Annotated in this window: 51 protein-coding genes and 3 rRNA genes (2 of these 54 running past the window's edge); 45 read left to right on the forward strand and 9 right to left on the reverse strand. The window is 73.6% G+C overall.

Annotated elements, in window-relative coordinates; translation table 11 throughout:
- The 4 genes from ACF0H8_RS08525 to ACF0H8_RS08540 all read left to right on the forward strand — a co-directional run.
- Positions 1-269, forward strand: partial view of a hypothetical protein gene (locus ACF0H8_RS08525; protein ID WP_395288516.1) — the end only. Its footprint begins 616 nt before the window's first position; only the last 269 of its 885 coding nucleotides appear in the window; its start codon lies beyond the left edge, outside the window; it ends in the stop codon at positions 267-269.
- Positions 218-904: an imidazole glycerol phosphate synthase subunit HisH gene (gene hisH / locus ACF0H8_RS08530; RefSeq protein ID WP_395288517.1), complete on the forward strand. Its 687-nt coding sequence runs from the start codon at positions 218-220 to the stop codon at positions 902-904. Before ACF0H8_RS08525 ends, hisH begins: the two co-directional genes overlap by 52 nt.
- Before the next feature lie 64 nt (positions 905-968).
- Positions 969-1,703 carry a bifunctional 1-(5-phosphoribosyl)-5-((5-phosphoribosylamino)methylideneamino)imidazole-4-carboxamide isomerase/phosphoribosylanthranilate isomerase PriA gene (gene priA, locus ACF0H8_RS08535; protein WP_395288518.1) on the forward strand — a complete coding sequence of 245 codons (735 nt, stop codon included), beginning with the start codon at positions 969-971 and terminating at the stop codon, positions 1,701-1,703.
- 35 nt (positions 1,704-1,738) lie between these two features.
- Positions 1,739-2,782, forward strand: a complete 1,044-nt coding sequence (locus ACF0H8_RS08540) for an SseB family protein (RefSeq protein ID WP_395288519.1) — start codon at positions 1,739-1,741, stop codon at positions 2,780-2,782.
- Between the two features lie 156 nt (positions 2,783-2,938).
- Here ACF0H8_RS08540 and ACF0H8_RS08545 read toward each other — a convergent pair whose 3' ends face one another.
- The 3 genes from ACF0H8_RS08545 to ACF0H8_RS08555 form a co-directional block, all read right to left on the reverse strand.
- A complete protein-coding gene (locus ACF0H8_RS08545; protein ID WP_395288520.1) occupies positions 2,939-4,606 on the reverse strand; it encodes a cation:proton antiporter in 1,668 nt (555 codons plus the stop codon).
- A gap of 399 nt (positions 4,607-5,005) precedes the next feature.
- Positions 5,006-5,815, reverse strand: a complete 810-nt coding sequence (locus ACF0H8_RS08550; RefSeq protein WP_395288521.1) for a serine protease — start codon at positions 5,813-5,815, stop codon at positions 5,006-5,008.
- Complete coding sequence (locus ACF0H8_RS08555) at positions 5,812-6,585, reverse strand: hypothetical protein (protein WP_395288522.1); 774 nt, start codon at positions 6,583-6,585, stop codon at positions 5,812-5,814. Before ACF0H8_RS08555 ends, ACF0H8_RS08550 begins: the two co-directional genes overlap by 4 nt.
- Before the next feature lie 230 nt (positions 6,586-6,815).
- On the opposite strand from ACF0H8_RS08555, the gene infC reads away from it, so the two are divergent.
- The 5 genes from infC (at position 6,816) to ACF0H8_RS08580 (ending at position 9,873) form a co-directional block, all read left to right on the forward strand.
- The gene (gene infC, locus ACF0H8_RS08560; RefSeq protein ID WP_395288523.1) at positions 6,816-7,529 is read left to right on the forward strand and encodes a translation initiation factor IF-3; all 714 of its coding nucleotides are present in this window, start codon (positions 6,816-6,818) and stop codon (positions 7,527-7,529) included.
- An 89-nt stretch (positions 7,530-7,618) separates the two neighbouring features.
- Positions 7,619-7,813 carry a 50S ribosomal protein L35 gene (gene rpmI, locus ACF0H8_RS08565; RefSeq protein ID WP_395288524.1) on the forward strand — a complete coding sequence of 65 codons (195 nt, stop codon included), beginning with the start codon at positions 7,619-7,621 and terminating at the stop codon, positions 7,811-7,813.
- A gap of 29 nt (positions 7,814-7,842) precedes the next feature.
- The gene (gene rplT / locus ACF0H8_RS08570; protein ID WP_395288525.1) at positions 7,843-8,223 is read left to right on the forward strand and encodes a 50S ribosomal protein L20; all 381 of its coding nucleotides are present in this window, start codon (positions 7,843-7,845) and stop codon (positions 8,221-8,223) included.
- Positions 8,224-8,261: 38 nt separating this feature from the next.
- Entirely contained in the window at positions 8,262-9,194 is a 933-nt protein-coding gene (locus ACF0H8_RS08575; RefSeq protein WP_395288526.1) for a TrmH family RNA methyltransferase, read from the forward strand.
- Positions 9,187-9,873, forward strand: coding sequence for a nucleoside/nucleotide kinase family protein (locus tag ACF0H8_RS08580; protein ID WP_395288527.1), 687 nt, complete (start codon positions 9,187-9,189; stop codon positions 9,871-9,873). Before ACF0H8_RS08575 ends, ACF0H8_RS08580 begins: the two co-directional genes overlap by 8 nt.
- 10 nt (positions 9,874-9,883) lie before the next feature.
- Here the strand turns inward: ACF0H8_RS08580 and ACF0H8_RS08585 are convergent, their stop codons facing one another.
- On the reverse strand, positions 9,884-10,744 hold the full coding sequence (locus ACF0H8_RS08585; RefSeq protein WP_395288528.1) for a PfkB family carbohydrate kinase: 861 nt from the start codon (positions 10,742-10,744) through the stop codon (positions 9,884-9,886).
- Between the two features lie 73 nt (positions 10,745-10,817).
- Between ACF0H8_RS08585 and ACF0H8_RS08590 the strand changes: the two genes are divergently transcribed.
- The 13 genes from ACF0H8_RS08590 to ACF0H8_RS08650 all read left to right on the forward strand — a co-directional run bounded on the left by ACF0H8_RS08590 (position 10,818) and on the right by ACF0H8_RS08650 (position 23,560).
- Positions 10,818-11,822 (forward strand): siderophore-interacting protein, encoded by a 1,005-nt coding sequence (locus tag ACF0H8_RS08590; protein ID WP_395288529.1) that lies wholly within the window; start codon positions 10,818-10,820, stop codon positions 11,820-11,822.
- Positions 11,823-11,835: 13 nt separating this feature from the next.
- A complete protein-coding gene (locus ACF0H8_RS08595; RefSeq protein WP_395288530.1) occupies positions 11,836-12,879 on the forward strand; it encodes a FecCD family ABC transporter permease in 1,044 nt (347 codons plus the stop codon).
- A gap of 7 nt (positions 12,880-12,886) precedes the next feature.
- Entirely contained in the window at positions 12,887-13,915 is a 1,029-nt protein-coding gene (locus ACF0H8_RS08600) for a FecCD family ABC transporter permease (protein WP_395288531.1), read from the forward strand.
- The gene (locus tag ACF0H8_RS08605) at positions 13,912-14,784 is read left to right on the forward strand and encodes an ABC transporter ATP-binding protein (RefSeq protein WP_395288532.1); all 873 of its coding nucleotides are present in this window, start codon (positions 13,912-13,914) and stop codon (positions 14,782-14,784) included. The genes ACF0H8_RS08600 and ACF0H8_RS08605 overlap by 4 nt, the downstream gene beginning before the upstream one ends.
- Positions 14,785-15,016: 232 nt before the next feature.
- Positions 15,017-16,036, forward strand: a complete 1,020-nt coding sequence (locus ACF0H8_RS08610; RefSeq protein WP_395288533.1) for an iron-siderophore ABC transporter substrate-binding protein — start codon at positions 15,017-15,019, stop codon at positions 16,034-16,036.
- A gap of 39 nt (positions 16,037-16,075) precedes the next feature.
- The gene (locus ACF0H8_RS08615; RefSeq protein ID WP_395288534.1) at positions 16,076-16,357 is read left to right on the forward strand and encodes a hypothetical protein; all 282 of its coding nucleotides are present in this window, start codon (positions 16,076-16,078) and stop codon (positions 16,355-16,357) included.
- A gap of 141 nt (positions 16,358-16,498) precedes the next feature.
- Complete coding sequence (locus ACF0H8_RS08620) at positions 16,499-17,230, forward strand: 2'-5' RNA ligase family protein (protein WP_395288535.1); 732 nt, start codon at positions 16,499-16,501, stop codon at positions 17,228-17,230.
- Positions 17,231-17,263: 33 nt separating this feature from the next.
- On the forward strand, positions 17,264-17,665 hold the full coding sequence (locus ACF0H8_RS08625) for a VOC family protein (protein WP_395288536.1): 402 nt from the start codon (positions 17,264-17,266) through the stop codon (positions 17,663-17,665).
- Between the two features lie 148 nt (positions 17,666-17,813).
- Entirely contained in the window at positions 17,814-18,206 is a 393-nt protein-coding gene (locus ACF0H8_RS08630; RefSeq protein WP_395288537.1) for a VOC family protein, read from the forward strand.
- 420 nt (positions 18,207-18,626) lie between these two features.
- Entirely contained in the window at positions 18,627-19,700 is a 1,074-nt protein-coding gene (pheS, locus tag ACF0H8_RS08635) for a phenylalanine--tRNA ligase subunit alpha (protein ID WP_395288538.1), read from the forward strand.
- Between the two features lie 2 nt (positions 19,701-19,702).
- Positions 19,703-22,324, forward strand: a complete 2,622-nt coding sequence (gene pheT / locus ACF0H8_RS08640) for a phenylalanine--tRNA ligase subunit beta (RefSeq protein ID WP_395288539.1) — start codon at positions 19,703-19,705, stop codon at positions 22,322-22,324.
- On the forward strand, positions 22,324-23,166 hold the full coding sequence (locus ACF0H8_RS08645; protein WP_395288540.1) for an SDR family NAD(P)-dependent oxidoreductase: 843 nt from the start codon (positions 22,324-22,326) through the stop codon (positions 23,164-23,166). The genes pheT and ACF0H8_RS08645 overlap by 1 nt, the downstream gene beginning before the upstream one ends.
- A 109-nt stretch (positions 23,167-23,275) precedes the next feature.
- Complete coding sequence (locus ACF0H8_RS08650) at positions 23,276-23,560, forward strand: hypothetical protein (protein ID WP_395288541.1); 285 nt, start codon at positions 23,276-23,278, stop codon at positions 23,558-23,560.
- Between the two features lie 136 nt (positions 23,561-23,696).
- Here ACF0H8_RS08650 and ACF0H8_RS08655 read toward each other — a convergent pair whose 3' ends face one another.
- Positions 23,697-24,680, reverse strand: a complete 984-nt coding sequence (locus ACF0H8_RS08655; protein ID WP_395288542.1) for a quinone oxidoreductase family protein — start codon at positions 24,678-24,680, stop codon at positions 23,697-23,699.
- Between the two features lie 238 nt (positions 24,681-24,918).
- Here ACF0H8_RS08655 and argC point away from each other — a divergent pair, with 238 nt between their 5' ends.
- Genes argC through ACF0H8_RS08685 form a run of 6 tightly spaced genes read left to right on the forward strand, consistent with a single transcriptional unit; the run spans position 24,919 to position 31,225 of the window.
- On the forward strand, positions 24,919-25,980 hold the full coding sequence (argC, locus tag ACF0H8_RS08660; RefSeq protein WP_395288543.1) for an N-acetyl-gamma-glutamyl-phosphate reductase: 1,062 nt from the start codon (positions 24,919-24,921) through the stop codon (positions 25,978-25,980).
- Positions 25,977-27,152 (forward strand): bifunctional glutamate N-acetyltransferase/amino-acid acetyltransferase ArgJ, encoded by a 1,176-nt coding sequence (gene argJ, locus ACF0H8_RS08665; RefSeq protein WP_395288544.1) that lies wholly within the window; start codon positions 25,977-25,979, stop codon positions 27,150-27,152. Before argC ends, argJ begins: the two co-directional genes overlap by 4 nt.
- On the forward strand, positions 27,149-28,084 hold the full coding sequence (gene argB / locus ACF0H8_RS08670; RefSeq protein WP_395288545.1) for an acetylglutamate kinase: 936 nt from the start codon (positions 27,149-27,151) through the stop codon (positions 28,082-28,084). The genes argJ and argB overlap by 4 nt, the downstream gene beginning before the upstream one ends.
- Positions 28,081-29,358 carry an acetylornithine transaminase gene (locus ACF0H8_RS08675; RefSeq protein ID WP_395288546.1) on the forward strand — a complete coding sequence of 426 codons (1,278 nt, stop codon included), beginning with the start codon at positions 28,081-28,083 and terminating at the stop codon, positions 29,356-29,358. The genes argB and ACF0H8_RS08675 overlap by 4 nt, the downstream gene beginning before the upstream one ends.
- Complete coding sequence (gene argR / locus ACF0H8_RS08680) at positions 29,355-29,960, forward strand: arginine repressor (RefSeq protein ID WP_395288547.1); 606 nt, start codon at positions 29,355-29,357, stop codon at positions 29,958-29,960. Before ACF0H8_RS08675 ends, argR begins: the two co-directional genes overlap by 4 nt.
- Positions 29,957-31,225, forward strand: a complete 1,269-nt coding sequence (locus tag ACF0H8_RS08685) for an argininosuccinate synthase (RefSeq protein ID WP_395288548.1) — start codon at positions 29,957-29,959, stop codon at positions 31,223-31,225. Before argR ends, ACF0H8_RS08685 begins: the two co-directional genes overlap by 4 nt.
- Positions 31,226-31,595: 370 nt before the next feature.
- On the opposite strand, the gene argF is transcribed toward ACF0H8_RS08685, so the two are convergent.
- Entirely contained in the window at positions 31,596-32,612 is a 1,017-nt protein-coding gene (argF, locus tag ACF0H8_RS08690; RefSeq protein WP_395288549.1) for an ornithine carbamoyltransferase, read from the reverse strand.
- A 26-nt stretch (positions 32,613-32,638) separates the two neighbouring features.
- Complete coding sequence (locus tag ACF0H8_RS08695) at positions 32,639-33,880, reverse strand: arginine deiminase (RefSeq protein WP_395288550.1); 1,242 nt, start codon at positions 33,878-33,880, stop codon at positions 32,639-32,641.
- Between the two features lie 221 nt (positions 33,881-34,101).
- Here ACF0H8_RS08695 and argH point away from each other — a divergent pair, with 221 nt between their 5' ends.
- The 6 genes from argH (at position 34,102) to rrf (ending at position 43,819) form a co-directional block, all read left to right on the forward strand.
- The gene (gene argH / locus ACF0H8_RS08700; RefSeq protein ID WP_395288551.1) at positions 34,102-35,649 is read left to right on the forward strand and encodes an argininosuccinate lyase; all 1,548 of its coding nucleotides are present in this window, start codon (positions 34,102-34,104) and stop codon (positions 35,647-35,649) included.
- Positions 35,646-36,353: a DNA-3-methyladenine glycosylase gene (locus ACF0H8_RS08705; protein WP_395288552.1), complete on the forward strand. Its 708-nt coding sequence runs from the start codon at positions 35,646-35,648 to the stop codon at positions 36,351-36,353. Before argH ends, ACF0H8_RS08705 begins: the two co-directional genes overlap by 4 nt.
- A gap of 132 nt (positions 36,354-36,485) precedes the next feature.
- Positions 36,486-37,754, forward strand: a complete 1,269-nt coding sequence (gene tyrS, locus ACF0H8_RS08710) for a tyrosine--tRNA ligase (protein WP_395288553.1) — start codon at positions 36,486-36,488, stop codon at positions 37,752-37,754.
- Between the two features lie 865 nt (positions 37,755-38,619).
- Positions 38,620-40,140 (forward strand): 16S ribosomal RNA (locus ACF0H8_RS08715).
- A gap of 343 nt (positions 40,141-40,483) precedes the next feature.
- Positions 40,484-43,601: ribosomal RNA gene (locus ACF0H8_RS08720) — 23S ribosomal RNA — on the forward strand.
- Positions 43,602-43,702: 101 nt separating this feature from the next.
- A 5S ribosomal RNA gene (rrf, locus tag ACF0H8_RS08725) occupies positions 43,703-43,819 on the forward strand.
- The 16S, 23S and 5S rRNA genes sit together here, the layout of an rRNA operon.
- Before the next feature lie 5 nt (positions 43,820-43,824).
- Here rrf and ACF0H8_RS08730 read toward each other — a convergent pair.
- Positions 43,825-45,591, reverse strand: coding sequence for a hypothetical protein (locus tag ACF0H8_RS08730; protein WP_395288554.1), 1,767 nt, complete (start codon positions 45,589-45,591; stop codon positions 43,825-43,827).
- On the opposite strand from ACF0H8_RS08730, the gene ACF0H8_RS08735 reads away from it, so the two are divergent.
- The 11 genes from ACF0H8_RS08735 (at position 45,520) to ACF0H8_RS08785 (ending at position 57,174) form a co-directional block, all read left to right on the forward strand.
- The gene (locus tag ACF0H8_RS08735) at positions 45,520-46,512 is read left to right on the forward strand and encodes a hypothetical protein (protein WP_395288555.1); all 993 of its coding nucleotides are present in this window, start codon (positions 45,520-45,522) and stop codon (positions 46,510-46,512) included. The two genes, ACF0H8_RS08730 and ACF0H8_RS08735, sit on opposite strands and share 72 nt — an antisense overlap.
- Positions 46,509-47,579 (forward strand): HAD-IIA family hydrolase, encoded by a 1,071-nt coding sequence (locus tag ACF0H8_RS08740; protein WP_395288556.1) that lies wholly within the window; start codon positions 46,509-46,511, stop codon positions 47,577-47,579. Before ACF0H8_RS08735 ends, ACF0H8_RS08740 begins: the two co-directional genes overlap by 4 nt.
- A 50-nt stretch (positions 47,580-47,629) precedes the next feature.
- Positions 47,630-47,788 carry a hypothetical protein gene (locus ACF0H8_RS08745; protein WP_395288557.1) on the forward strand — a complete coding sequence of 53 codons (159 nt, stop codon included), beginning with the start codon at positions 47,630-47,632 and terminating at the stop codon, positions 47,786-47,788.
- A 1-nt stretch (position 47,789) separates the two neighbouring features.
- Positions 47,790-48,740 carry a TlyA family RNA methyltransferase gene (locus tag ACF0H8_RS08750; RefSeq protein WP_395288558.1) on the forward strand — a complete coding sequence of 317 codons (951 nt, stop codon included), beginning with the start codon at positions 47,790-47,792 and terminating at the stop codon, positions 48,738-48,740.
- A complete protein-coding gene (locus ACF0H8_RS08755) occupies positions 48,737-49,576 on the forward strand; it encodes an NAD kinase (RefSeq protein ID WP_395288559.1) in 840 nt (279 codons plus the stop codon). Before ACF0H8_RS08750 ends, ACF0H8_RS08755 begins: the two co-directional genes overlap by 4 nt.
- Positions 49,573-51,288, forward strand: coding sequence for a DNA repair protein RecN (recN, locus tag ACF0H8_RS08760; RefSeq protein ID WP_395288560.1), 1,716 nt, complete (start codon positions 49,573-49,575; stop codon positions 51,286-51,288). The genes ACF0H8_RS08755 and recN overlap by 4 nt, the downstream gene beginning before the upstream one ends.
- A gap of 4 nt (positions 51,289-51,292) precedes the next feature.
- A complete protein-coding gene (gene steA, locus ACF0H8_RS08765) occupies positions 51,293-52,498 on the forward strand; it encodes a putative cytokinetic ring protein SteA (protein WP_395288561.1) in 1,206 nt (401 codons plus the stop codon).
- 15 nt (positions 52,499-52,513) lie between these two features.
- Positions 52,514-53,536, forward strand: a complete 1,023-nt coding sequence (locus ACF0H8_RS08770; protein ID WP_395288562.1) for a copper transporter — start codon at positions 52,514-52,516, stop codon at positions 53,534-53,536.
- Positions 53,533-54,390 (forward strand): hypothetical protein, encoded by an 858-nt coding sequence (locus ACF0H8_RS08775; RefSeq protein WP_395288563.1) that lies wholly within the window; start codon positions 53,533-53,535, stop codon positions 54,388-54,390. Before ACF0H8_RS08770 ends, ACF0H8_RS08775 begins: the two co-directional genes overlap by 4 nt.
- Position 54,391: 1 nt before the next feature.
- Positions 54,392-56,029 (forward strand): murein biosynthesis integral membrane protein MurJ, encoded by a 1,638-nt coding sequence (murJ, locus tag ACF0H8_RS08780; RefSeq protein WP_395288564.1) that lies wholly within the window; start codon positions 54,392-54,394, stop codon positions 56,027-56,029.
- Positions 56,030-56,091: 62 nt separating this feature from the next.
- Complete coding sequence (locus ACF0H8_RS08785; protein ID WP_395288565.1) at positions 56,092-57,174, forward strand: glycosyltransferase family 4 protein; 1,083 nt, start codon at positions 56,092-56,094, stop codon at positions 57,172-57,174.
- An 80-nt stretch (positions 57,175-57,254) separates the two neighbouring features.
- Here ACF0H8_RS08785 and ACF0H8_RS08790 read toward each other — a convergent pair whose 3' ends face one another.
- Positions 57,255-57,503, reverse strand: the 3' portion of a protein-coding gene (locus ACF0H8_RS08790; protein ID WP_395288566.1) for a VOC family protein. 204 nt of this gene lie beyond the right edge of the window; only the last 249 of its 453 coding nucleotides appear in the window; its start codon lies off the right edge, out of view; its stop codon occupies positions 57,255-57,257.

Raw genomic sequence — 57,503 nt, forward strand, 5'->3', positions numbered from 1 at the left:
TCCTGCTGCTGACCGCGGAGCTCGCCACCGACGTCGGGATCGAGTCCGGGCTCTCGGGCCAGGTCCACGCCCGGCGCTACACCGGCGGGGAGTCCGACGGCGACGTGCCGGCCGGCCTGATCCTCGCCAGCGCGGACCAGGTGGTGGAGGACCTCGTGCTCGGCCGCGTCCGCCCGGAGGACGTGCGCGGTCACGAGCGCACCGGGAAGCTGCCGAGATGGAAGGCCGCGCGGATGTTCGGTCGGGGCCTGCGAAGGAGGAAGCCATGACCCGTGTGGTCGTCCTGGACTATGGCTCGGGCAACGTGCGCTCCGCCGTGCGCGCCCTCGAGCGGGTCGGTGCGGACGTCGAGCTGACCGCCGACGCCGACGCCGTCGCCGCCGCGGACGGTCTGGTCGTCCCGGGCGTCGGCGCCTTCGCCGCCGTCATGGAGCAGCTGCGCGGGGTGGGCGGCGACCGCCTGATCGAGCGCCGCCTCGCCGGTGGCCGCCCGGTGCTGGGCATCTGCGTCGGCCTGCAGATCATGTTCACGAAGGGCACCGAGCACGGCGTCACCACCGCCGGCCTGGACCAGTGGCCCGGCGAGGTCGAGCGGCTCAAGGCCGACGTCGTCCCGCACATGGGCTGGTCCCCGGTCGAGGCGCCGGAGGGCACCGTGCTCTTCGAGGGCATCGAGGACGAGCGGTTCTACTTCGTGCACTCCTACGGCGTCCAGACGGACCCGGCCGAGGCGCTGCGCGGCGACACCCCGCTGCGCGAGCCGCTGGTCACCTGGGCCGAGCACGGCTCCCGGTTCGTGGCGGCCGTGGAGAACGGCGCGCTGTCCGCAACCCAGTTTCACCCCGAGAAGTCGGGCGACGCCGGCGCGCAGCTGCTGCGCAACTGGGTCACGTCCCTGGACTGACGGCCGGGCCGCCACCCGCCCACCGGCCGAGCCAACGTCGAGAAGAGAGAGAAGTACACACCGCATGAGCACACCGCGCCTGGAGCTGCTGCCCGCCGTCGACGTCGTGAACGGTCAGGCCGTCCGGCTCTTCCAGGGGGAGGCCGGTTCGGAGACCGCCTACGGCGACCCGGCGGAGGCCGCCCGGGCCTGGGCCGAGGAGGGCGCCGAGTGGATCCACCTCGTCGACCTCGACGCCGCCTTCGGCCGCGGCAGCAACCACGACCTGCTCGCGCGGATCGTCTCCGAGCTGGACGTCAAGGTCGAGCTCTCCGGCGGCATCCGGGACGACGGGTCCCTCGAGCGGGCCCTCGGCTCGGGCGCCCGCCGGGTGAACCTCGGCACGGCGGCCCTGGAGAATCCCGAGTGGACGTCCAAGGTCATCGCCGAGCACGGCGACCGGGTCGCGGTGGGCCTGGACGTGCGCGGCACCACGCTGGCCGCACGGGGCTGGACCCGCGAGGGCGGCGACCTGTGGGAGGTGCTGGCCCGCCTCGAGGCGGACGGGTGCGCCCGCTACGTCGTCACCGACGTCACCAAGGACGGCACGCTGCGCGGCCCGAACGTCGAGCTGCTGCGCGAGGTGTGCGCCCGCACCGAGGCCCCCGTCGTGGCCTCCGGGGGGATCGCCAACCTCCACGACATCGAGGCACTGCGCGAGCTCACCGCCATCGGCGTGGAGGGCGCGATCGTGGGCAAGGCCCTGTACTCCGGCGCCTTCACGCTGACCGAGGCGCTCGACGTCGCCGGCCGGCCGTGAGCTGGCGGCGACGCCGTCCCGCGCCTGGGCAGGACGTGCACGACGCGGGGCCGACCGCTGGGGGCCTAACCGGTGAGGGCGCGACCGGTGCCGCCCCGGCTGCCGACGACGCGACCGGTGCCGCCCCGGCTGGCGACGACGCGACCGGTGCCGCCGGCGCCCCGGCAGGTGCTGCCGACGCCGCGGAGAGCGCCGGGCACGACCACGCCCATCACGTCCTGGCCGGCCACGAGCGGGTGGCGCCGGGAGCCCGTCCGCCGCTGCGCATCGCCGAGGGCCTGACCGCGGCGTCGCTCGCCGGGCCCGCCGACTCCGCGGGGCAACCCTGGGCCGGCCGGGTCCTCAAGTCCAACCCGTTCTCGGGCGACGACGGGAAGGTGCAGCCGGCCATGGCCGCCGCACTGGCCCAGACCGACCCCGCCGAGCGGCTGCGCGCCGTCGTCGAGGCGCTGCGCACCGGACGCGTGCTGGTCCCGGTCGTCGCCCACGAGCACCCGGGGACGGACGCGGAGGGCCACGTCGCCGCGCACGACCCCGACAAGCTCCGCACCGGTGACCGTGCGGCCGACGCGATGGCCTCGGCGGCCATGGTGTCGGTGCGCACGGCGGACGGGCGTGCCGCCCTGCCGGTCTTCTCCAGCGTCGAGGCGCTGCTGGCGTGGGACCGCACCGCGCGGCCGGTGCCCGTGGAGGCCACACGCGCCGCGCTGTCGGCGGTGGGCGAGGCCGACTCCCTCGTGGTGCTCGACCCGGGCACCGAGCGCGCCGTCCTGGTTCCCCGTCCCGCCGTGTGGGCCCTTGCCCAGCAGCGGCCGTGGACGCCGTCGTGGGAGGACCCCGAGCTGCCGGGCCTGGTGACGGCGGCGCTGCGCGGCATCACGGGGCTGGTCGGGATCCGCCTCGAGCGCGGCGGCCGTGCCGAGCTGCGGGTGGTGCTCGCCGTCCGCGCCGGGCTGACACCCGAGCAGCTGCAGGACGCCGTCGCGCGGGCCGGCCGCGCGCTGTCGGAGGACGCCGCCGTGCGTGAGCGAGTCGACTCCCTCGAGCTGTATCCCGTCGCCGCGGCGGGGGAGGCGTAGTCAAATTCCGTCGCCGCGGCTCGGGGCTTAGGGCGTGTCTCTTGATTCCATGGCCCAGATGGTGATGGCGCGCAGGATGACGCCGCCGCGGTAGGTCAGGGCGAGCTTGCCGTAACGGGTGGCCAGCGCGCGCCATTGCCAACGCGGCCCGCCCGCTCAGCTGTCCGCCCCTCCACCATCCTCCCTGAACCCCTTCCGCTCCAGGTTTCTCAGGACGAGCGCGAGCGAGTCGCGGGCGGCCACGGCGTGGGGTTGAAGCACGTGGTGGGCACCGGCGGCGTCGAGCAGCTCGGCGTCCATCTCCGTGGAGGCGGTCACCACCACCGGCCCGTCGTACCCGGCCGCGCGGAGCGAGTGCAGCAGGGCGGTGGCAACGCCGCGGTCCGGGATGGTGCTCACGACGCACCGCGCGTCGCGCAACGGCAGTTCACGGATGAGTTCAGGCTCCTCGGCGTCCCCGTAGAGTACGTCGACGTCGCCTTCGTGGAGCGCCGTCAGCGCGGCCGGGTTGTGATCCACCACGAGCACGTGATGGCCGGCCTCTCGCAACTGGTGCGCGAGGCGGCCGCCGTGCCGCCCGCCGCCGAAGACCACGACGTCGGCCGTCCGCGGCGGTTGGGTGGTCTCTGTCCGCAGATGGTGGCGCCGCTCGAAGATCGTGAGCCGGTCCGCGAGCACTCGGTAGAGCGGGTGAGAGTAGATGATGAGGTAGGTCGACAGCCCGATGGTGATGAGCCCCACGAGCGTGATGAGGCCGACGGTGTCGACGTCGATGTGCCCGAGGGTCAGTCCTAGGGCTGCGAGGATGAGTGAGAACTCACTTATCTGGGCCACAGTGAGGCCCGCGAGGAAGCCCACGCGCTTGCGGTAGCCCATGATGCCCATGAGCACCATGACGATGAACGGGTTGCCGATGAGGACGAACGCCGAGAGCACAAGTGCCGGCCCGATCTGGTAGCCCGTCCCCGCCAGGTCGAGGCGCGAGCCGAGATCGATGAAGAAGAAGAGGAGGAGGAAGTCCCGCAGCGTGACGAGGCGGGAGCCGATCGCTTCCCGGTAGGGCGTCGAGGCGAGCGAGACCCCGCCTAGAAAGGCGCCCACCTCGCGGCTGAAACCGAGGACATCACCCAGTGCCGCTAGCGCGACCGCCCAGGCGAGCGCCGCGAGCACGAGCAACTCGTGGGACCCGGCCAGCCCCCCGAACAGGCGCGGCAGCACCCACCGGCTAGCAACAGCGACGGAGCCCAGGAACAGCACACCTTTGACAACGACGAGCGCGATCGAGAGGCCCAGCGGCCGCCCGTCCTCCGCGGCGAAGGCCGTCAGCGCGATCATCGCGAGGACGACCACAATGTCCTGGACGATGAGAAAGCCGACAGCGATGCGGCCGTGCAGCGTGTCGAGCTCCCGCTTGTCGGACAGAAGCTTGACGATGATGATCGTCGAGGAGAACGTCAGCGCAACGGCTACGTACACCGCCGGCAGCGGCGCCAGCCCCAGGAGAATCCCGATCCAGTAGCCGATCAGCGAGGTGAAGACCACCTGGCCGAGGCCTGTCACGACGGCGACGGCGCCCGTCGTGCGGATGAGCTGGACGTCAAGCTTCAGTCCCACGAGGAAAAGGAGGACTGCGATACCCAGTTCGGCCAGGATCACGACGCCGCTGCTCTCCTCTACCCACCCGAGCGCGGCCGGGCCCACCAGCACACCGGCGGCGATGAAAGCGACGATGAGAGGCTGGCGGAGCCGGGAGGCGACAGCACCGACGGCCGCGGCGACGAGCAGCACAAGCGCCACGGTGATGAATGTGCTCTCCTCAGACACCGCCCTCACCTCCGGTGCTCCCAACCTACGGGCGGGCGGCGCACGGGCCATGGGTTTCGGCGCCCACCCGACGCGGGGGGTGCTAGCGCACGGTCATCGCGGCACCGGGTTGGGCCCCTGGCCCGTGCTTCCCTTTCGGCCGCTGCTCATGGCGTCTCACGCGCAAGATCTTCACTTGTGGGGCTGTCGCTGGAGGATGTCGCACGGAGGCTGGGGGATCACGTCGCCGTGCTGGGCATCATCGACGACCAAACACCCGAGCTTGAGGATGCCGACCGGCGAACCCGGCCAGGCACCCGGCTCGTGATGGCCGCGGGCGCGCCATCACAACCCCATACCGACCCGCGCTCCTAGCCGGGCTTCGTCGCCGCGGCGTGCCGCCCGACCGGCCCCCGGGAATCAGGCGCAGGGCTCCAGCGGCGCGAAGGCCGCCTCGTCCGCCAGGAGGCCGGAGAGCACGCTGAGCGGCACGAGGAAGCTGTGCCCGTTGTCGTCGGCGGCGTAGACCACCCCGACCACCCGCCCGTCCGCGTCGAGCGCCGCGCTTCCCGAGCTGCCCGGCACCGCCTCGGCGTCGGTGACGATCACGTCGCCCATGCCCGTGCCGAGCGGGTCCGGGACGGTGTCGAGGACGTGGCCGCTGCTGGTCGTCAGGCGGCCCCCGCTGGGATAACCCACCACGGTCACCGGCGTGCCGGCGGCCGGGTCCGTCTCGGCGAGGCCCGGCACCTGGGGGAGCGGCTCCGTCGTGCGCACCAGCGCAAGGTCGGCCACCTGGGCGGAGCTGACCGAGACGACGTCGAGGTCCCGGCCGTCGTAGGTGGACACCTGGAGCTCGGCCGAACCCTCGACGACGTGCCGGTTGGTGACCACGGTGTGCTCGTCGAGGGCGAAGCCGGAGCCGGTCGAGAGCGTGCCGCACCCGACGTTGCGGACCCGCACCGCCATCCGCTCGGCGGCCGCCACGCCGTCCGGGGTGAGCGACCCGCTCTCGCCCACGCGGGGCGCCGCCACCTCCGGGACGTAGGACGACGGCATCTCCCCGGGCATCGGGGGCAGGACCCCGCAGCCCGCCAGCGCCGCGCACAGCGCCGCGGCGGACGCCAGCCGGCGAGCCGGGGACCCGACGTGGCGCCGGAGCATCCCGGACGCCGGCCGCTCCCGGCCTGCCGGGCCCGCGAGCGGGCGCCCGCCCGGCCCGGCCCTCACCGGTCCAGCTCGCGCTGCAGTTCGGCGTTGGCCTCCACGGCCTGGTCGCAGAACACCGTCACGTCGGCCTCGAACTGCTGCAGCTGGGCCTGGTCGTACCGGTCCGGCTCGCGCAGGTACCCGATCAGCTCCTCCTGCCCGGATACGCACTGCTGGAGCGCCGACGCCACGGACGCCGCCGCCGCCGAGACCTGGGCCTGATACTCGGCCAGCTGGCGCTGGATCTCCCGGTCGTCGCCCGTCTGGGCCTTCTCGTCGGCGAGCTCGACGATGCGGTCCTCCGCCGCCTGCAGCTGGCTGCGCGCCGTGCCGAGCTCGGTGGTGCGCTGGTCGAGGTCCGCCTGCGCCTGGGCGAGCTGGGCGCCCAGGTCGGCGGCGGTGGCGTCGAGGGCCTCGGCGCGGTCGGACCACGCCCGGGCGAGCGCACCGAGGTACACCGCACCGCCCAGTGCCGCGACCAGCATGACCGTCAGGACCACGACGGGCCACCGGCGGGGGCGACGGCGCTCGCCGGGAGGGAGGTCGGTTCCGGGCGAGCCGGCGAGCTGCGGGACGACGACGGCGCCCGGGTCGGCGGGCTCTGCAACGCGGTCGTAGGTCGGGGCCTCGGCCGGGCGTGGGACGGCGTCGCCCGGCTCGCCGGCGGTGCGGGAGTCCCAGTGGCGTGCCTCGGGACGGAGGCCTTCGTCGCCCGCCGCTGGAGCCTGCGCTGCGGTGTCCCCGGGCTCCCCGCGCACGGGCAGCCGTGTGGTCGGCCTCTCGTCGCTCATCACCGGGCCCCGGTGGATTCGGGCGTCATGCGTGGTAGTCTTGCAGATCGACCGACCTGGTCGGCTGCGCCGTGCGCGCGGCACGACTGGGTGCGCAAGTGGAGATTCTCCCACCTGGGTCTCGACAGTCCGAAAGGACGACAGGGGCCGGGTCAGGTCAGCGAGGGTGTTCCCTCGTGCGCACGCGGCGCCGTCAGGCGTCGCATGCGCGTCGACCTCGAGGCCTCCGCGTGCGCTGCACGACGGAGGCCTTCTTCGTCTCAGGGTCGCAGCAGACACGAGATAGAGGAGTCAGCATCAGCGAGCCCCGCATCAACGACCGGATCCGCGTGCCCGAGGTGCGTCTTGTCGGACCCGCCGGCGAGCAGGTTGGCGTCGTCCGGGTGGAGGACGCCCTGCGCCTGGCCCAGGAGGCCGACCTCGACCTGGTCGAGGTGGCCCCCGACGCGCATCCGCCCGTGTGCAAGCTCATGGACTACGGCAAGTTCAAGTACGAGTCCGCGATGAAGGCACGCGACGCGCGTCGTAATCAGGCCAACACGGTCCTCAAGGAGATCCGCTTCCGCCTCAAGATCGACCCGCACGACTACGAGACCAAGAAGGGTCACGTCGTCCGGTTCCTCAAGGGTGGCGACAAGGTCAAGGTCATGATCATGTTCCGCGGCCGCGAGCAGTCGCGCCCGGAGATGGGCATGCGTCTGCTGCAGCGCCTGGCCGACGACGTGGCCGACCTCGGCTCCGTCGAGTCCGCGCCGCGCCTGGACGGGCGGAACATGACCATGGTGATCGGTCCGCACAAGAAGAAGGCCGAGGCGAAGAGCGAGCAGCGCCGCAAGCGCGAGGAGGAGCGCGCCGCGAAGGAGGCGAGCCCCGACGCCGCTGCGGCCCCCGCGCCCGCCGACGTCGCGGGCGAGGCGGCCGCCGCCGAGCCCAGCGCCTCCTAGGCGCACCGAAGACAGCAAGGACGCCCTGGCCCCCGCCGGGTCCAGGGCAGGACAGACCTGCGCCCAGGCGCAGCAACCGAGGGACGAACATGCCGAAGATGAAGACGCACTCCGGTGCGAAGAAGCGCTTCCGGACGACCGGCAGCGGCAAGCTGATGCGGGAGCAGGCCAACAAGCGTCACCTGCTCGAGCACAAGTCGAGCCGGCGCACCCGCCGCCTCGCGCAGGACCAGGTTGTCGCGACCGCCGACGTCAAGAAGATCAAGAAGCTGCTCGGCAAGTAACGCCGCCCCGAACCTAGAAGGAGACTGACGTGGCACGCGTCAAGCGGGCGGTCAACGCCCAGAAGAAGCGCCGGACGACCCTCGAGCGCGCCAGCGGTTACCGCGGCCAGCGCTCGCGCCTGTACCGCAAGGCGAAGGAGCAGGTCACCCACTCGATGACCTACGCCTACCGCGACCGCCGGGCGCGCAAGGGCGACTTCCGCCGTCTGTGGATCCAGCGCATCAACGCCGCGGTGCGCGCGGAGGGCATGACCTACAACCGCTTCATCCAGGGCCTCCACGCCGCTGGTGTCGAGGTCGACCGCCGCATGCTCGCCGAGCTGGCCGTCAGCGACCCCGCCGCGTTCAACGCGCTGGTCGCCACCGCCAGGGAGGCCCTGCCGGCGGACGTGAACGCCCCGGCCGCCTGAGCCGGACGGACCACCGCCCCCACGGGCGGAGCCCACACATGACCGAGCGCCTGGACGCCCAGCTGACCAACCCCCGCTCCGAGCGGGTCCGTAGGGTCGCTGGACTGTCCAGGCGCTCGGCGCGTTCCCGGCACGGCCAGTTCCTCGTCGAGGGGCCGCAGGGCGTGCGCGAGGCCGTCCGCCACGCCGCCGCCCAGGTCCGGGACGTCTACCTGACGCCGGCCGCCGGGCGCCGCTACCCCGAGATCGCCGGCGAGGCGCGGGCGGCGGGCCTGTACGTCCACACCGGCACCGCCGAGGTGCTGGCGGCGATGAGCGCCGACGCCCAGGGCGTGCTCGCCGTCCTCGACAGCGCCGGTTCGACCACGTCCGCCACGCTCGCCGACCTGGCGGACCTGCGAGGCGGCGCCGGCCCCCGCCTGGTCGCGGTTCTCGCCCAGGCGAACGACCCCGGCAACGCCGGCACCGTCATCCGCGCCGCGGACGCGGCCGGCGCGGACGCCGTCGTCCTCGCCGCCGGCAGCGTGGAGGTGCTCAACCCCAAGGTGGTGCGCTCTACCGCCGGCTCGCTCTTCCACCTGCCCGTCGTCTCCGGCCCGGCGCTGGAGGAGACGCTGGCGGCCCTGCGCGCCGCGGCCGCCCGCCCGGCCGTGCTGGCCGCGGACGGGTCGGGGGAGTGGGACCTCGACGAGCTGCAGGACCGCGCCCACACCGGGGCGCTGGGCGCGCTCACCGGCTGGGACGACGAGCTGGCCGCCACCTCGCTCGTGGCGCCGGACCTCGCCGCCCCCACCGTCTGGCTCTTCGGCAACGAGGCCCACGGGCTCGACGACGCCCAGCGCCGGGCGTGCGACGCCGTCGTGCGCGTCCCCGTGCACGGGCGCGCCGAGTCTCTCAACCTCGCCATGGCCGCGACCCTGTGCCTGTACGCCTCCGCGCGGGCGCAGCGGCGCCAGACCGGCCGTGGCTGAGCGTCTGGACGCAGCCCCCGCGGACCTCGGCGCGCTGGTCGACCGGGTCGCGGCCGTGCGGCGGCGCGGGGGAGCGGGCCGCGCGGGCCGGGCGCTCATCGGCCTCGTCGGCGCGCCGGGCGCGGGCAAGTCGACCGTCGCCGGCCTCCTCGCCCGCGCGCTGGAGATCGGGGGCACCCCGTGCGCCGTCGTCGGCATGGACGGCTTCCACCTGGCGCAGCGTGAGCTCGACCGGCTGGGCCGGGCGGACCGCAAGGGCGCTCCGGACACCTTCGACGCCGAGGGGTACGTGGCCCTGGTGCGGCGCATCCGCGTGCAGCGGCCGGACTCGCCCATCGTCTACGCCCCGCTCTTCGACCGCCACCTCGAGGAGCCGATCGGCAGCGCGGTCCCCGTCCCCGCCGCCACGCCGGTGGTGCTGACCGAGGGCAACTACCTGCTACTGGACGCCGAGCCGTGGCGCCGGCTCCCACGGCTGCTGGACGAGACGTGGTACGTGGAGGTCGACGACGCCGACCGGCGCGAGCGGCTGCTCGCCCGCCACCTCGCGCACGGCCGCAGCGCCGACGTGGCGCGCGCCTTCGCGCACGGCTCCGACGAGCGCAACGCCGAGCTCATCGCGGCGACGCGCGAGCGCGCCGACGTCGTGGTGCGCTGGCGAACGACGACGGGCGCCTGAGGCCGTAGCGCTAGCCGCGTCCCGCCCACCCCATCGCGCCGGCGTGACGCACGGACCGGGTCGCCACGCGCGTCCCCTCCGCGAGCGCGCCGCGCCACGCGGCCCCCGCCGCCAGGTGGAACGCCACGGCGCCGTGCAGCACGTCGCCGGCGCCCAGGGTGTCCACGACCTCGGCGGCCGGCACGTGCGCGACCTCGATGCGCTCGCGCGTGCCGTCGCCCACCGCCTCGACCGGACCGGCGCCGTGCGACTGCGCCACCACCGGCGGCCCCAGCGCGGCGACCGCGTCCAGCAGGTCGGTGTCCGCCGGGCGCCCCGGCACGTCGAAGTCGCCGGACACCAGCGCCAGGTCCACGTGCGCCAGCACCGCCTCCAGCCCCGGCTTCCACGAGCCGCCGTCGAGGAGGACGGCGCAGCCGCGGCCACGGGCGGCGCGCGCGAGCACCGTCTGGGCCGGGAGCAGATGCCCGTCGACGAGCAGCGCGCCGGCGCCGTCCAGCACGGCGGGGTCGGGCTCGCGCACCCGGCGCCCCACCGCGTTGGTGGAGACCACCGCGCGCTGGCCGGTGGCGGCGGTGACCAGCACGGTCGACAGCGCGGGCCCCGCGTCGTCGTCGGCGAGGTCCACCACGTCCACGCCCTCGGTGGCCAGGCCGGCGCGGACGAGCCCGGCCAGCGGCCCCTGGCCGACGGCGGTCACGAGCGTGGTGCGGGCGCCGAGCGCGGCCGCGGTGCGGGCCGCATTGGCGGCCGGGCCGCCGACCGCGACGTCCACGGACCGGGCGACGACCTTCTCGTCCGAACCCGGCACCCGCTCGACCACCTGCGTCACGTCGAGCGTCGTCAGCCCGCAGCACACCACCGTCGTCACGTTCGCGATCGTGCCACGGGAGATCGGGGATGGTTCTTTACGGCACGGCCCCGTGACGTTATATGGTTAGGTAATGCTTACCTCAGTGACCGGAGCCACGCGCAGCGCGGCCAGGGACGACCGCCCCGCGTACCGGCCCTTCGCCGCACGCGTCGCCGGCGTGCGCCGGCTCAGCCCGCACTTCACGCGTGTCACCTTCACCGGCGAGGACCTGGCGTGGTTCGGCACCGACGGGCTGGACCAGCGGGTGAAGATCGTCCTGCCGCTGGAGGACGGGCGGCTGTGCGACCTGGGCGCCGACGACCCCGAGGTCGTGCTCGGCGGCACCTGGTACGCCCGCTGGCGCGCCCTGCCCGACGGTGAGCGCAACCCGTTCCGCACGTACACGGTTCGCGCGGTGCGACCGGCGGTCCGCGAGGTCGACGTCGACATGGTCACGCACGCCGACGGCGGGCCGGCCGCGCGCTGGGTCGCCCGCGCGGGCGCCGGCGACGCGGTGATCCTGGTCGGCCCCGACGCCCGGTCGAGGGAGTCCCACATCGGGATCGACTGGGCGCCCGGCACGGCCACGCAGCTGCTGCTCGCCGGCGACGAGACCGCCGCCCCGGCCATCTGCTCGATCCTCGAGTCCCTCCCCGCCGGGCGCTCCGCCCGCGCCTTCGTCGAGGTGCCCACCGCCGCGGACGCCCTCGACGTCCGGCTGTCCTCGGGCGCGCAGGTGACATGGCTGCCGCGCGACGGCCGGCCCCACGGCGAGGTGCTGGTCCCCGCGGTGCGCGAGTGGGTCGCGGCCAACGCCCGGGTGGTCGGCGACGCCCGCGCCGTCGCGGCGCAGTCGCTGGAGGACGTCGACGTCGACAGCGAGATGCTGTGGGACTCCCCGGCCGTCCAGGTGCTGCCCGTCGACCTGTGCGGGCGCGGCGGCGAGCGGTGCGGCAGCGACTTCTACGCCTGGTTCGCCGGCGAGGCCGGCGTCATCAAGACGCTCCGCCGCCTGCTGGTGAGCGAGGCCGGGGTGTGCCGGCGCCGGGTCGCGTTCATGGGCTACTGGCGGCTCGGCCGCTCCGAGGCCCAGTGACGCCCCGCCGCCCATGACCACCCTGACCGTCACCGCGGCCGCGGCGCGCCCGCGCACGCACGGTCGCCGCCGCCCCGTCGGGCTCCTCGCCGCGCTCGCCGTGCTCGGCGTCGTGGTCCTCGCCTCCCTCGCCTTCGGTGCCCGCGACATCGCGCCGGCCGACGTCCTCGGCGCGCTCGTGGACCCGGTCCCCGGGAACCCGGACCACGACGTCGTGCTCGACCAGCGCGTGCCGCGCACCGTGGTCGGCCTCGTCGTCGGGGCGGCGCTGGGCCTGGCCGGCACGATCATGCAGGGCATCACCCGCAACCCGCTGGCCGACCCGGGGCTGTTGGGCGTCAACGCCGGCGCCTCGCTGTTCGTCGTCCTGGCGATCACCCTGCTGGACCTGACCAGCCCGGGCGCCTACGTCTGGTTCGCCCTCGCCGGCGCCGCGCTCGCCGCTGCCGTCGTGTACGGCGTCGGGTCGATCGGCCGCGAGGGCGCCACCCCGGTCAAGCTTGCCCTGGCCGGCACCGCGCTCACCGCCTGGAGCACCTCGGTCATCACCCTGGTGCTGCTCTCCGACTCCGACACCCTCAACAGCTACCGCCGCTGGTCCGTCGGCTCCCTGGCCGGCCGCACCACCGACATGCTCCTCCCGCTCGCCCCGTTCCTCCTCGTCGGGCTGGTCCTCGCGCTGGCCACGGGGCGCACCCTGAACCTGCTGGCGATGGGCGACGACGTCGCCCGCGGCCTGGGGCAGGACGTCCGGCTCGCGCGGGTCCTCGCCGCGTCGGCGATCGTCCTGCTGGCCGGTGCGGCGACGGCGGTGGCCGGGCCGATCGTCTTCGTCGGGCTCGTCGTCCCGCACCTCGTGCGCCCGTTCACCGGCCCGGACTACCGGTGGATACTGCCCTACTCCGTGGTCCTGGGCCCCGTCGTCCTCGTCGCCGCCGACGTCATCGGCCGCCTCGTCGTCCAGCCGGGTGAGCTCGAGGCGGGCCTGGTCGTAGCCGTCGTCGGCGGACCCGCGCTCGTGGCGATCGTGCGCCACGTGAAGCTGGCGGGGCTGTGAGGACGCGATGACCGGCGCCACGACGACGACCGCGCCCGTGGAGACCCCGCTGCGCCGCGCCGGCCACCGCAGGGCCGTCGTGGCCGCGCTGGCCGCCGTCGTGCTGGCGCTGTGCTGGGCGAGCCTGACCCTCGGCGGCTCCACCGCCGACGTGCTGCGCACGCTCGCCGGCCAGGGCGACGGCGGGGAGGCGTTCGTCGTGCTCCGGCTGCGCCTGCCCCGGCTGCTGCTCGGGGCGGAGGTGGGCGTCGCCCTGGCCCTCGCCGGCGCGCTGTTCCAGACGGTGCTCCGCAACCCGCTCGCCAGCCCCGACATCCTCGGCGTCAGCGGCGGCGCGTCGCTCGCCGCGGCGACGGCGATCCTCGTCGGCGGGCTGAGCGGCGCGGCCGTCTCGCTCGCCGCCCTGGGCGGCGCCGTCGCCGTGGCCGTGGCGATCTACCTGCTCGCCTGGCGCGGAGGGGTCAGCGGCTACCGCTTCGTGCTGATCGGGGTGGGCATCGCCTTCATGGTCAACGCCGGCATCGGGTACCTCATCACCCGCGCGGACGTGAACGACGTCCGTGAGGCTCTCGTGTGGATGGTGGGCAGCCTCGGCACCCCGCCGTGGGGCGACGTCGCCGTGCTCGCCGTCGCCCTCGCCGTGCTGCTGCCAGGCGTGGCGGCCCTGGCCGGGCCCCTGCGCGTGCTCGAGCTCGGCGACGACACGGCCGGCGGTCTCGGCGTCCCCCGCGAGGCCGCCCGGCTCGCCGTGCTGGGCGTCGCCGTCGCGCTGGCCGCGGTCGCCACGGCCTTCGCCGGCCCCGTCGCCTTCGTCGCGTTCGTCTCCGCGCCGGTCGCCCGGCGCCTCCTGCCGACGGCGGGGCTCGCGCTGGTCCCCAGCGCCCTGGTGGGCGTCGCGCTGGTCCTGGCCGCGGACCTGGCCGGCCAGCACCTGCTCGGCCTGAAGGTGCCTGTCGGGATCGTCACGGGAGTCATCGGCGCTCCCTACCTGTTGTGGCTGCTGGCCACGTCCAACCGGAAGGGGCGGGGAGCATGAACGACCGCAGGCCGGCGCACGAGCTGCGGGCCGAGGGCCTGAGCCTCGCCTACGACGGCGACCTCGTCGTGCGGGACCTGGACCTCCACGTCCCCGACGGGGCCGTCACCGTCGTCGTGGGCGCCAACGGGTGCGGGAAGTCCACGCTGCTGCGCGGCATGGCTCGGCTGCTCCGCCCGCGCTCCGGCGCCGTCCTCCTCGACGGCCGCCCGGTGCACACGCTCCCGGCGAAGCACGTCGCGCGCGTCCTCGGCATCCTGCCGCAGAGCGCCACGGCGCCCGAGGGCATCACGGTCGCCGACCTGGTGGGGCGGGGACGCTACCCCCACCAGGGCTGGTTCCGGCAGTGGACCAGCTCCGACGACGCCGTCGTGCGGGCCGCGCTCCAGGCCACCTCCACCCTCGACCTCGCCGCCCGGCGCGTGGACGAGCTCTCCGGCGGCCAGCGGCAGCGGGTCTGGATCGCCATGGTGCTGGCGCAGGACCCCGACGTGCTGCTCCTCGACGAGCCGACGACATTCCTCGACGTGGCGCACCAGCTCGACGTCCTCGACCTTCTGCACGAGCAGAACCGGCAGCGTGGGACGACCGTCGTCATGGTGCTGCACGACCTCAACCTCGCCGCGCGCTACGCCGACCACCTCGTGGTGATGGCGGAGGGGCGGGTGCTGGGAGTAGGGGCGCCGTCCGCGGTGCTCACGCCGGAGCTCGTGCTGGAGGCCTTCGGGCTCGCCGCCCAGATCGTCCCGGACCCGGTGAGCGGGACGCCGATGGTGGTTCCCGTCGGCCGGGCCCGCGGCGGCGCCGGACCCACCCGCCCGCACACGGGCCGGCCGCGGCCCAGGGACGCCTACCTCAGCCACCACTAGACCCCACGCCCGCCATGAGCCACCACCAGACCCCACGCCCGCCATGGGGTCGTGACAACGGCCCCCACCGACCCTTCCGCCCGCGGGCGGCGTCCACCGACGTCCTGGCGCCCGCCAGGCCCCCGACCCGCACCACCCACCAGACCCCCGCCCCGGCGGGCCGCACCACCCACCAGACCCCTGCCCCGGCGGGCCGCGTCACCCGACGCACCCACACCCCTAGGAGACGAGATTGTTCGCACGACCCCGACCCGCCCGCCTCGCGGCCGGCGCGGCCGCCCTGCTCGCGCTCTCGGCATGCTCCGGCACCGGCGGGGATGAGGACGCCGGAGCCGCGGACGGCGGCGGCGACTTCCAGACCGTGACGATCGAGCATGCCTTCGGCACCACCGAGATCACCAAGCAGCCCCAGGACGTCGTCACCCTCGGCTGGGGCAGCGCGGAGGCCGCGATCGCGCTCGACGTCGTCCCGGTCGGTATCGAGGCGCAGACCTACGCCGCCGACGAGGAGGGCCGCCTGCCCTGGGTCGCCGAGGCGCTGGAGGAGGCGGGTGCCGAGCCGACGATGATCCCGGCCACCGTCGAGGAGCCCGCCTACGAGGACATCGGGGCGCTCGAGCCCGACCTCATCCTGGCGCCGTACTCCGGCCTCACGGAGGAGCAGTACGAGCTGCTCAGCCAGATCGCGCCCACGGTCGCCTACCCGGAGGAGCCGTGGACGACCCCGTGGCGCGAGGTCATCGCCACCGTGGGGGCCGCCCTCGGCAAGGACACCGAGGCCACCGCGCTCGTGGAGGAGATCGACGGCCAGATCCAGGCCGCGGCCGAGGCGCACCCCGAGCTCGAGGGCAAGTCGGTTGCCGCCGTGTGGGACGTGGGCGGCACCTTCTACGTCTACAAGCCGCAGGACGCGCGGGTGGACTTCCTCCTGGACCTCGGCCTGGTGAGCGCACCCGCCGTCGAGGAGCTCGCCACCGACGAGGAGACCTTCGTCTACTCGCTCAGCTACGAGGAGACCGACCGTCTCGAGTCGGACATCCTGGTGAACTACGCGAGCACCGAGGCGGAGGTCGACACCTTCCTGGGGCAGTCCTACGCCCAGACCATCCCGGCCGTGCAGTCCGGGGCGGTCGCGAACATCACCGGCGACGAGCTGATCGCCGCGATGTCCCCGCCGACCGCCCTCTCGGTCACCTGGGGCCTCGACACCTACGTCGACGCCATCGCCGCGGCCGCCGCGAAGGTCCGGTAGGGCGTTGACGCGGGCGCCGGGCGCGGGCACCATCCGGTCATGACGGTGGTGCCGCTCCCGCCCCGCTCCCGCTGGGTCACCGACCCGCGCGGGGAGGGACGCGGGCTGCGCGTCACCTCCCACCCGGAGGCCGGCGTCGTCGTGGTGAGCGTGTGGCGGGCCGACGAGTGCGTGGCCACCGTGCACCTGCGCCCGGACGCCGCCGCCGCGCTGGCCGGGGCGCTCGCGGACGGGCTCGCCGCCCTGACGGGTCAGGGGCCCGCGGTCGCGGGACCGGCCGGCGGCCACGGCGGCGCGGCGGGACCGCGGCTCGTGTCTTGAGCGGCGCCGGGCTGGGGCTGGTCTCCTGACCCGCCACAGCCAGCACCGCCGCCGCCGCCAGCACCGCCGCCACCGCGGCCGCCGCCACCAGGCGCCGACCCCGCCGGTGCCAGGCCGCGGTGTCGGTGCCACCATGTGGCGATGAGGCTCTTCGTCGCCCTGCCGCTGCCGCGCGCGGTCCAGGAGCACCTCGACCTCGTGGTGAGCGCCATGATGCCCTCCGGCGACCCGGGCGGCGCCGGCGGCCCGCACCCGGTGCGCTGGGTGCCGCTCGAGCAGCGGCACATCACCCTGGCCTTCTACGGGGAGGTGCCGGACGGCGCGGTTCCGGCCCTCGCCGCCGATCTGACGGGCGAGCTGGCGCGCCACGCCCCGATGCGCCTGCGCCTCGGCGGGGCGGGCACCTTCTCCAGGCGCACCCTGTGGGTGGGCGTCCACGTGGTGCGCGACGAGCAGGCCGGCGACGGCGCGCCGGACGCCTCCCGGGAGGACGTGCGCAGCCTGATCGAGCTCATGGCGGCGTGCGAGGACGTGGGCGAGAGCTACGCGCGGATCGAGCGGCGCGACCGGCACCGCGCCCACGTCACCATCGGCCGCCTCAGCGCGCGCCGCCCGGCGGCGGACGAGCTGGCCGACCGGGCGCACGCGCTCTCGGTCTACTCCGGCCCGGTCTGGACGGCGACCCACGCCGAGCTCCTGTCCTCGCAGCCGGGGGCCGGGCGCAGCGGCGGGCCGCTGTACGAGGTGGTCGAGCGGCTCCCGCTCGGCGGTGCGCCGGCCCCGCCGGCCCCGCGACCGGAGGGCGGCAGGGTGGCGGAAGAGCGGCCTGGCCGGGCAGGACAGGAAGGCGGCGCGAGGCGCGCGAACCGCTGACAGGTCGGGCCCGGGTGCCTACCCTCGGGCCCCATGATCACCGCCGTGCACTCCGCGACCGTCATCGTCGGCGACCAGGAGGGGGCCCTGACCTTCTACCGCGACGTCCTCGGCTGGGAGGTGCGGGAGAACAACAAGACGCCCGGCATGTGGTGGCTGACGGTGGCCCCGCCCGGCTCCTTCACCACCCTCGCCCTGGGCGACCCCCAGGCCAACGGCCGTCCGGCGCCCACGCCCGACAACCCGGTCTACACCGGCATCTCGCTCCTGACGGACGACATCGAGGCCGACTACGCCACGCTCGGCGGGCGCGGGGTCGCCTTCAAGCAGCAGGTCGGAACCATGCCGTGGGGCGACCGCGCCACGTGGTTCAGCGACCCCTGGGGCAACGAGTTCTACCTGATTCAGCCGACCGGCTCCGGCGGCGGTCTGTGACGGGCGCTCCAACTGCCCGGCCCGGGACGACTCCGCCCGGCGGCGCCTGACGCGCCCCTCCTTCCACCTCGCCGCCCCCGGCCGTACGCTGGCGTGCCTCCGGTGCAGCGCCGCACCAGGATCGGTCGAGGAGGTGGGGGAGACGGTCATGTCAGGTCGCGTGGTCCACTTCGAGGTTCCGTTCGACGACGCCGAGCGGGCCCAGCGCTTCTACCGGGAGGCCTTCGGCTGGAACATCCAGCACATGCCCGAGTTCGACTACTCCTTCGTCACCACGGGCCCGACGAGCCCGGAGGACGGGGCGCCGACCGAGCCGGGCTACATCGGCGGCGGCATGATGCAGCGGGGCGAGCCCTGGAAGACGCCGGTGATCACGGTCGACGTCGACGACATCGACGCCGCGCTGGCAAAGGTCAACGAGCTCGGCGGGAAGACCGTGATGGAGAAGCAGCCGGTGGGCGAGATGGGCTTCACCGCCTACTTCACCGACAGCGAGGGCAACCTCATGGGGATGTGGCAGAGCGCCAGCCCGGCTGGCTGAGACCGGCCGACACCAGACGCGCGCGGACTGGGGAAGATCTGTCAGGCAATACCTGACGAAGTTTTCCCAGCGGAGCCCGGCGGGTTCCCTCCCTGCGACCGCTCCTCCGGGGCGCCGGGCCGCGGCTCTCTCCGCCCGGCCCTCGCCGGCTCCGCGGGCTGTGAGAGCGCCCTCGCCGGCTCCGCGGGCTGTGAGAGCGCCCTCGCCGGCTCCGCGGGCTGTGAGAGCATGGGGCCATGCGTCCAGCACAGCTGGTGCCCGGCCGTGCCGGGCGATTTACCGGGCCCGCCCAGGGCCCGGTCCCGGTCGTGCGCTGAGACCTTTCCATGCCCGGGCGGGCGTCCCAACTAGACTGACCCGCTGGCACCGCGTGCACCTCTCGCCGCGCGTGCCGGCCTGAGACCCGCCCGGAAGGTTTGCATGTCTGCTGACTCGACCACCATCTCCCCGTTGGACACCGGGGCGGTGAACGCCGCCGTCGAGGCCGGACTGGCCGCCGTCGCCGCCGCCGGGTCCCTCGACGACCTCAAGCAGGCCCGCCTCGCCCACACCGGCGACAAGAGCCCCCTCGCGCTGGCGAACCGGGCCATCGGCGCCCTGGAGAACAAGGACAAGGCCGCCGCCGGCAAGCTCGTCGGCCAGGCCCGCGGCCGGCTGAGCAAGGCCATCGCCGCCCGCCAGGTCGAGCTCGAGGCCCAGCGCGACGAGGAGGTGCTGCGCACCGAGACCGTCGACGTCACGCTGCCCACGGAGCGCGCGCCCCGGGGCGCCCGCCACCCGCTGGAGACGCTCATGGAGGACGTCTCCGACTTCTTCGTCTCCATGGGCTGGGAGATCGCCGAGGGTCCCGAGGTCGAGCACGAGTGGTTCAACTTCGACGCGCTCAACTTCGGTCCGGACCACCCGGCCCGGCAGATGCAGGACACCTTCTACGTCGCCTCGCCGGCCGGCGTCGACGACGCCCACCTGGTGCTGCGCACCCACACCTCCCCGGTGCAGGCGCGCACGATGCTCTCCCGCGACGTGCCGATCTACATCGCGTGCCCGGGCAAGGTCTTCCGCACCGACGCCCTGGACGCCACGCACACCCCGGTCTTCCACCAGGTGGAGGGCCTGGCGGTGGACAAGGGCCTGACCATGGCGCACCTCAAGGGCACCCTGGACCACTTCGCCCGCGCGATGTTCGGCCCGGAGGCCCGCACGCGCCTGCGCCCCAGCTTCTTCCCCTTCACCGAGCCCAGCGCCGAGATGGACCTGTGGTTCCCCCAGAAGAAGGGAGGTGCGGGCTGGATCGAGTGGGGCGGCTGCGGGATGGTCAACCCGAACGTGCTCGTCGCGGCCGGCATCGACCCGGACGTCTACTCCGGCTTCGCCTTCGGCATGGGCATCGAGCGCACGCTCATGCTCCGCCACGGCATCGCCGACATGCACGACATGGTCGAGGGCGACGTCCGCTTCTCCCAGCAGTTCGGCACCACCGGAAGGGGCAACTGAAGATGCCGTACGTCCCGCAGGAATGGCTCGCCGAGCACGTCGCCGTGCCCGCCGGCACGACAGCCGCCCAGCTCGCTGCCGACCTCGTCAAGGTCGGGCTCGAGCCGGAGCGGATCGTCCCGCCCGCCGTCACCGGCCCGCTCGTCGTCGGGCACGTGCTGACGATGGACACGCAGACCCAGAAGAACGGCAAGCCGATCAGCTACTGCCGCGTCGACGTCGGCGAGCACAACGACGCCCCGGGCACCGGCGCCGAGCCCTCGGACCTGCCGAGCCGCGGCATCATCTGTGGCGCCACGAACTTCCGGGCCGGCGACCACGTCGTCGTCGCGCTGCCGGGCGCCGTCCTGCCCGGAGACTTCGCGATCGCCGCGCGCAAGACCTACGGCCACGTCTCCGACGGCATGATCTGCTCGATGCGTGAGCTCGGCCTGGGCGAGGACCACTCCGGGATCATCGTGCTCGAGGACCTGCTCGGCGCGGAGCACGTGCCCGCCCCCGGGACCGACGCGCTGGGCCTGCTCGGCCTGGGCGCCGAGGTGCTGGAGATCAACGTGACCCCGGACCGCGGCTACTGCTTCGCCATGCGCGGCGTGGCCCGCGAGTACTCCCACTCCACGGGCGCGCCGTTCACCGACCGCGGCCTGCCCGGGAACCTGCCCCGCGGGGGCGTGCCGGCCCCGACGGCGGACGGCTTCGCCGTCGAGGTCGACGACGCCGCCCCCGTCAACGGCGCCGTCGGCTGCGACCGGTTCGTCACCCGCATCGTGCGCGGCATCGACCCGGCCGCGCCGAGCCCGGCGTGGCTGAAGGAGCGCCTGACGCAGGCCGGGATGCGGCCGATCTCCCTGGCCGTCGACGTGACCAACTACGTCATGCTCGACCTCGGCCAGCCGCTGCACGCCTACGACCTCGCCAAGGTCAGCGCCCCCATCGTGGTGCGCCGGGCGTCGGCGTCGGACCGGCTGACCACCCTCGACGACGTCGAGCGCAGGCTCCACCCCGAGGACCTGCTCATCACCGACTCGCCCGACGGCGCCCGCGGCTCCCGCGTGCTGGGCCTGGCCGGCGTCATGGGCGGGGCGGAGACCGAGGTCTCCGGCACCACCACCGACGTGCTGATCGAGGCCGCCCACTTCGACCCGGTCTCCGTCGCGCGCACCGCCCGGCGCCACAAGCTGCCGAGCGAGGCTGCCAAGCGGTTCGAGCGCGGGGTGGACACGGCGCTGCAGGCGGTCGCCGCCCAGCGGGTGGTCGACCTCCTGGTCGAGCACGGCGGCGGCACCGCGGACCCGGCCGTCTCGGACCTGGACACGACGACGCCGCCGGCCGCCATCGTCTTCGACCCCGCGGAGGCCGCCCGCCTGGTCGGCGTGGCCTACCCGCGCGAGCGGGTGCTGGACCTGCTCCGCCAGATCGGCTGCCAGGTGGCGCCGGACGCCGACGGCCCGTTCAGCCCGGCGGGCGACGGCGACGACGACGCGCTCGGCACCGTCGTCGTCACCCCGCCCACCTGGCGGCCGGACCTGACCGGCCCCGCGCACCTGGTGGAAGAGGTCGCCCGGCTCGACGGCTACGACGAGATCCCCTCGGTCCTGCCCGCCGCCCCCGCCGGGCGGGGCCTCACGGTGGCCCAGCGGCAGCGGCGCGACGTCGCACGGGCGCTGGCCGAGCACGGCCTGACGCAGGTGCTCTCCTACCCGTTCGTCGGGGACGTCCACGACCGGCTCGGGCTGCCGGCGGACGACCCGCGCCGCCGCGCGCTCCGCCTGGTCAACCCCCTGGCCGACGACGCGCCCGCCATGCGCACGTCCCTGCTGGACACCCTCCTCGACACCGCGCGCCGCAACGTCGGCCGGGGCGCCGCCGAGCTGGCCGTCTTCGAGATCGGGCTGGTCACCCGGCCGGACGGCCTGGTCCCGACCGAGCCGCCCGGCGTGCACCGCCGCCCGACGGACGCCGAGCTCGCCGCCCTGCACGCGGCCGTGCCGGCGCAGCCCCGGCACGTCGCCGGCGTGCTGGCCGGGCAGCAGGTGCCCGACGGCGTGTGGGGCCCCGGCCGCGCGAGCGACTGGGCGGACGCCGTGCAGGCGGCCCGGGTGACCGCCCGCACCGTGGGCGTGGAGCTGACCGTCCGGGCGGGCGCGGTGGCGCCGTGGCACCCCGGCCGGTGCGCCGAGCTGGTGGTGGACGGCCGGGTCGTCGGCCACGCGGGCGAGCTGCACCCCAAGGTGTGCGCCGCTCTGGAGCTGCCCGCCCGCACCGTCGCGTTCGAGCTCGACCTCGACGCCGTGCTGGCCGCCAGCCCCGGCGAACCGGTCCAGGTCGCCTCGGTCTCCACCTTCCCCCTCGCCAAGGAGGACGTCGCGCTCGTCGTCGACGCCGCGGTGCCCGCCGCCCAGGTGCTGGCGGCCGTGCGCGACGGCGCCGGGGAGCTCGCCGAGGAGGTCCGCCTCTTCGACGTCTTCACCGGCGAGCAGCTCGGCGAGGGGAAGAAGTCCCTCGCCTTCGCGCTTCGCCTGCGGGCGCCCGACCGCACCTTGACCGCCGAGGAGACGGCGGCCGTGCGCGAGCGCGTCGTCGAGGTCGCCGGGGCCCGTGTGGGCGCCGTCCTACGCAGCTGATGCCCGAGCAGGTCCCCGGCGGGCGGCAGGGCCCGCCCGCCGGGGAGGCGGTGGTCCCGCCCGCGCGCACCGCGCTGGTGACCGGCGCGTCGCGCGGCATCGGCCGGGCGATCGCCGTGGGCCTCGCCCGCGCCGGGCTGGACGTCGCCGTGCTCGCGCGCGACGAACGGCGCCTGGCCGAGGTGGCGGGGGAGATCCGCGGGCTCGGCCGCCGCGCCGTCGTCCTGCCCGCGGACGTCGCCGACCCCGAGGCCGTGGGCGCCGCCGTCGCGACGGCGGAGGCGGAGCTCGGCCCGGTCGACCTGCTGGTCAACAACGCGGGACGCATCGACGCCGAGGTCCCGCTGTGGGAGGACGACCCCGACGAGTGGTGGTCGGTGGTGGAGACCAACGTGCGCGGGCCCTTCCTGCTGGCGCGCGCCGTCGTCCCCGGCATGCTCGCCCGGGGCGGGGGCCGGGTGGTCGACCTCAGCTCCGGTGCCGGCACCCGGGACAACGCGGACGCCACGGCCTACAACGTCTCGAAGACCGCGCTCCTCCGGATCGGCGGCGGCCTCCACGAGGCGGGGTTCGCCCGCGGCCTGCGCGCGTTCGAGGTCGCGCCCGGCGTCGTCTCGACGGACATGACCCGCTCGATGCGCGCCCACTCCGCCCGCACCGAGTGGACGGACGTGGCAGACGTGGTCGAGCTCGTCGTGGTCATCGCCCGCGGCGGTCTGGACGACCTGTCCGGACGGTACCTGCGCGCGGGCACCGACACGGCGGCGTCGCTGCGGTTCCTCGCCTCTCTCGGCCGGCTCGACGACGCCCGCCGGCTGCGCGTGCGCGACTGGCCGCGCTGAGCGTGGCGGGGACATTGGTCCCGCGACCCGGGCCGCCTGGGCCGTCAGGGTTGAGGGATGAGGATCCTCGTCGTCGTCGCGTCCAAGCACCAGGCCACCGCCGAGATCGGTGACGCCATCGTGCAGGAGCTGCGCGCCGCCGGCCCGCTCCGGCGAGGTGGCGGACCCCGCCCGGGCCTCCACGCTCGTCCGGCAGCTGAGCCCGCGCGGGTACACCACGTTCAAGGGCCGCCTCGACGCCGCGGCGCTGGGGCTGCGCGAGCGGTCGGTCACCCGGATGAGCGCCACGCCCGAGGGCGACTACCGCGAGTGGGAGAAGGTCCGGGTCTGGGCCCGCGGCATCGCGGCCGAGCTGGGGCAGCACAGCCGCGCGGGGCTCTCGCCGGTCGGGTGAGAGGCGCGGAACCCCGCCGGGTGACGGCGCGCGCCGCAGCGGCGCCGCACCCGGCGGTGGCGCGCCGCAGCCGGCGGTCGCGGGCCGGCGCCGCACCCGGCGGTGGCGGGCCGGCGGCGCAGCTCCGCGCCGGGCGTCAGGGGACCAGGAGCACCTTGCCCGTGGTCGCCCGCCCCTCCAGCGCCTCGTGCGCCGCCCCGGCCTCGGCCAGCGGGAAGCGCGCGCCCACCCGGACGTCGAGGGCGCCGTCCGCCGCCGCGCCGAAGATCTCCCCGGCCCGCCACACCAGCTCCTGGCGGTCCAGCGTGTAGTGGGCGAGCGTGGGCCGGGTGAGGAACAGCGACCCCGCGGCGTTGAGCCGCTGCGGGTCGAACGGCGGCACCTGCCCGCTCGCGCCGCCGAAGAGCACGAGCATCCCGCGCGTGCGGATGGAGGCCAGCGAGGCGTCGAAGGTGTCCTTGCCGACGCCGTCGTAGGCGACGTCCACCCCGACGCCGCCCGTCAGCTCCCGCACGATCGGTGGCAGCTCGGCGGTGACGTCGTCGAGCTCGGTGTATCGGATGACCTCCGCCGCGCCGGCCTCGCGGGCCAGCACCTCCTTGTCGTGACTGCCGACCAGGCCGATGACCCGGGCGCCGCGCGCCGTCGCCAGCTGGGTCAGGAGCAGCCCCACCCCGCCGGCCGCCGCCGTGAGCAGCACCGTCTGCCCCGGCTGGACCGGGAACGTCGACGCCACCAGGTAGTGGGCGGTCATGCCCTGCAGCGGCAGCGCGGCCGCGGTCTCCAGCGACAGGCCGTCGGGCACGGGCAGCGCCTTGTCCGCCCGCACGAGAACCTGCTCGGCGTAGGAGCCCGGGGCGTCCGCCCACGCGACGCGGTCGCCCACCGCCACGCCCGTGACGCCGGCGCCGACGGCCCGGACGGTGCCCGCCCCCTCGGCGCCCGGCACGTGCGGGTAGGACATCTTGTAGACGCCCGCCCGCTTGTAGGTGTCGATGAAGTTCACCCCCGCGGCGGCGACGTCGACCAGCAGCTCGCCGGGGCCCGGCTCGGGCTGGGGCAGGTCGACGACAGACAGGACCTCGGGGCCACCGGCCTGGGTGGCGTGGATCGCGCGCATGGCGCTCAGCATGCTCCGGACCCGTCCGGTAAGACAAAGGCGTCTCGCCGGCCACGCGCCGAGCGTTCTGCCAGTCCGAGCCGCATCCGGGGAGACGCGTGCTGCGGGTGCTGGGCCGGCCCGCGTCCGCCGCCCCGCCCGGAGCGGTGGCCGAAGCGTGTCCAGAGCCATGCCGGACCGCCTCCGGAGCGACACATGGCGAGACGCCTCGTCAAAGCATGCATGAGGCTGTATCGTTATGCAGGTGACATTCACTGCAGCGGTGGCCGGCGCCTCCGGCTACGCCGGCGGAGAGGTGCTGCGCCTGCTCCTGGGGCACCCCGAGGCGGAGGTCGGCGCCGTGACCGCGCACTCCAGCGCCGGGCAGCGCCTGGGCGAGCACCACCCGCACCTTCTCCCGCTGGCCGACCGCGTGCTCGAGCCCACCGGCGTCGACGCGCTGGCCGGCCACGACGTCGTCTTCCTCGCCCTGCCGCACGGCGCCTCCGGCGAGGTGACGGCGGCGCTGGAGGCCGCCGGCTCGACCGCCCTGGTGCTCGACTGCGGCGCGGACCACCGCCTCACCGACCCCGCCGCCTGGGAGCGGTTCTACGGCAGCGCCCACGCCGGGGCCTGGCCGTACGGCATGCCCGAGCTGATCGTCGACGGCGAGGCCCGCGGCCACCAGCGCGACCTCCTGCGCGCCGCCCGCCAGGTCGCCGTGCCCGGCTGCAACGTCACCGCCGTGACTCTCGCCCTCCAGCCCGGCGTGGCCGCCGGCGTCGTCGATCCCGCCGACGTCGTCGCCGTGCTGGCCGTGGGCTACTCCGGCGCCGGCAAGGCCGCCAAGCCGCACCTGCTGGCCGCCGAGGCGCTCGGCTCGGCCGCCCCCTACGGCGTCGGCGGCACCCACCGGCACATCCCCGAGATCGAGCAGAACCTGCGCGCCGCCGGCGCCGACGACGTGCGCGTCTCCTTCACCCCGGTGCTCGTGCCCACCTCCCGCGGGATCCTGGCCACCGTCACGGCGCCGCTCGCGGGCGACGCCGCCGCCGTGCGCGGCGCGTGGGAGAGCGCGTACGCCGACGAGCCGTTCGTGCACCTGCTGCCCGAGGGCACCTGGCCCACCACCGCCATGGTCACCGGCGCCAACGCCGCCGCCGTCCAGGTCGCCGTGGACGAGCGCGCCGGCCGGGTGGTCGCCCTGTGCGCCATCGACAACCTCGTCAAGGGCACCGCGGGCGCCGCCGTGCAGTCGATGAACCTCGCCCTGGGGCTGCCCGAGACCGCCGGCCTGACCACCGTGGCGGTGGCCCCGTGAGCGTCACCGCCCCCCAGGGGTTCCGCGCCGCCGGCGTCACCGCCGGCCTGAGGGCCTCGGGCCGGCCGGACCTCGCCCTGGTCGTCAACGACGGGCCCGAGCACGTCGCCGCCGGGGTGTTCACCACGAACCGGGTCGTCGCCGCCCCGGTGCTCTGGTCGCGCACCGCGATCGGCGACGGCGTCGCCCACGCCGTCGTGCTCAACTCCGGCGGCGCCAACGCCTGCACCGGCCCCGAGGGGTTCGCCGACGCCCACCGCACCGCCGAGCACGTCGCCCGGGTGCTCGACGTCTCCGCCGGCGACGTGGTGGTGTGCTCCACCGGGCTGATCGGCGAGCGGCTGGACGTGCCCGCCCTGCTCGGCGGGGTCGACGCCGCGGCCGCGGCCCTCTCCGAGGGGGGCGGCGCGGACGCCGCCACCGCGATCATGACGACCGACACCGTGCCCAAGCAGGTGGTCGAGGAGCGCGGGGACGCCGCCGGGCGCTGGGTCGTGGGCGGCATGGCCAAGGGCGCGGGCATGCTCGCCCCCGGCCTGGCCACCATGCTGTGCGTGCTCACCACGGACGCCGTCGTCAGCGCCGAGGACGCCGACGCCGCGCTGCGGGCGGCCACCGCCGTCACCTTCGACCGGGTCGACTCCGACGGGTGCATGTCCACCAACGACACCGTCGTGCTGCTCGCCTCGGGCGCCTCGGGCGTGCCCGTGGGCGCCGGCGACCTGGCCGAGGCCCTCACCGCCGCGTGCGCCCGGCTGGCCCGGGCGCTCGTCGCGGACGCCGAGGGTGCCAGTCACGACATCGCCGTCACCGTGCGCGGCGCGACCTCGGAGGCCGCGGCCGTGGCGGTGGCCCGGGCGGTCACCCGCTCGAACCTGTTCAAGGCGGCCATCTTCGGCAACGACCCCAACTGGGGCCGGGTGCTCTCCGCCGTCGGCACCGTCCCGGAGGACGTGGCGCCCTTCGACGCCACGGCCGTCGACGTCGCCATCAACGGCGTGACCGTCTGCCGCGCCGGCGGGGTGGGGGAGGACCGCTCCCTCGTCGACCTCGCCGCGGCGCGCGAGGTGCACGTCGACGTCGACCTGCACGCCGGGGACGCCGGGGCGACCGTGTGGACCAACGACCTCACCCACGACTACGTCCACGAGAACAGCGCGTACTCGACATGAGCGGACCCATCACCGTGCCGGAGGACTTCGACACCGCGCGGGACCTCTTCGCCTACCAGAAGGCCGAGGTCCTCATCCAGGCGCTGCCCTGGCTGCGCCGCTTCTCCGGCGCCCGCGTCGTGGTCAAGTACGGCGGCAACGCCATGGTCGACGAGCGCCTCAAGCGCGCCTTCGCACAGGACGTGCTGTTCCTGCACCAGGTGGGGCTGCAGCCCGTCGTCGTCCACGGCGGCGGTCCGCAGATCAACCACCTTCTCGACCGCCTCGGCCTGGTCTCGGAGTTCCGGGGAGGGCTGCGCGTGACCACCCCCGAGGTGATGGACGTGGTGCGCATGGTGCTCACCGGGCAGGTGCAGCGCGAGCTGGTCAGCCTGCTCAACGCCGAGGACGCCCACGCCGTGGGCCTCTCCGGCGAGGACGGGCAGATGCTCCGGGCCGAGCGCCGGCCCGCGATCGTGGACGGCCAGCCGGTCGACGTCGGGCAGGTGGGCGACGTCGTCGCCGTGGACGCCCGGCCGGTGGAGGATCTCCTGGCGGCCGGTCGCATCCCGGTGGTCTCCACCGTGGCCGTCGACACGAGCGACCCCGGCCAGGTGCTCAACGTCAACGCCGACACCGCGGCCGCGGCACTGGCCGTGGCGCTCGACGCCACCAAGCTCGTGGTGCTGACGGACGTGGAGGGCCTGTACGCCGCGTGGCCGGACCGGTCCTCGCTGGTCAGCCAGATCGGCGCCGCCGAGCTCGCGGGCATGCTGCCGCGACTGCAGTCCGGGATGGTGCCCAAGATGGAGGCGTGCCTGCGCGCCGTGCGCGGCGGCGTGCCCCAGGCGCACGTCATCGACGGGCGGCAGGAGCACTCGATGCTGCTGGAGATCTTCACCGACGCCGGGGTGGGCACGCTCGTGGTGCCCGACGAGGAGGGCCAGGGATGACGGGGACGACGAGCAGCCCGGCGGCGGCCGGCACGCCGGCCGCGGTGACGGCGGCCGGCGAGACGGGGGGCGCGTGGGCGGGGCGCTACGGCGCCGCGCTGATGAACACCTTCGGCCCGCCCCAGCGGGTGCTGGTGCGCGGCGAGGGACCCTACGTCTGGGACGACGCCGGCCGGCGCTACCTGGACCTGCTCGGCGGCATCGCCGTCAACGCGCTCGGTCACGCCCACCCGGCGCTGGTCGCCGCGGTCACCGAGCAGCTGAGCACGCTCGGCCACGTCTCGAACTTCTTCGCCACCCCCGCCCAGGTCACCCTCGCCGAGGAGCTGCTGCGCGTCGTCACCCCCGGCGGGGCGCCCGCCGGCTCGCGGGTGTTCCTGGCCAACTCCGGCGCCGAGGCCAACGAGGCCGCGTTCAAGATGGCCCGCCGCCACGGCGGCGCCGCCCGGCCGCGGATCCTCGCCCTCGAGGGCGCCTTCCACGGGCGGACCATGGGCGCCCTGGCGATCACTTACAAGGCCGCCTACCGCGAGCCGTTCGAGCCGTTGCCCGGCGGGGTGGAGTTCCTGCCGTTCGGCGACGTCGCCGCCCTCGAGGCCGCGATGGGCCCGGACGTCGCCGCGCTCTTCCTCGAGCCGGTGCAGGGGGAGGCCGGCGTGCGGCCGCTGCCCGCGGGCTACCTCACCCGCGCCCGCGAGCTCACCGCCCACGCCGGCGCCCTGCTCGTCCTGGACGAGGTCCAGTCCGGCATGGGGCGCACCGGGACCTGGATGGCCCACCACCTGCCCCACGTCGGCGGGGGCGTGGTGCCCGACGTCGTCACCCTGGCCAAGGGGCTGGGCTCCGGGATCCCCGTCGGCGCCGCCGTCGCGCTGGGCGAGCACGCCGCCGGGTTGTTCAGCCCCGGCCAGCACGGCACCACCTTCGGCGGCAACCCGGTGGCCGCCGCCGCCGCCCTGGCCACGATCCGCACCATCGAGTCCGACGAGCTGCTGGGGCACGTCGCCGAGCTCGGCGCCTGGCTGCGCGAGCGGCTCGCGGCCGTGCCCGGCGTCACGGAGGTGCGCGGCGAGGGGCTGCTGATCGCCGTCGCCCTCACGGCGCCGGTGGCCAAGGACGCCGCCGCGGCGCTGCTGGACGCCGGGTTCGTCGTCAACCCGGTGCGGGAGGACGCGCTGCGGCTGGCGCCGCCGCTGATCCTCACCCGCGCGCAGGCGGCCACGTTCGTCGCCGCCCTGCCGGCCGCACTCGCCGCGGCAGGGGTGGGCGCATGACCGACGTCGAGCCCGGCACCCGGGTCGCGGCCACGAAGGCGGGACGGCACGCCGTCATCGCCGAGATCCTGGCCCGGTCCGCCGTCCGGTCGCAGGCCGAGCTGCGCGACGCCCTCGCCGAGCGCGGTGTCCACGCCACGCAGGCCACCCTCTCGCGGGACCTGGACGAGCTGCGCGCCCTGAAGGTCCGCGGGCCGGACGGCGACCAGGTCTACGCGCTGCCCCGGGAAGGTGGCAGCGCCGCCGCGCAGACGAGCGAGCAGGAGCAGATCGCCGCCCGGTTGCAGCGCTGGTGCGCCGAGGTGCTCGTGGCCGCCGACACCACGCTGAACCAGGTCGTGCTGCGCACCCCACCCGGGGCCGCCCAGCTGCTTGCCTCGGCGATCGACCAGTCCGTGCTGCCCGGGGTGCTCGGCTGCATCGCCGGCGACGACACCGTGCTCGTCGTCACGCGCGACACCGCCACCGCCGTCGGCCTCACCGCCCGGCTCCTGGCACTCGCGGGGCGCGAGCGGCCCCAGCCGGGCACGACAGCAGAGATCGGCACCCCTCAGACCCCCGCCAGCACGGCGGGTACGAACCACGCAGGAGACGGAAGATGACTGAGAACCAACCCACGACCACCGGCACGAAGGAGCGGGTCGTCCTGGCCTACTCCGGTGGCCTGGACACTTCCGTCGCGATCGGCTGGATAGGTGAGCGCACCGGCGCCGAGGTCATCGCCGTCGCCGTGGACGTCGGCCAAGGTGGCGAGGACCTCGAGGTCATCCGCCAGCGGGCGCTGGACTGCGGCGCCGTCGAGGCCTACGTCGCGGACGCCCGCGAGGAGTTTGCGACTGAGTACTGCATGCCGGCCCTGAAGGCCAACGCGCTGTACATGGACTCCTACCCGCTGGTCTCCGCCCTCTCCCGCCCCGTCATCGTCAAGCACCTGGTGCGCGCCGCGAAGCAGTTCGGCGCCACCACCGTGGCGCACGGCTGCACCGGCAAGGGCAACGACCAGGTCCGCTTCGAGGTGGGCATCACCTCCCTGGCGCCGGAGCTGAGGTGCCTGGCGCCGGTGCGCGACCTCGCCCTGACCCGCGACGTCGCCATCGACTACGCGAACAAGCACGACCTCCCCATCGCGACGACGAAGAACAACCCCTTCTCGATCGACCAGAACGTCTGGGGCCGCGCCATCGAGACCGGGTTCCTCGAGGACATCTGGAACGAGCCGACGAAGGACGTCTACAGCTACACGGACGACCCGACCTACCCGCCGCTGCCCGACGAGGTCGTCATCACCTTCGCCGAGGGCGTGCCGGTCGCCATCGACGGCCACGCCGTCACCCCGCTGCAGGCCATCCAGGAGCTCAACCGCCGCGCCGGCGCCCAGGGCGTGGGGCGCATCGACATCGTCGAGGACCGCCTGGTGGGCATCAAGTCCCGCGAGGTCTACGAGGCGCCGGGAGCCATGGCGCTCATCGCGGCGCACAAGGAGCTCGAGAACGTCACCGTCGAGCGCGAGCAGGCCCGGTTCAAGCGGGGCGTGGGGCAGCGCTGGACCGAGCTGGTCTACGACGGCCAGTGGTTCTCCCCGCTCAAGCACTCCCTCGACGTCTTCATCGACGACACCCAGCGCTACGTCTCCGGCGACATCCGCATGGTCCTGCACGGCGGCCGCGCCACCGTCACCGGCCGGCGCAGCGAGCAGAGCCTGTACGACTTCAACCTCGCCACGTACGACACCGGTGACGCCTTCGACCAGTCGAACTCGAAGGGCTTCATCGAGATCTACGGGATGACGTCGAAGCTCGCCGCGGCCCGCGACGTCACGTTCGGCAAGGGCGTGGACCTCTCCGCGGTGCCCACCATCAAGGCCTGAGGAGGCGCGCGCGGGTTGCCGGCAGCGCCGGCCAACCCGCGCTTCTCCGGCCGCCCGGCCGCCCGGCCGCCCGGCCGCGCGGCCGCCGGGCCCCGCACGCGCCGAACAGGCCCTAATCCGGCGATCTGCAGGGATTTCGACGGATTAGGGCCTGTTCGCGCCCTGGATCCGCGCGCTCAGCCCCGGCGGCCGGCCATGAGCTCGGGCCCGGGCGGGGTGGCGGCCCTCGCCGCGCGGAACTCATGCGTTCGAGGCCTCAGGTCCAGGATTGGGTGACCTCGACGGTGTCGAGCCCGCACGGGCACGGCCAGCCCGTCCGCACGCGACCGACAGGCCTGAACGCGGGCGGCGGGCGGTGCGCCCCGGCCGGTCATGCCAGCGTCGCGACGAGCACGGCCTTGATGGTGTGCATCCGGTTCTCGGACTGGTCGAACACCACCGAGGCGGGCGACTCGAAGACCTCGTCGGTCACCTCGAGGGCGTCCATGCCGGTGCGCTCGTAGATCTCCTGCCCCACCGCGGTGCCCAGGTCGTGGAACGCGGGCAGGCAGTGCAGGAACTTCGCCTCGGGGTTGCCGGTGGCCGCCATCACCTCGGCGTTGACCTGGTAGTCGCGCAGCAGCGCGATGCGCTCGTCCCAAGCCTCCTTCCTCTCGCCCATGGACACCCACACGTCGGTGTAGAGGAAGTCCGCGTCGCGCACGCCGGCGGCCACGTCGTCGGTGACGGTCAGGCGGGCCCCCGTCGTCGCGGCCACCGCGCGGGCCTGCGCCACCACCTCGGTCGCCGGCTGCAGCGGCGCGGGGGCGACCAGGCGCACGTCCATCCCGAGCAGCGCCCCGGAGACGAGCAGCGAGTTGGCCGTGTTGTTGCGGGCGTCGCCCAGGTAGGCGAGCACGAGGTCGGCGTCGGGCTTGGGTGCGCCGCCCACGAGGGGGGCGTGCTCGCGCATGGTCAGATGGTCGGCGAGCATCTGCGTGGGGTGCCACTCGTCGGTCAGGCCGTTGAAGACCGGGACGCCGGCGTACCGGGCGAGGGTCTCGGCGTCGGCCTGGCGGGCGCCGCGGTACTCGATGCCGTCGAAGATGCGGCCCAGCACGCGGGCGGTGTCCTTGACCGACTCCTTGTGGCCGATCTGTGAGCCCGCCGGGTCCAGGAGGGTGACGTGAGCGCCCTGGTCGTGAGCGGCCACCTCGAAGGCGGTCCGGGTGCGGGTGGAGGTCTTCTCGAAGATCAGGGCGATGTTCTTGCCGGCGAGCCGCCGCTCCTCGGTGCCGGCCCGGCGTGCCGCCTTCAGCTCCGCGGCGAGGTCGAGCAGGGACCGCCATTCCCGGGGGGAGAAGTCCAGCTCCTTCAGGAAGCTTCGTCCGCGCAGCTCGCTCGTCACGCCGTGTACCCCTGTTCTCGTATGCCTCAGTTTCCCTCCCGGATCGTAGGACAGCTCATGCAGTGCGGGCCGCCGCGTCCGCGGCCCAGCTCCCCGCCCGGCACGGCGAGCACCTCCACGCCCATGTCCCGCAGGTATGCGTTGGCTGTGGTGTTGCGGTCGTACGTCACGACGACGCCCGGTGAGAGCGCCAGAGCATTGCAGCCGTCGCTCCACTGCTCCCGAGCTGCCGAGCGGACGTCCTGCTCAGGTGTGAGGATCCGCAGTCCGGTGACGCCCATGGCTTCCGCGATCGCCGCGTGCATGTGCTCGGCCTCGTGCTGCACCACACGCAGGCCCTCGCCCCCGGGCGTGATGGTCGCCGACGCGAGCATCCCCAATCCGCCGTACTTGATGAACGAACGGGTGTCGACCATCGTCATCACCGTGTCGAGGTGCATGAACTGCCGCGCCTTGGGCATCGTGAGCGCCACGACCCTGTCAGCGGCACCGGCGGCGAAAAGTCGCGAGGCGAAGAGTTCCACGCCCTGCGGCGTGGTGCGTTCCCCCATGCCCACGAGGACGGCACCGTCGCCGAGCACCAGCACGTCCCCGCCCTCCACCGTGGTCGTGCTGTCGGCCAGCGGGGCCGACCACCGGCTGCGTGCGCTCCCGGCGAACCGCGGGTGCCAGCGGTAGATCGCTTCGTAGTGGACCGACTCCCGGACTCTCGCGGGCAGGCGCATGGAGTTGACGGCCACGCCGTCGTAGACCCACGTCGAGGTGTCGCGGGTGAAGAGGTGGTTGGGCAGCGGAGGCAGCACCAGCTCATCGATGCCGATACCGTGCATCACCAAGGAGGGCGGCTCGGAGATCTGCTCGAGCATCTCGCGCTTGGTGAGGCCGCCGATGAGGATCCCGGTCAGTTCGGCGTCGTCCATGCCGTCGGCCATCTCCCGGAGCACCGGCGCCGCGACGGGACCGTGCAGGCGTACGCCGAAGACGTGGTCGATCACGTAGGAGCGGGCCTCAGGCACAGCCAGCGTCTCTCGCAGGAGGTCGGTGAGCAGGAGTACCTCCACACCGGCACCCGCGAGGAGCGCGACGAACTCGTCGTGCTCCTCCTGCGCACGCTGCACCCAGAGCAGATCGTCGAAGAGCAGCTCTTCCTTGTTCTCCGGGGTGAGTCGCCCCAGCTCCGGGCCGGGGCGATGCAGGATGACCTGGTGCAGGCGCGCCACCTCTGAGGCGACTCCGAGCGGGCGCACGGTCGTGGCCGGTGCGGCCACGCTCTGGTCTGGGACTGTCTGTTCAGAAGACACACCAACCATGCGATCACCGTCTCACGGTCCTAGCCGCCACCGCAGGGGATCGGTCAACCGTCGGAGTCCGAGGACCTGGCGACGGCTTCGGACGAGGAGGCACGACCAGCGGCGGCGCGCCGACCCCACGCGGCCGGTGACCGGACGCGCGTGGCACCGGGGCCGCCCGACGCGGCAAGATCGCCCCCATGGACTCCTCAGCGACACAGCCACGCCCCGACGCCCCCGCCGAGCACCTCAGCCTGTGGGGCGGGCGCTTCGCCGGCGGCCCGGCCGACGCCCTGGCGGCGCTGAGCAAGTCCACCCACTTCGACTGGCGGCTGGCCGGGTACGACATCGCCGGCTCCCGCGCCCACGCGCGGGTGCTGCACCGGGCGGGCCTGCTCGACGACGGGGAGCTCGCCGGCATGCTTGACGCCCTGGACCGGCTCGAGGAGGACGTGGCGTCCGGGGCGTTCGTCCCCGCGCCCGACGACGAGGACGTGCACACGGCCCTCGAGCGCGGCCTGATCGAGCGCGCCGGGGCGCAGCTGGGCGGCAAGCTGCGGGCCGGCCGTTCCCGGAACGACCAGATCGCGACCCTGGTGCGGATGTACCTGCGCGACAGCGCGCGCGCGCTCGCCGCCGGCGTCCTCGACGTCGTCGACGCGCTCATCGGCCAGGCGGCGGCGCACCCGGACGCCGTCATGCCCGGGCGGACCCACATGCAGCACGCTCAGCCCGTCCTGCTCGCCCACCACCTCCTGGCACACGCGTGGCCCCTGATGCGGGACGCGCAGCGGTGGGCCGACTGGGACGAGCGGGCGGCCGTGTCCCCCTACGGATCCGGGGCGCTCGCGGGCTCCTCCCTCGGGCTCGACCCCGACGCCGTCGCCGCCGACCTCGGCTTCCGCGCCTCGGTGGAGAACTCCATCGACGGCACGGCGGCGCGGGACGTCGTCGCGGAGTTCGCGTTCGTCGTCGCCATGACCGGGGTGGACCTGTCCCGTCTGAGCGAGGAGGTCATCCTCTGGGCCACCAAGGAGTTCGGCTTCGTCCGCCTCGACGACGCCTACTCCACGGGTTCGTCGATCATGCCGCAGAAGAAGAACCCCGACGTGGCCGAGCTTGCCCGCGGCAAGGCGGGCCGGCTCATCGGCGACCTCGCCGGCCTCCTGGCGACGCTCAAGGGGCTGCCGCTGGCGTACAACCGGGACCTGCAGGAGGACAAGGAGCCCGTCTTCGACGGCGTCGACACCCTCGAGCTGCTGCTGCCGGCCGTCGCCGGCATGGTGGCGACCCTGCGGTTCGACACCGACCGGATGGCCCAGCTCGCCCCGCAGGGCTTCTCGCTGGCCACGGACATCGCCGAGTGGCTGGTCCGGCAGGGCGTGCCCTTCCGCGTCGCCCACGAGGTGGCCGGCGCCTGCGTGCGGGAGTGCGAGGCGCAGGACAAGGAGCTGTGGGACCTCACCGACGCCGAGCTGGCGGGGATCAGCGAGCACCTCAACCCGGCGGTGCGCGAGGTGCTGACCGTGGAGGGCTCCATCGACTCCCGCGACGGGCACGGCGGCACCGCGCCGGTGCGGGTGGTGGAGCAGCTCGCCCGGGCGGCCGACCTCGCCGGCGCCCTCCGCCGCTGGGCGACCTCCGACGCGGACCTCCCGATCTCCGACGAGGACCAGCCCGCCGACGCGTTCGGGACTGGCGACGACGGGGGCGAGCGCGCCGACGACGGGGGACCGGCGACCGCGTGAGCACGGCGGAGGCAACCCTCGAGGACTGGGCCGCGCTGCTGCGCCGTCCGGCGGAGGAGGTCGCCCCGCGGCTGCTCGGCTCCGTGCTGGCCGTGCGCGGCGGAGCGGCCGGCGGCGTGCCGGCGAACGCGGACGGCCGGCGTCCGGACGGCGAGCGGGTCGCCGGCGAGTCCGACGCCGTCGTCGCCGTGCGGCTGACCGAGGTCGAGGCCTACAGCGGCGAGCGGGACCCGGGCTCCCACGCCTACCGGGGCCGCACCGTCCGGACCGCCCCCATGTTCGAGCCCGGCGGACGGCTCTACGTGTACTTCTCCTACGGGATGCACTGGTGCGCGAACATCGTGTGCGGGCCGGCGGGCACCGCCTCCGCGGTGCTGCTGCGGGGCGGGGAGGTCGTCGAGGGGCAGGAGCTGGCCCGGGCCAGGCGCGCCGCCGCCCGCTGGGACCGCGACCTGGCTCGCGGCCCGGCCCGTCTGGCCCAGGCACTGGGGCTCACCGGGGCGGACAGCAACCTCGAGCTGCGGCCCGGCGGGCGGGCGGAGCTCACGCTCGGGGAGCCGGTGGACCCGGCTCGGCTGCGCTCGGGCCCGCGGGTCGGCGTGGCCGGTCCCGGCGGGGACGCACGGACCTTCCCGTGGCGCTACTGGATCGACGGCGAGCCCACCGTCTCGGTGTACCGCCCGGCCGCGCCGCGGCGTCGCTAGCCGGCCGCCGGACGACGTCCGGGCGCCCTGGCGCGTCCGGCCGCCGGGAGGGGAGGCAAGGCCCCTCCGCGACGCGGCACACTGGTACCCGTTCCCGGGTCCCCGGGAGGGAAGAGGAGAGGTAGTAGAAGAGTGACCGACATCCTGGACGAGCTCCACTGGCGGGGGCTGCTGTCGCAGTCGACCGACATCGACGGGCTGCGGTCCGCCCTGGCCGACCGGCTGGTCACGTTCTATTGCGGCTTCGACCCCACGGCACCGAGCCTGCACCACGGGCACCTGGTGCAGCTGATCCTCATGCGCCACCTCCAGCGCGCCGGACACCACCCCATCGCGCTCGTCGGTGGGGCCACCGGAATGATCGGCGACCCGCGCATGTCCGGGGAGCGGGTCCTCAACGACAAGGAGACCGTCGCTGGCTGGACCGACCGCCTGCGCGGCCAGATCGAGCGCTTCCTCGACTTCGAGGGGGACAACGCGGCGCAGATGGTGAACAACCTGGAGTGGACCGGCCAGCTCTCGGCCATCGACTTCCTGCGCGACATCGGCAAGCACTTCCGGCTCGGCACCATGCTCGCCAAGGACACCGTCGCTCGTCGGCTGGCGAGCGACGAGGGCATCTCCTTCACCGAGTTCAGCTACCAGATCCTGCAGGGCATGGACTACCTCGAGCTGTACCGCCGGTACGGCTGCACGCTGCAGACCGGCGGGAACGACCAGTGGGGCAACCTGGTATCCGGCGTTGACCTGATCCGCAAGGCGGAGGGGGCGAGCGTCCACGCAGCCACCACGCCGCTGATCACGAAGGCCGACGGCACCAAGTTCGGCAAGTCCGAGGGCGGGGCCATCTGGCTCGACGGCGAGATGTTCAGCCCGTACGCCTTCTACCAGTTCTGGCTCAACACCGACGACGCCGACGTCGTGCGCTACCTGAAGGTCTTCACCTTCCGCAGCCGCGAGCAGATCGAGCAGCTGGCCGACGCGGTGGCGGAGCGACCCCAGGCCCGGGAGGCGCAGCGGGCGCTCGCGGAGGACGTCACGACCCTCGTCCACGGTGCGGAGGCGACCGAGCGGGTCCGCCGGGCCTCGCAGGCCCTGTTCGGCCGTGACGACCTCCGGGAGCTGGACGGCGCCACGCTCCGGGACGCCGTCGCCGAGCTGCCGCGCGGTGAGGTCACCGCGGGGGAGTCCACGGTCGTGGACCTCCTGGTGGCCACAGGCCTGGAGAAGGGCCGGTCGGCAGCCCGGCGCACCATCGCGAGCGGCGGCGCCTACCTCAACAACGAGAAGGTCGAGGACGAGGACCGCGTGCTCTCGGTCGAGGACCTGCTCGACGGCGGGTACGTGCTGCTGCGCAAGGGCCGGCGGCACCTGGCTGTCGGGGCGGCCGCGGACGGCTGACGACAACCGGACCACCAATGACCGGACGGGCGCGCCATCGCGGAAGCGGCGGCGCGCTCGTCTGCTTCTCGGCCCCGGCCCCGGCCCCGGCCCGGCGCCGGCCCCGGCCCCGACCGGAGTGCGTCGCCGCCCCTCGCGCGTCGACGAGCACAGGTCGCTGCCGAGGCGGGCAAGCCGACGCGCCGTGCCACCGCTGTGCTTCAAGTCTCCGGGGCGGGATCGGGCGCCTCTGACCGCTCAAGTGCCGCTAGGCGGCGGCGAACCCGCAGGTCAGAGCGCCGTTCGGGCCCGCGTAACCCGCCGGCAACCTCGAGTTGACCGGTGCGGAGGGGCGTCGTAATGTACTTCCTGCTGCTCCGGACGGGAGGCACGGACGAAGGACCGAGAGGTCCGCGGCCGGTCCCGGGAGCGGATCCCACGGACGACGACGAACCGGTGACACGATCACCGGTCACGAGGCGTCCGCGGGGGGCTGGTCGGTAATGCAGGTCACGCCGGTGAGGAATTCGCCGGAGTTGACAGGTGGAAATCGGCCGGGATAAATTAGTGAGGTTGCCCCGGAGGGGTCGGGAACTTCGGTTTCTGGGTCTGATGGTGTGTGTCTGTTCTTTGAGAACTCAACAGTGTGCCAAGTTTTTGATGCCATTTGATCCTGGGTGTCGCTGGTCGGTCTGACTCGTTGTGGGTCGGGCCGGTGGTGGCGTCCGTGGGTTTGTTTTGTTTTGGTTGCGTGCCATGTCCTGGGCCCCGTCCTGGGGGTGGTGCGGATGCCATGGATTGGCTCCCGGCCGTTGGTTGGGGGTTGTCTTCGTATGGTTTGTCGGTGCGTGCGCGTTCTTTGGGGGCGTGTGGGTGCCGCGGGTTTTTTACGGAGAGTTTGATCCTGGCTCAGGACGAACGCTGGCGGCGTGCTTAACACATGCAAGTCGAACGATGAAGCCAGCTTGCTGGTGGATTAGTGGCGAACGGGTGAGTAACACGTGAGTAACCTGCCCCCGACTTCGGGATAACGCCGGGAAACTGGTGCTAATACCGGATATGACACTCCAGCGCATGTTGGTGTGTGGAAAGTTTTTCGGTTGGGGATGGGCTCGCGGCCTATCAGCTTGTTGGTGGGGTGATGGCCTACCAAGGCGGCGACGGGTAGCCGGCCTGAGAGGGTGACCGGCCACACTGGGACTGAGACACGGCCCAGACTCCTACGGGAGGCAGCAGTGGGGAATATTGCACAATGGGCGCAAGCCTGATGCAGCGACGCCGCGTGAGGGATGACGGCCTTCGGGTTGTAAACCTCTTTCGGCAGGGAAGAAGCCCCTCGGGGTGACGGTACCTGCAGAAGAAGCGCCGGCTAACTACGTGCCAGCAGCCGCGGTAATACGTAGGGCGCAAGCGTTGTCCGGAATTATTGGGCGTAAAGAGCTCGTAGGCGGTCTGTCGCGTCTGCTGTGAAAACGCGAGGCTCAACCTCGCGCCGGCAGTGGGTACGGGCAGACTAGAGTGCGGTAGGGGAGACTGGAATTCCTGGTGTAGCGGTGGAATGCGCAGATATCAGGAGGAACACCGGTGGCGAAGGCGGGTCTCTGGGCCGTTACTGACGCTGAGGAGCGAAAGCATGGGGAGCGAACAGGATTAGATACCCTGGTAGTCCATGCCGTAAACGTTGGGCACTAGGTGTGGGGGCCGTTTCCACGGTTTCCGTGCCGCAGCTAACGCATTAAGTGCCCCGCCTGGGGAGTACGGCCGCAAGGCTAAAACTCAAAGGAATTGACGGGGGCCCGCACAAGCGGCGGAGCATGCGGATTAATTCGATGCAACGCGAAGAACCTTACCAAGGCTTGACATGCACCGGAAACGTCCAGAGATGGGCGCCCCGCAAGGTCGGTGCACAGGTGGTGCATGGTTGTCGTCAGCTCGTGTCGTGAGATGTTGGGTTAAGTCCCGCAACGAGCGCAACCCTTGTCCCATGTTGCCAGCGGGTTATGCCGGGGACTCATGGGAGACTGCCGGGGTCAACTCGGAGGAAGGTGGGGATGACGTCAAATCATCATGCCCCTTATGTCTTGGGCTTCACGCATGCTACAATGGCCGGTACAAAGGGTGGCGATGCCGCGAGGTGGAGCGAATCCCAAAAAGCCGGTCTCAGTTCGGATTGGGGTCTGCAACTCGACCCCATGAAGTCGGAGTCGCTAGTAATCGCAGATCAGCAACGCTGCGGTGAATACGTTCTCGGGCCTTGTACACACCGCCCGTCACGTCACGAAAGTCGGTAACACCCGAAGCCGGTGGCCCAACCCTTGGGGGGGAGCCGTCGAAGGTGGGACTGGCGATTGGGACGAAGTCGTAACAAGGTAGCCGTACCGGAAGGTGCGGCTGGATCACCTCCTTTCTAAGGAGCGTTCCGGAACACCCACGGCCTGTAGTACGCCGGCTGCTCGCAGCCGGCGGGAACCGGGTCGGCTGGGTGGGTCTGGTGGCCACGTCCCGCGGCGAGGGTCCGTCGGGGTGGTTGCTCATGGGTGGAACGTCAGGAGCTTGGGCACGCTGTTGGGTCCTGAGGGAACAGGCCCCACCGGGTCCGGCGCCGCCGGACGCCCCGCGAACGCGGGTGGTGGGTTGCGGTTTGCTCTGGTGGCCGCCCCGGCCCGCGATCATCGGTTGATGGTGGTGGGTGGGTGTTGGTGCGTAGCTTGAGAACTGTACAGTGGACGCGAGCATCTTTGATCTTTTGTGGTCAAGTTTTTAAGAGCATTCGGTGGATGCCTTGGCACCAGGAGCCGAAGAAGGACGTTGTAGCCTGCGATAAGCCTCGGGGAGCTGGCAAACGAGCTGTGATCCGAGGGTGTCCGAATGGGGGAACCCGGCCGCAGTCATGTGCGGTTACCCGCGCCTGAATATATAGGGCGTGTGGGGGGAACGTGGGGAAGTGAAACATCTCAGTACCCACAGGAAGAGATATTCCGTGAGTAGTGGCGAGCGAAAGCGGATCAGGCTAAACCGGGGGTGTGTGAGAGCCGGCGGGCGTTGCACCTCCGGGGTCGTGGGACCCACTGACCGCCTCTGCCGGGGCGGTGGGGAGTTGACAAAGCTCGGGTGTAGTCGAACGGTCTGGGAAGGCCGGGCACAGTGGGTGAGACCCCCGTAGACGAAACGCCCGGGCCTCCTTGTGGGGATCCCGAGTAGCACGGGGCCCGTGAAATCCCGTGTGAATCTGCCAAGACCACTTGGTAAGCCTAAATACTACCTGGTGACCGATAGCGGACTAGTACCGTGAGGGAAAGGTGAAAAGTACCCCGGGAGGGGAGTGAAATAGTACCTGAAACCGGATGCTTACAATCCGTCGGAGCCTCCCTAGCAGGGGTGACGGCGTGCCTTTTGAAGAATGAGCCTGCGAGTTAGTGGCATGTGGCGAGGTTAACCCGGGTGGGGAAGCCGTAGCGAAAGCGAGTCCGAACAGGGCGGTTCAGTCGCGTGCTCTAGACCCGAAGCGGAGTGATCTACCCATGGGCAGGTTGAAGCACGTGTAAGAGCGTGTGGAGGACCGAACCCACTTAGGTTGAAAACTGAGGGGATGACCTGTGGGTAGGGGTGAAAGGCCAATCAAACTCCGTGATAGCTGGTTCTCCCCGAAATGCATTTAGGTGCAGCGTCGTGTGCTTCTTGCCGGAGGTAGAGCTACTGGATGGCCGATGGGCCCTACAAGGTTACTGACGTCAACCAAACTCCGAATGCCGGTAAGTGTGAGCACGGCAGTGAGACTGCGGGGGATAAGCTTCGTAGTCGAGAGGGAAACAGCCCAGATCACCGGCTAAGGCCCCTAAGCGTGTGCTAAGTGGGAAAGGATGTGGAGTTGCCCAGACAACCAGGAGGTTGGCTTAGAAGCAGCCATCCTTGAAAGAGTGCGTAATAGCTCACTGGTCAAGTGATTCCGCGCCGACAATGTAGCGGGGCTCAAGCACACCGCCGAAGCCGTGGCACTCACGCGTGACCCCCGCCAGTCCTTGAGGCTGGTGCAGGGGCGTGGGTGGGTAGGGGAGCGTCGTGTGGGAGGCGAAGCGCCGGGGTGACCCAGGCGTGGATCCCACACGAGTGAGAATGCAGGCATGAGTAGCGAATGACGGGTGAGAAACCCGTCCGCCGAATGACCAAGGGTTCCAGGGCCAGGTTAATCCGCCCTGGGTAAGTCGGGACCTAAGGCGAGGCCGACAGGCGTAGTCGATGGACAACGGGTTGATATTCCCGTACCGGCGAAGGACCGACCATACCGAGCCCGGTGATGCTAACCACCCAACGGCGGCCATCCGTCCCCTTCGGGGGGCACCGGCCGCCCGCGCGTGGGACCCGATCCGGCAGTAGGTAAGCGTGTTAACAGGGGTGACGCAGACAGGTAGCCACCGCGTGCTTAATGGCAATGCACGTCTAAGGATGCAGGGCGGGGTGCAGGCAAATCCGCACCCCATATGAGCCTCAGGTCCGATGGTGACCCCGTAGGGGGAAGCAGGGTGATCCTATGCTGCCGAGAAAAGCCTCGACGCGAGGGACTAGCCGCCCGTACCCGAAACCGACTCAGGTGGTCAGGTAGAGCATACCAAGGCGATCGAGAGAATCGTGGTTAAGGAACTCGGCAAAATGCCCCCGTAACTTCGGGAGAAGGGGGGCCTGAGGGGTGAAGCCACACGCTGGCTAGCCCTTTTGGGCCGCAGAGACCAGGGAGAAGCGACTGTTTACTAAAAACACAGGTCCGTGCGAAGTCGCAAGACGATGTATACGGACTGACGCCTGCCCGGTGCTGGAAGGTTAAGAGGACGGGTCAGCCCATCAGGGCGAAGCTCAGAATTTAAGCCCCAGTAAACGGCGGTGGTAACTATAACCATCCTAAGGTAGCGAAATTCCTTGTCGGGTAAGTTCCGACCTGCACGAATGGCGTAACGACTTCTCCGCTGTCTCGACCGCGAACTCGGCGAAATTGCACTACGAGTAAAGATGCTCGTTACGCGCAGCAGGACGGAAAGACCCCGGGACCTTTACTATAGCTTGGTATTGGTGTTCGGTACGGCTTGTGTAGGATAGGTGGGAGACCGTGAAGCGCCCACGCCAGTGGGGGTGGAGTCGCCGTTGAAATACCACTCTGGTCGTACTGCACATCTAACCTCGGTCCGTGATCCGGACCAGGGACAGTGCCTGGTGGGTAGTTTAACTGGGGCGGTTGCCTCCTAAAATGTAACGGAGGCGCTCAAAGGTTCCCTCAGCCTGGTTGGCAATCAGGTGTCGAGTGCAAGTGCACAAGGGAGCTTGACTGTGAGACTGACGGGTCGAGCAGGGACGAAAGTCGGAACTAGTGATCCGGCGGTGGCTTGTGGAAGCGCCGTCGCTCAACGGATAAAAGGTACCCCGGGGATAACAGGCTGATCTTGCCCAAGAGTCCATATCGACGGCATGGTTTGGCACCTCGATGTCGGCTCGTCGCATCCTGGGGCTGGAGTAGGTCCCAAGGGTTGGGCTGTTCGCCCATTAAAGCGGTACGCGAGCTGGGTTTAGAACGTCGTGAGACAGTTCGGTCCCTATCCGCTGCGCGCGCAGGAAACTTGAGAAGGGCTGTCCCTAGTACGAGAGGACCGGGACGGACGAACCTCTGGTGTGCCAGTTGTTCCGCCAGGAGCACGGCTGGTTGGCTACGTTCGGGAGGGATAACCGCTGAAAGCATCTAAGCGGGAAGCCTGCTTCAAGATGAGGTTTCCACCAGGCTTGTCCTGGGAAGGCCCCCAGCAGACCACTGGGTTGATAGGCCGGACGTGGAAGCGGGGCAACCCGTGGAGCTGACCGGTACTAATGGGCCGACAACTTGCCCACAACAAAAAGCAGCAGAGCACTGCACGCGTCCACTGTACGGTTCCCGAGATACGCCCCACGACCAGCCCAGGCGCTGGTCGGGCCGGACATCTCCACAGAGTTACGGCGGTCATAGCGAGGGGGAAACGCCCGGTCCCATTCCGAACCCGGAAGCTAAGCCCCTCAGCGCCGATGGTACTGCACGGGAGACTGTGTGGGAGAGTAGGACACCGCCGAACATTCTTTACAAGGAGGCCGCAACATCAACGTTGCGGCCTCCTTGTTGTTTCAGCAGCATTGAGTTCAGCTGCACGCACGCACCGATCCAGTAGAGGAAATGATGGCCACCGAGCACGATGGGCAGGGCGCCGAGCGTCCCCGACGCGACTGGGACCGCTCCGCCGGTGCGGACCGTGGAGGTCAGCGAGGGCGTCCGGGGCGGTCCGACGGGGCCGGCGCGGGGGCGAAGCGCGATCAGGGCGACCGTCGTGGTGATTACCAGCGTCGTGACGATGACCGGCGCGGTGGGTATCAGGGGCGGGGCGGTGACCGTCCCGGGGGCGGTGCCCAGCGCCGCGATGGTGATCAGCGTGGTGGTGGTTACCAGCGTCGTGACGATGACCGGCGCGGTGGGTATCCGGGGCGGGGCGGTGACCGTCCCGAGGGCGGTTTCCAGCGGCGTGAGGGTGACCGTCGTGAGGGTGGTTTCCCGCGTCGCGATGGCGACCAGCGTGGTGGTGGTTACCAGCGTCGTGACGATGACCGGCGCGGTGGGTATCAGGGGCGCGGGGGCGACCGTCCCGAGAGTGGTGCCCAGCGCCGCGATGGCGACCAGCGTGGTGGTGGTTACCAGCGTCGTGACGATGACCGGCGCGGTGGGTATCAGGGGCGCGGGGGCGACCGTCCCGAGAGTGGTGCCCAGCGCCGCGATGGCGACCAGCGTGGTGGTGGTTACCAGCGTCGTGACGGCGACCAGCGTGGTGGTTACCGTCGCGACAGCGACCAGCGTGGTGGTTACCAGCGTCGTGACGATGACCGGCGCGGTGGCTATCAGGGGCGCGGCGGCGACCGTCCCCAGGGTGGTTTCCAGCGCCGCGATGACGATCAGCGTGGTGGTTACCAGCGTCGTGACGATGACCGGCGCGGTGGCTATCAGGGGCGCGGCGGCGACCGTCCCGAGGGCGGTTTCCAGCGTCGCGATGGCGACCAGCGTGGCGGTGGTTTCCAGCGGCGCGAGGGTGACCGTCGTGAGGGCGGTTTCCAGCGCCGCGATGGCGACCAGCGTGGTGGTTACCAGCGTCGTGACGATGACCGGCGCGGTGGCTATCAGGGGCCCGGCGGCGACCGTCCCCAGGGCGGTTTTCAGCGTCGCGATGGCGACCAGCGTGGCGGTGGTTTCCAGCGCCGCGAGGGCGACCAGCGTGGCGGTGGTTTCCAGCGCCGCGATGGCGACCAGCGTGGTGGTTACCAGCGTCGTGACGATGACCGGCGCGGTGGCTATCAGGGGCGCGGCGGCGACCGTCCCCAGGGTGGCTACCAGCGTCGCGAGGGCGACCGTCGTGAGGGCGGTTTCCAGCGCCGCGATGGCGACCAGCGTGGTGGTTACCAGCGTCGCGATGATGACCGGCGCGGTGGCTATCAGGGGCGAGGCGGCGACCGTCCCGAGGGCGATTTCCAGCGTCGAGAGGGCGACCAGCGTGGCGGTGGTTTCCAGCGTCGCGATGGCGACCAGCGTGAGGGTGGTTACCAGCGTCGTGATGATGACCGGCGCGGTGGCTACCAGGGGCGAGGCGGCGACCGTCCCCAGGGTGGCTTCCAGCGTCGAGATGGCGGGTACCGCGACAGCCGTCCGGCCCGCCAGGACAACGACCGGCCACGTCGCGAGGCCCGGCCGGATCGACCGGAGGAGCCCAGCATCCCCGAGGACGTCCAGCCGCAGATGCTCGACCGGGGGGCTCGCGCCAGGCTGCGCACGCTCGGGAAGAACAACGCGGACCTCGTCGCGCGGCACCTCATCATGGCTGGCCGCCTGATCGACGACGAGCCTGAGCTGTCGTACGCGCACGCCCAGGCCGCGATGCGTCGCGCGGGCCGTGTCGACGTCGTCCGGGAGGCGCTCGCCGTTACCGCCTACTCCACGGGCCGGTACGCGGAGGCCCTGCGCGAGCTGCGCACGGTCCGCCGGCTCTCGGGCATCGACGCGCACCGTCCCATGGAGGCGGACTGCGAGCGTGGGCTCGGCAGGCCGGAGCGAGCTCTTGCCATCGTCGCCGAGACGGACACCTCGGAGCTCTCGGAGGAGGACAGCACCGAGCTGGCCATCGTGGCCAGCAGCGCACGAGCCGACCTCGGCGAGCACGAGGCGGGCCTGCTCGTGCTGGAGTCGCCGCTCGTCGAGAAGGTCACGCGTCCGGACCTGACGCGTCGTCTCGCCGTCGTGAGGGCCGAGCGTCTCGAGGAGCTCGGCCGCACCGACGAGGCGGCCGCACTGCGCGAGGCCATCGGACCCGAGCCCGAGCCCGAGGAGGACATCGTCGTCGTCGACCTCGCCGAGGAGTACGACGCGGGCGAGGACGACGACGTGGCCGAGGACCGACCGGGGTACGACAGCGCCGACGAGAGCACCGAGCGATCGGTCGACGAGCCGGAGTCCGATGCCTTGCAGGAGCCGGGTGAGGTAGGGCAGTCGGAGGAGGTCGAGCCGTCCGGCGCACCGCAGGCGACAGACGCCGCCGAGCTGGCCGGTGACGCCGACCAGTCCAGCGGCCCTGAGATCACCGAGGACGACACCTCCGTGAAGGAGGACGACGCCGCTTCAGTGAAGGAGGACGACACTCCCGTGGAGCAGAGCACCGCTCCGGTCGGGGACGCGGCTCCCGCGGGCGAGCAGAGCTCGGCCGACGTCGATGGCGCGGGGGAAGACCCCCAGTGACCACCACGACGGCCACGCTCCTGGCCAGCGCCGAGCCGCTCGCGTCCGCCTACGACGTCGCGCTGATGGACCTGGACGGGGTCTGCTACCGCGGCCCGGAGCCGGTCGATCACGCCGATACCGGCGTGACGGCCGCCCGTGACCTCGGGCTCCGGATGATGTTCGTGACCAACAACGCCGCGCGCGAGCCGCAGACCATCGCCGACCAGCTGTCATCCCTCGGGATCCCCACGACGGCCGAGGAGGTCATGACCTCCTCCCAGGCGGCCGCCGCCATCCTGGCCGAGAGCCTCCCGGGCGGTTCCCTGGTGCTCCCGATCGGCGGCCCCGGCCTCAGGATGGCGCTCACCGAGGCCGGCTTCCGGCTGGCGGAGTCGGCGCAGGACGAGCCCGTCGCCGTCGTGCAGGGCTTCGCCCCCGACCTGGGCTGGCGAGACCTGTCCGAGGCGGCCTACGCCATCGCCGCCGGCGCCCGGTACGTGGCCACCAACCTGGACGCGACCCTTCCCACCGAGCGTGGCATGGCCGTCGGCAACGGCTCGCTGGTGGCCGCGGTGACCAATGCCACGGGCGTCGCGCCCGTCTCCGCGGGCAAGCCCGAGCCCGAGATCTTCCGGCAGGCCGCGGCCCGCGCACACGGCAGACGGCCGATCGCCGTCGGCGACCGCCTCGACACCGACATCGCGGGGGCGCGGGCGGCCGGCATCCCGGCCCTGCACGTGCTCACCGGGGTCAGCGACGCCCGTGACGTGCTGCTGGCGGCTCCGCACGAGCGCCCCAGCTTCCTCGCCACCGACCTGCGCGGCCTGTCCGCCCCCCACCCGGCCCCGGTGCCGGACGGCGAGTGGTGGACCTGCGGCGCGGCGGCGGCACGGGTCACCGGGCCGGAGCCGCACCTCGAGGTGAACCTCCGGGGGAGGACCGTGGAGCTGGACCCGGCCGAGCCGGTCACCGTTTCCCTGGACGCCTGGCGCGCCCTGGCGGCCGCCGCCTGGGCCGCGGCCGACGCCGGCACGCCGCTCACGGTGCGGCAGGTGCCTGTGCTGGAGGTCGTCGCGCCGCGATAACCTCATCCCGGACCGCGACCGACGAGCCACAGGGCGGGAAGGAGCCGACGATGGACGTGACGCCGGCGGACCTCGCCGCCCGGGCGGATTCGGCGGACCCGCTCGAGCGCCTGGACGACCTCGAGAACATCCCGCTCGGCGAGCAGGTGGCCGTCTTCGAGGCTGTCCACGACCACCTGTCGGCGCGCCTGAAGAGCGCCGAGCACTGACGTGGCGCGCAGGGTCCGTATCGACACCGAGCTGGTCCGCCGAGGGCTGGCCCGGTCGCGCCAGCACGCCGGGGAGCTCCTCGCCGCCGGCCACGTGCTGCTCGACGGGGTGGTCGTGACCAAGCCCGCGCGCCAGGTGGACCCGGCGCAGGCCCTGCGCGTCGACGTCCCCGAGCAGGACGACTTCGTCTCACGCGGGGCGCACAAGCTCGCCGGCGCGCTCGACGCCCTGGGGCCGGACGCCCCGGTGGTCGCCGGCCGCCGCTGCCTCGACGCCGGCGCCTCCACGGGCGGCTTCACGGACGTGCTGCTGCGCCGCGGCGCGGCCCACGTCGTCGCCGTCGACGTCGGCTACGGCCAGCTCGCCTGGTCGTTGCAGACGGACCCGCGGGTCACCGTGCTCGACCGGACCAACGTCCGCACCCTCACGCCCGAGATGGTGGCCCCCGCGCCCGAGCTTGTCGTGGGCGACATGTCCTTCATCTCGCTGACGCTCGTCCTCCCGGCGCTCGCGCGCGCGGCTGCACCCGGTGCCGACCTGCTCCTGATGGTGAAGCCCCAGTTCGAGGTGGGCAAGGAGCGGCTGGGCCACGGCGGCGTCGTGCGGGACCCGGCGCTGCACGTCGAGTCGGTCCTCAAGGTCGCCGCGGCGGCGGCGCAGGAGGGCCTCGACACCTGGGCGGTGGTGCCCAGCCCGCTGCCGGGACCGTCCGGCAACGTCGAGTACTTCGTGGCGCTGCGCCGCGACCACCCGGGCGCCCTGCGGGACGAGGTGCTCGAGGCCGCCGCGGCCGAGGCCGTGCGCACGGGCCCCGCCGGGAGCGCGCCGGGCCCCGCCGGGAGTGCGCCGGGCCCTGCCGGGAGTGCGTCGGGGCCTGCCGGGAGTGCGTCGGGTGCCGCCGCCGACGCCGCGCCCTTACCCAGTTCCGAGCCCCGTCAGGAGAGTGCATGAGCCGACGCATCCTCGTCGTCTGCCACGAGGGACGGCCCGAGGCGGTGAGCGCCGCCGACAAGGTGAGCGAAGACCTGCGGGCGCACGGCATCGAGGCCGTCCGCGACGGCACCGCCGAGAGGGCCGAGCTGGTCATGGTGCTCGGCGGCGACGGCACCATCCTGCGGGCCGCCGAGCTCGCCCGGACCCACGACGTCCCGCTGCTGGGCGTGAACCTCGGGCACGTCGGCTTCCTGGCCGAGGCCGAGCAGGAGGCCCTGCCCTACGTCGTCGACCGCGTGGCGGCCCGGGACTACGCCGTCGAGCAGCGCATGACCCTCGACATCGGGATCATCACCCCAGACGGGCGCGAGCAGCACAGCTGGGCGATCAACGAGGCCGCCGTCGAGAAGGGCGAGCGGGCGCGCATGGTCGAGGTCACCATCGGGGTGGACGGCCGCGGCCTGTCCACCTTCGGCTGCGACGGGCTCATCCTCGCCACCCCCACCGGCTCCACCGCCTACGCCTTCTCGGGCGGCGGACCCGTGGTGTGGCCGGACGTCGAGGCCCTGCTCATCGTGCCGCTCGCGGCCCACGCCCTCTTCGCCCGCCCCATGGTGGTCGGCCCCAGCTCCGTCCTCGAGGTCGAGGTGCTGCCCTACGAGGACCGCAACGCCGTGGTCTGGTGCGACGGCCGCCGGATGCTCGACGCCCCCGCGGGCTCGCGCATCACCGTCGGCCGCGGCGCGCAGCCGGTGCGGCTCGCCCGGCTGGCGCAGGTGCCCTTCTCGGGGCGGCTCGTGGCCAAGTTCGCCCTGCCCGTCCAGGGCTGGCGCGGCATCAGGGAGCGCGCGTGATCGAGCAGGTCCGGATCGAGAACCTGGGGGTGATCGCGGGCGCCGAGCTCGACCTCCACCCCGCGTTCACCGTCATCACCGGCGAGACCGGCGCGGGCAAGACCATGGTCCTCACCAGCCTCGCGCTGCTGCTCGGCGGCAAGGCGGACCCCGCGCTGGTGCGCCACGGCGCCGACCGCGCCGTCGTCGAGGGCGCCTTCGCCGTCCCCGCGGACGGCGCCGTCGCCGCCCGCGCCGAGGAGGCCGGCGCCGCGGTGGAGGACGGCGAGCTGCTGGTGGCGCGCACGCTCCCGGCGTCCGGGCGCTCGCGCGCCCACCTGGGCGGACGCACCGTGCCCACGGGCGTGCTGACGGAGATCGGCGAGCAGCTCGTGACCGTCCACGGCCAGTCCCAGCAGCTCCGGCTGCGCGCCCCGTCCCAGCAGCGCGCCGCCCTGGACGCCTTCGGCGGCCCCGAGCACGCCGCGCTCGTGGCGGGCTACCGCGCCGCGTGGGCCGAGCTCGTCGCCGCCCGCGAGGAGCTCGCCGCGTGGGAGCGCGAGGCGGGCGCCCGCGAGCACGAGATCGCGCTGCTGCGCGCCGGCCTGGAGCAGGTCGACGCCCTGGACCCGCAGCCGGGGGAGGATCACGCCCTGCGCGAGGAGGCGCTGCGGCTGGGCAACGTCGAGGAGCTGCGCACCGCCGCCGGCCTGGCCCACCAGGCCCTGACCGGCGACGTCGACAGCCCCGAGTCGGTGGACGCCACGACCCTCGTCGACACCGCCCGCCGCAGCCTCGAGCAGTCCGCCGACAACGACGCCGCGCTCGGCGGGTGGGCCGCCCGCCTGGCCGAGGCCTCCTACCTGCTCTCCGACGTCGCGACCGAGCTGGCCGGCTACCTCGACTCCCTCGACGCCGACCCGGCGCGCCTGGCCTTCGTGCACGAGCGGCGCGCCGCCCTCGCCGAGCTCACCCGCACGCACGGCCCGGAGGTCGACGACGCCCTCACCTGGGCGGAGCGCGCCCGCGCCCGGCTCGCGTACCTCGACGGCCCCGAGGACACCGCCGCCGCCCTCCGGGAGCGGCTGGCCCGCGCGGAGGCGGCCGTCGCGGAGGCCGGCGCCGCGCTCACCGCGTCCCGCAGGCGCACCGCTGACGCGCTGTCGACGGCCGTCGACGCCGAGCTGGCCGGCCTGGCGATGGCCGGCGCTCACCTGACCGCCCGGCTCACCGAGCTCGACGAGCCGGGCCCGCACGGCGCCGAGGGCGTCGAGCTGCTGCTCGCCTCCCATCCCGGCGCCCCCGCCCGCCCGCTGGGGCAGGGCGCCTCGGGCGGCGAGCTGTCCCGGGTGATGCTCGCCATCGAGGTCGCGCTCGCCGCCGCGGAGCCCGCCGACGGCGAGCTGCGCACCTTCGTCTTCGACGAGGTCGACGCCGGGGTGGGCGGCAAGGCCGCCGTGGAGGTCGGCCGCCGACTGGCGCGCCTGGCCGGCAGCGCGCAGGTCGTGGTGGTGACCCACCTCGCGCAGGTGGCCGCGTTCGCCGACCGGCACCTGGTGGTGAGGAAGAACACCCCCGACGACGACGCGGTTGTCACCGCCACCGACGTCACCACCGTGGAAGGGCGAGATCGCGTGCGGGAGCTGGCCCGGATGCTCTCCGGCCAGGAGGACTCCGACACCGCCCTCCGGCATGCCGCTGAGCTCCTCGAGCGCGCTGGCGTGCAACGATGAGGCGGTGAGTGCCCTCTTCCGACGCCGTCGCGCCGCCGTCGCCAGCCGGCCCGGAACCGCCGGGCCCGCCCGTGTCGACGCCCGCACCAAGAACCTCACCAAGCGGCTGCAGCCCGGCGACGTCGCCGTGATCGACCACGAGGACCTCGACCGCGTCTCCGCGGAGGCGCTCGTGGCGTGCAGGCCCGTCGCGGTGCTCAACGCCGCCCGCTCGACCTCCGGGCGCTACCCGAACCTGGGGCCCGGCATCCTGCTCGAGGCCGGGATCCCCCTCGTGGACGACCTGGGTCCCTCCGTCATGTCCGTGCGGGAGGGCCAGGAGCTCGTCGTGGCCGGCAACGAGGTCCGCTCCGGCGACCAGCTGATCGCCGAGGGCGCCCTCCAGGACGCCGAGACCATCGAGCAGAACATGGCGGCCGCCCGCGAGGGCCTGACCGTCCAGCTCGAGGCGTTCGCCGCGAACACGATGGACTACGTCCAGCGCGAGAAGGAGCTCCTGCTCGACGGCGCGGGCGTGCCCCACGTGCGCACCGAGTTCGAGGGCCGGCACGCGCTGGTGGTGGTGCGCGGGTACCACTACAAGGAGGACCTGGCCATGCTGCGGTCCTACATCCGCGAGTACCGCCCGCTGCTCATCGGCGTCGACGGCGGCGCGGACGCCATCCTCGAGGCCGGCATGACCCCGGACATGATCGTCGGGGACATGGACTCGGTCTCCGACAAGGCGCTGACCTCCGGCGCCGAGATCGTCGTGCACGCCTACCGTGACGGCCGGGCCCCGGGCCGCCGCCGCGTGGAGGACCTCGGCGTCGAGCACGTCGTCTTCCCGGCCACCGGCACGAGCGAGGACGTCGCCATGCTGCTCGCCGACGACCTGGGGGCCGAGCTCATCGTCGCCGTCGGCACGCACGACACCATGATCGAGTTCCTCGACAAGGGCCGCTCCGGCATGGCCTCGACCTTCCTCACCCGGCTGCGGGTGGGCAGCAAGCTCATCGACGCCAAGGGCGTCTCGCGCCTGTACCGCACCAGGATCTCCACCTGGCAGCTGGTGCTGCTGGCCCTGGCGGGGCTCCTCGCGCTGTTCGTCGCGCTGGCCACGACGAACGTGGGGCAGACGACCTTCGGGCTCGCCGGCGCGTGGTTCGACGACCTGGTGAGCACCTTCCGGTCGCTGGTGGGCATCAGCCCCTCGGCGCCGACGACCTGACCGCTGGAGAGAAGATTGATCGACTTCCGTTACCACCTCGTCTCGCTCATCGCGGTGTTCCTGGCGCTGGCCGTCGGGATCGTCCTCGGTGCCGGGCCGCTGCGTGACACCATCGGCGACACCCTCACCGGCCAGGTCGAGGAGCTTCGCGCCGACCGGGACCAGCTGCGGGCCGAGCTCGCGGGCGCCGAGGCGGACGTCACCGAGCGCTCCGCCTACCTCGACGCCTCCGCCCCCGTGCTGCTCGACGGCGCCCTGGCCGGCCGGGACGTCGCCGTGGTGACCCTGCCGGGCACGACCGAGGACGACGTCCAGGAGGTCCGGGACCGGGTCGGGCAGGCCGGCGCCGAGCTCGTCGGCGAGGTGGCCGTGACGGAGGCGTGGACCGATCCGGACAACCGCTCCTTCCGGCAGTCCTTCGCCGGCCAGCTGCTCGGGTACCTCCAGCCCGCCCCGGCCGCCGACGCCGGCATCGAGACCATCTTCGGCCTCGCGCTCGGCCACGCCCTCACCGGCGCCGGCCCGGACGGCGCGCCGACGCCCGACGCCGGCACCCTGCTGGACCTGCTCACCTCCGCCGACGCGCCGCTGGTCACCATCACCACAGAGCCCAGCGCCGCGGCCGACGCGACGATCCTCGTCGGTCCCCGCCCGGCGCCCGTGCCCGCGGAGGGCGAGGAGGACGAGGAGCAGGCCGAGACGGTCGAGGCCGCGCTGACCGGGCACGTCCAGCTGGCCGCCGCCCTGTCGGGCGTCACCGCCTCGGTCACCGTCGGCGCGGCCGCCACGGAGCGGGACCTCGTCTCGGCCGTGCGCGCGGACGACGCGGCCGCCGACTCGACGACGACCGTGGACTCCGTCGGCGAGGTCACCGCCGCCATCTCCGCGCCGCTGGCCCTGGCCGTCGAGCTCTCCGGCGCCACCGACCACTACGGCTTCCAGCAGGGCGCCAACGAGCCGGTCCCGCCCCGCGTGGAGCTCGAGCCCGCGCCCGCCGTGGAGCCCGCCGAGGTGGGTGCCGGCGAGGAGGCCGCGTGAGCCTGCTCGACCTCGCCGTCCCCGCCGCCGTCGGGGCGGCGGCCACCACAGTAGCGACCGCCGTGCTCGAGGGCCGCGCCCCCGGCGGCCGCGGCCGCTGGGACCGGACCAACTTCGCGGGGCGCACCGTCACCCTGCTGGGCGGGGCGGCCGCCGGCGCCGGCGCCACGGCCGCGCCGCTGGTGACCGCGGCGGGCCAGGGCCGCGGCGGGCGCATCGCCACCGCGGCCGCCCTCGCGGCCGGCGCGGGCGCCGCCATGGGCCTCGTCGACGACCTCGGCGAGCGGGACTCGCGCACCAAGGGCCTGCGCGGCCACCTCGGCGCCCTGCGACGCGGGGAGCTGACCACCGGCGCGCTGAAGATCCTGGGCATCGGGGCCGGCGCCCTGGCCGCCGCCGCCGTCGCGACCCCCCGCGGCGCCGCCCCGGCCGTCCGCGCCGCGGAGACCCTCGCCGGCGCGGCGCTCGTGGCCGGCACCGCCAACCTGCACAACCTCTTCGACCTGCGCCCGGGCCGGGCGCTGAAGGTCGCCGCCGTCGTCAGCGCCCCCCTGGCCCTGAGCGCCCCGGCCACCGCGCACGGCACCCTCGCCGCCACCGCGCTCGGCGTGGCCGGCGCCGCGCTGCCGGACGACCTCGCGGAGCGCACGATGCTCGGCGACACCGGCGCCAACGCCGTCGGCGCCCTCGTCGGCACCGCCCTGGCCGCCCACCCCTCGCGCCCGCTGCGCGCCACCGCCCTGGCCGGCCTGGTCGCGCTGACGCTGCTGAGCGAGCGGGTCAGCTTCTCCGGTGTCATCGAGTCCAACGCCGTGCTCCGGCGCCTGGACGCGCTGGGCCGGCGCGCCGGCTGACATGCCCGGCCGGCTGAGGAGCCTGCTGGGCGGCGTGGTCGGCGCCGCCGGGCTGATCGCCGTCGTCACCCTGCTCTCGCGCGGCGTCGGGTTCGTCCGGTGGCTCGTGCAGTCCTGGACGCTCGGCGCCTCCGAGGCCGCGACCGCCTACGAGGCCGCCAACACCGTGCCGAACGTGCTGTTCGAGGTGGCCGCCGGCGGCGCGCTGGCCGGCGCGGTGGTGCCGCTGCTCGGCGCGCCGCTGGCGAGGCACCTGCGCGCCGAGGTCGACCGCACCGCCTCGGCGCTGCTGAGCTGGACGCTGCTCGTGCTCGTCCCGCTCGCCGCGGTCCTCGCCCTCGCCGCCGACCCCGTGGCCGGCCTGCTGCTCGACGAGGACGCCGCGGCCGGGATGCGGGAGCTGGTCGTCACGTTCCTGCGGGTCTTCGCCGTGCAGATCCCCCTGTACGGCCTGGGTGTCGTGCTCTCCGGGGTGCTGCAGGCGCACAAGCGGTTCTTCTGGCCTGCGTTCGCGCCGCTGCTCTCCTCCCTCGTGGTGATCGTCAGCTACCTCGCGTTCGGCGCGCTGGCGGCCGGCCGCCAGGACGACCCTGCGGCGCTGCCCGCGGAGGCGGTCGCCTGGCTGGCCTGGGGCACGACCGCGGGCGTGGCGGCGATGAGCCTGTGCCAGCTCGTGCCGGTGCTGCGCACCGGGGTGCGGCTGCGGCCGGCGCTGCGCTTCCCGCCCGGCGTCGCCCGGCGCGCGCTGCGGCTGGCCGGTGCGGGCATCGGCGCCCTGCTGGCGCAGCAGGCGAGCGTTGCCGTCGTGCTGTACCTCGCGCTGAACTACGGCGAGACGGGGACCATCAACGTCTACCGGTACGCCCAGGCGGTGTACTTCCTGCCCTACGCGGTGCTGGCCGTGCCGCTGTCCACGGCGGTCTTCCCGCGCCTGTCCGAGCGGGCCGGGGCGGGGGACCGGCGCGGCTTCGCCGCCATGGTGGCCGGCTCGACGCGGCTGGTGGTGGCGGCCTCCCTGGTGGGCCTGGCCATGCTGGTCGCCGTGGCGCCGGCCGCAACGGCCGTGTTCTCCCTGCGCGACGAGATGGCCGGCATGACCGCGGGGATCACCTGGTTCGCGCCCGGCATCGTGGGCTACGCCCTGATCTTCCACCTCTCGCGCGCCCTGTACGCGGTGGACCGGGGCCGCGCGGCGGTGGTGGCGACGGCGACCGGCTGGCTCGTGGTCTCGGCGGCCTCCTGGGCCGGGGTGCTGGCGCTGGCGCCGGGCGGCGACGACGGGCCGGCCACCCTCACCGCCCTGGCGGCGGGCTCGTCGGCGGGCATGGTGGTCGCCGGGATCCTGCTGCTCGTCGCGGTGCGCCGCGCCGGCGGGCGTGGCGCGGTGGCGGGGCTGGGCCGGACGCTGGCGGTGGGCGGCGCGGGCGCCGCCGCCGGTGCGGTGGCCGGCCGGTGGACGGTCGACGCCCTGCTCGCGGCGCTGGGCGCGGGCCTGCCGGGCGCCGTCGCGGCCGCCGTCGCCGGTGCGCTCGTGTCCGCCGCGCTGCCGGCACTGGCCGTGCTCGCGCTGGACCGGGGCACCTGGCGCGTCCGGGCCTGGTCGCAGGAGCCCGTGCCGGCGCCCGGGCCGTCGCGCTGAGGCGCGCGCCGGCGGCCGCGGCGAGGACACACCGGGAAGTCACGACGAGGAGAGGGACGCACATGCGGGTGCTGCAGCTGACGGGGTCGAGCGCGGGCGGCGTCGCACGTCACGCCCGGGAGATCAGCACGCTCCTGGCCGAGGCGGGGGACGACGTCGTGCTGGCCGGCCCCGCGGACGTCGTCGCGCCGGTGGCCACCGACCAGGCCGGCGGGCGGGTGCGCACGGCGGTCGTCGACATCGCCGACAGGCCGCGGCCCCAGGACCTCCCCGCCATGGCGGCGCTGCGCCGCCTCGCTGCCGGGGCGGACGTGGTGCACGCCCACGGGCTGCGGGCCGGGGCCCTGGCGGTCCTGGCGCTGCGCGGCCGCCCCGGCCGCCGCCCGCGCCTGGTGGTCACCGTGCACAACCTCACCGTCGGTGGGGCCCGTGTGCGGGTGGTCGCCGCCGTCCTCGAGGCGCTGGTGGCCCGCGGCGCCGACGCCGTCCTGGGGGTCAGCGGTGACCTCGTCGAGCGGATGGGGACCCGCGGCGCCCGGGACGTGGCCCGCGCGCTCGTCCCCGCTCCCGAACGGGCGGCGTCCGGCGCGGCGCCGGCACAGGTGCGCCGTGCCCTGGGCCTGGCGGAGGGGGAGCGGCTGCTCCTGACGGTCGCCCGCCTCGCCCCGCAGAAGGGCCTGGACCTGCTCGTCGACGCCGCCCGCACGCTCGCCGCCGACGCCGGCTGGCGCTGGGTCGTGGTGGGCGACGGGCCGCTGCGCGAGAGCCTCGCGGCGCGCACCCGCGGCCTGCCCGTGATCCTGGCCGGGCGCCGCGACGACGTCCCCGACCTCCTCGCGGCCGCCGACGTCGTCGTCTCCACCGCGACCTGGGAGGGGCAGCCCATCGCGGTGCAGGAGGCGCTGCGCGCCGGCGCCGCACTCGTCGCCACGGACGTGGGCGGCACCCGGGAGGTCACCGGGGACGCCGCCCTCCTGGTGCCGGGCGGGGACGCTCACGCGCTGGCCGCGGCGGTCCGCGAGGCGCTGCGGGACGAGAGCCGCCGCGACGCCCTGCGGGCCGCCGCCCGGCGCCGCGCCGCGGAGCTGCCCGAGCCGGCCGCGGTGCTGGCCCAGCTGCGGGCCGTCTACGCCGGCCGCGCCTAGGCGCACCTCGCGGGTCGCGGCGGGCCGCCGCGAGCGGGTCAGCAGGGACCCGGGCGGGCGTGGGGCCTTCCACCGCGAGGTCAGCCGGCGGACCGTCGTTCCCCCAGCAGCCCGGCGGCCCGCATGATCTGCTCGCCGATCGGGCCGGGGTTGTAGGCCACCTCCCAGCGGTAGCCGTCCGGGTCGGCGAAGTAGCCGGACCGGCCGCCCCAGTCACGGTCCTCCGCCGCGGCGAGAAGGGTGGCCCCGGCCGAGACCGCCTCGGCGAGGACGGAGTCGACCTCCTCGGGCGTCGGCACGTTGTGCGAGAGCGTCACCGGGGCCGTGCC

The sequence above is a fragment of the Georgenia sp. AZ-5 genome (assembly GCF_043952095.1).
Taxonomy (GTDB): domain Bacteria; phylum Actinomycetota; class Actinomycetes; order Actinomycetales; family Actinomycetaceae; genus Georgenia.

Coding starts and splice junctions, on each gene's coding strand:
- ACF0H8_RS08745 (WP_395288557.1), top strand. CDS start 47,630: ATGGACGTGACGCCGGCGGACCTCGCCGCCCGGGCGGATTCGGCGGAC.
- ACF0H8_RS08655 (WP_395288542.1), bottom strand. CDS start 24,680: ATGCGCGCGATCCACGCCACCCAGGCCGGTGGCCCCGAGGTCCTGTCT.
- ACF0H8_RS08630 (WP_395288537.1), top strand. CDS start 17,814: ATGTCAGGTCGCGTGGTCCACTTCGAGGTTCCGTTCGACGACGCCGAG.
- ACF0H8_RS08600 (WP_395288531.1), top strand. CDS start 12,887: ATGACCGGCGCCACGACGACGACCGCGCCCGTGGAGACCCCGCTGCGC.
- ACF0H8_RS08755 (WP_395288559.1), top strand. CDS start 48,737: ATGAGCCGACGCATCCTCGTCGTCTGCCACGAGGGACGGCCCGAGGCG.
- ACF0H8_RS08645 (WP_395288540.1), top strand. CDS start 22,324: ATGCCCGAGCAGGTCCCCGGCGGGCGGCAGGGCCCGCCCGCCGGGGAG.
- ACF0H8_RS08785 (WP_395288565.1), top strand. CDS start 56,092: ATGCGGGTGCTGCAGCTGACGGGGTCGAGCGCGGGCGGCGTCGCACGT.
- argB (WP_395288545.1), top strand. CDS start 27,149: ATGAGCGGACCCATCACCGTGCCGGAGGACTTCGACACCGCGCGGGAC.
- argC (WP_395288543.1), top strand. CDS start 24,919: ATGCAGGTGACATTCACTGCAGCGGTGGCCGGCGCCTCCGGCTACGCC.
- argH (WP_395288551.1), top strand. CDS start 34,102: ATGGACTCCTCAGCGACACAGCCACGCCCCGACGCCCCCGCCGAGCAC.
- ACF0H8_RS08620 (WP_395288535.1), top strand. CDS start 16,499: ATGAGGCTCTTCGTCGCCCTGCCGCTGCCGCGCGCGGTCCAGGAGCAC.
- murJ (WP_395288564.1), top strand. CDS start 54,392: ATGCCCGGCCGGCTGAGGAGCCTGCTGGGCGGCGTGGTCGGCGCCGCC.
- pheS (WP_395288538.1), top strand. CDS start 18,627: ATGTCTGCTGACTCGACCACCATCTCCCCGTTGGACACCGGGGCGGTG.
- ACF0H8_RS08605 (WP_395288532.1), top strand. CDS start 13,912: ATGAACGACCGCAGGCCGGCGCACGAGCTGCGGGCCGAGGGCCTGAGC.
- ACF0H8_RS08615 (WP_395288534.1), top strand. CDS start 16,076: ATGACGGTGGTGCCGCTCCCGCCCCGCTCCCGCTGGGTCACCGACCCG.
- priA (WP_395288518.1), top strand. CDS start 969: ATGAGCACACCGCGCCTGGAGCTGCTGCCCGCCGTCGACGTCGTGAAC.
- ACF0H8_RS08590 (WP_395288529.1), top strand. CDS start 10,818: ATGCTTACCTCAGTGACCGGAGCCACGCGCAGCGCGGCCAGGGACGAC.
- ACF0H8_RS08735 (WP_395288555.1), top strand. CDS start 45,520: ATGCTCGACCGGGGGGCTCGCGCCAGGCTGCGCACGCTCGGGAAGAAC.
- rpmI (WP_395288524.1), top strand. CDS start 7,619: ATGCCGAAGATGAAGACGCACTCCGGTGCGAAGAAGCGCTTCCGGACG.
- argR (WP_395288547.1), top strand. CDS start 29,355: ATGACCGACGTCGAGCCCGGCACCCGGGTCGCGGCCACGAAGGCGGGA.
- pheT (WP_395288539.1), top strand. CDS start 19,703: ATGCCGTACGTCCCGCAGGAATGGCTCGCCGAGCACGTCGCCGTGCCC.
- ACF0H8_RS08675 (WP_395288546.1), top strand. CDS start 28,081: ATGACGGGGACGACGAGCAGCCCGGCGGCGGCCGGCACGCCGGCCGCG.
- ACF0H8_RS08595 (WP_395288530.1), top strand. CDS start 11,836: ATGACCACCCTGACCGTCACCGCGGCCGCGGCGCGCCCGCGCACGCAC.
- ACF0H8_RS08575 (WP_395288526.1), top strand. CDS start 8,262: ATGACCGAGCGCCTGGACGCCCAGCTGACCAACCCCCGCTCCGAGCGG.
- ACF0H8_RS08685 (WP_395288548.1), top strand. CDS start 29,957: ATGACTGAGAACCAACCCACGACCACCGGCACGAAGGAGCGGGTCGTC.
- ACF0H8_RS08555 (WP_395288522.1), bottom strand. CDS start 6,585: ATGAGCGACGAGAGGCCGACCACACGGCTGCCCGTGCGCGGGGAGCCC.
- ACF0H8_RS08625 (WP_395288536.1), top strand. CDS start 17,264: ATGATCACCGCCGTGCACTCCGCGACCGTCATCGTCGGCGACCAGGAG.
- hisH (WP_395288517.1), top strand. CDS start 218: ATGGAAGGCCGCGCGGATGTTCGGTCGGGGCCTGCGAAGGAGGAAGCC.